At 66.3% G+C, this 57400-nt stretch carries 50 protein-coding genes and 2 pseudogenes (1 of these 52 cut by a window edge); 28 read left to right on the top strand and 24 right to left on the bottom strand.

Annotated elements, in window-relative coordinates:
* From ABIC25_RS10200 to ABIC25_RS10190, 3 genes are all read right to left on the bottom strand, one after another.
* A protein-coding gene (locus ABIC25_RS10200) for an LLM class flavin-dependent oxidoreductase (protein ID WP_058249683.1) crosses the window boundary here: on the bottom strand, positions 1-1165 show its 5' portion. 5 nt of this gene lie to the left of the window's left edge; the window shows 1165 of its 1170 coding nt (coding positions 1-1165); its start codon is at positions 1163-1165; its stop codon lies off the left edge, out of view.
* A 155-nt stretch (positions 1166-1320) separates the two neighbouring features.
* On the bottom strand, positions 1321-2232 hold the full coding sequence (locus tag ABIC25_RS10195) for a LamG domain-containing protein (RefSeq protein ID WP_354561273.1): 912 nt from the start codon (positions 2230-2232) through the stop codon (positions 1321-1323).
* Positions 2233-2458: 226 nt separating this feature from the next.
* A complete protein-coding gene (locus ABIC25_RS10190; protein WP_354561271.1) occupies positions 2459-2869 on the bottom strand; it encodes a globin domain-containing protein in 411 nt (136 codons plus the stop codon).
* A 97-nt stretch (positions 2870-2966) separates the two neighbouring features.
* Between ABIC25_RS10190 and ABIC25_RS10185 the strand changes: the two genes are divergently transcribed.
* Positions 2967-3275: a cupin domain-containing protein gene (locus ABIC25_RS10185; protein WP_354561270.1), complete on the top strand. Its 309-nt coding sequence runs from the start codon at positions 2967-2969 to the stop codon at positions 3273-3275.
* Positions 3276-3457: 182 nt separating this feature from the next.
* Here the strand turns inward: ABIC25_RS10185 and ABIC25_RS10180 are convergent, their stop codons facing one another.
* From ABIC25_RS10180 to ABIC25_RS10155, 6 genes are all read right to left on the bottom strand, one after another.
* Complete coding sequence (locus ABIC25_RS10180) at positions 3458-4468, bottom strand: amidohydrolase family protein (protein WP_238418871.1); 1011 nt, start codon at positions 4466-4468, stop codon at positions 3458-3460.
* 1 nt (position 4469) lies between these two features.
* Complete coding sequence (locus tag ABIC25_RS10175; protein WP_238418870.1) at positions 4470-4991, bottom strand: 3-hydroxyanthranilate 3,4-dioxygenase; 522 nt, start codon at positions 4989-4991, stop codon at positions 4470-4472.
* The gene (locus ABIC25_RS10170) at positions 4988-5446 is read right to left on the bottom strand and encodes a RidA family protein (protein WP_238418869.1); all 459 of its coding nucleotides are present in this window, start codon (positions 5444-5446) and stop codon (positions 4988-4990) included. The genes ABIC25_RS10175 and ABIC25_RS10170 overlap by 4 nt, the downstream gene beginning before the upstream one ends.
* On the bottom strand, positions 5443-6222 hold the full coding sequence (locus ABIC25_RS10165; protein ID WP_238418868.1) for a 2-keto-4-pentenoate hydratase: 780 nt from the start codon (positions 6220-6222) through the stop codon (positions 5443-5445). Before ABIC25_RS10165 ends, ABIC25_RS10170 begins: the two co-directional genes overlap by 4 nt.
* 20 nt (positions 6223-6242) lie before the next feature.
* Positions 6243-7718, bottom strand: coding sequence for a 2-hydroxymuconic semialdehyde dehydrogenase (locus ABIC25_RS10160; RefSeq protein WP_354561269.1), 1476 nt, complete (start codon positions 7716-7718; stop codon positions 6243-6245).
* A gap of 102 nt (positions 7719-7820) precedes the next feature.
* Positions 7821-8777, bottom strand: a complete 957-nt coding sequence (locus ABIC25_RS10155; protein ID WP_354561267.1) for a LysR family transcriptional regulator — start codon at positions 8775-8777, stop codon at positions 7821-7823.
* Positions 8778-8877: 100 nt separating this feature from the next.
* On the opposite strand from ABIC25_RS10155, the gene ABIC25_RS10150 reads away from it, so the two are divergent.
* From ABIC25_RS10150 to dmpG (ABIC25_RS10110), 9 genes are all read left to right on the top strand, one after another.
* Complete coding sequence (locus tag ABIC25_RS10150) at positions 8878-9687, top strand: cyclase family protein (RefSeq protein ID WP_354561266.1); 810 nt, start codon at positions 8878-8880, stop codon at positions 9685-9687.
* A gap of 2 nt (positions 9688-9689) precedes the next feature.
* The gene (locus ABIC25_RS10145; RefSeq protein WP_354561265.1) at positions 9690-11324 is read left to right on the top strand and encodes a thiamine pyrophosphate-binding protein; all 1635 of its coding nucleotides are present in this window, start codon (positions 9690-9692) and stop codon (positions 11322-11324) included.
* Between the two features lie 89 nt (positions 11325-11413).
* A complete protein-coding gene (locus tag ABIC25_RS10140) occupies positions 11414-12754 on the top strand; it encodes an MFS transporter (RefSeq protein WP_354561264.1) in 1341 nt (446 codons plus the stop codon).
* A complete protein-coding gene (locus ABIC25_RS10135; RefSeq protein WP_354561263.1) occupies positions 12751-13899 on the top strand; it encodes a thiolase family protein in 1149 nt (382 codons plus the stop codon). Before ABIC25_RS10140 ends, ABIC25_RS10135 begins: the two co-directional genes overlap by 4 nt.
* Position 13900: 1 nt before the next feature.
* Entirely contained in the window at positions 13901-14218 is a 318-nt protein-coding gene (locus ABIC25_RS10130; RefSeq protein WP_354561262.1) for a zinc ribbon domain-containing protein, read from the top strand.
* Positions 14219-14222: 4 nt separating this feature from the next.
* Positions 14223-15812: an ATP-dependent acyl-CoA ligase gene (locus ABIC25_RS10125; RefSeq protein WP_354561260.1), complete on the top strand. Its 1590-nt coding sequence runs from the start codon at positions 14223-14225 to the stop codon at positions 15810-15812.
* A 49-nt stretch (positions 15813-15861) separates the two neighbouring features.
* Entirely contained in the window at positions 15862-16689 is an 828-nt protein-coding gene (locus ABIC25_RS10120; RefSeq protein ID WP_239401371.1) for a 2-keto-4-pentenoate hydratase, read from the top strand.
* A complete protein-coding gene (locus ABIC25_RS10115; RefSeq protein ID WP_238418859.1) occupies positions 16686-17660 on the top strand; it encodes an acetaldehyde dehydrogenase (acetylating) in 975 nt (324 codons plus the stop codon). The genes ABIC25_RS10120 and ABIC25_RS10115 overlap by 4 nt, the downstream gene beginning before the upstream one ends.
* The gene (gene dmpG / locus ABIC25_RS10110; protein ID WP_238418858.1) at positions 17657-18679 is read left to right on the top strand and encodes a 4-hydroxy-2-oxovalerate aldolase; all 1023 of its coding nucleotides are present in this window, start codon (positions 17657-17659) and stop codon (positions 18677-18679) included. Before ABIC25_RS10115 ends, dmpG (ABIC25_RS10110) begins: the two co-directional genes overlap by 4 nt.
* Positions 18680-18843: 164 nt before the next feature.
* On the opposite strand, the gene ABIC25_RS10105 is transcribed toward dmpG (ABIC25_RS10110), so the two are convergent.
* Genes ABIC25_RS10105 through ABIC25_RS10080 form a run of 6 tightly spaced genes read right to left on the bottom strand, consistent with a single transcriptional unit; the run spans position 18844 to position 25543 of the window.
* Positions 18844-19878, bottom strand: a complete 1035-nt coding sequence (locus ABIC25_RS10105; RefSeq protein ID WP_239401373.1) for a ferredoxin--NADP reductase — start codon at positions 19876-19878, stop codon at positions 18844-18846.
* Positions 19875-20588, bottom strand: a complete 714-nt coding sequence (locus ABIC25_RS10100; protein WP_239401375.1) for a TetR/AcrR family transcriptional regulator — start codon at positions 20586-20588, stop codon at positions 19875-19877. The genes ABIC25_RS10105 and ABIC25_RS10100 overlap by 4 nt, the downstream gene beginning before the upstream one ends.
* Entirely contained in the window at positions 20588-22066 is a 1479-nt protein-coding gene (locus ABIC25_RS10095; RefSeq protein WP_239401377.1) for a pyruvate, phosphate dikinase, read from the bottom strand. The genes ABIC25_RS10100 and ABIC25_RS10095 overlap by 1 nt, the downstream gene beginning before the upstream one ends.
* Positions 22067-22077: 11 nt before the next feature.
* Entirely contained in the window at positions 22078-22896 is an 819-nt protein-coding gene (locus tag ABIC25_RS10090; RefSeq protein WP_354561259.1) for an SDR family oxidoreductase, read from the bottom strand.
* Positions 22893-24347 (bottom strand): aldehyde dehydrogenase family protein, encoded by a 1455-nt coding sequence (locus tag ABIC25_RS10085; protein ID WP_354561257.1) that lies wholly within the window; start codon positions 24345-24347, stop codon positions 22893-22895. Before ABIC25_RS10085 ends, ABIC25_RS10090 begins: the two co-directional genes overlap by 4 nt.
* Positions 24344-25543 carry a cytochrome P450 gene (locus ABIC25_RS10080; protein ID WP_354561256.1) on the bottom strand — a complete coding sequence of 400 codons (1200 nt, stop codon included), beginning with the start codon at positions 25541-25543 and terminating at the stop codon, positions 24344-24346. The genes ABIC25_RS10085 and ABIC25_RS10080 overlap by 4 nt, the downstream gene beginning before the upstream one ends.
* Before the next feature lie 165 nt (positions 25544-25708).
* Between ABIC25_RS10080 and ABIC25_RS10075 the strand changes: the two genes are divergently transcribed.
* Entirely contained in the window at positions 25709-27286 is a 1578-nt protein-coding gene (locus tag ABIC25_RS10075) for an AMP-binding protein (RefSeq protein ID WP_354561255.1), read from the top strand.
* A complete protein-coding gene (locus ABIC25_RS10070) occupies positions 27283-27912 on the top strand; it encodes a MarR family winged helix-turn-helix transcriptional regulator (protein WP_354561253.1) in 630 nt (209 codons plus the stop codon). Before ABIC25_RS10075 ends, ABIC25_RS10070 begins: the two co-directional genes overlap by 4 nt.
* A gap of 108 nt (positions 27913-28020) precedes the next feature.
* Here the strand turns inward: ABIC25_RS10070 and surE are convergent, their stop codons facing one another.
* On the bottom strand, positions 28021-28821 hold the full coding sequence (gene surE / locus ABIC25_RS10065) for a 5'/3'-nucleotidase SurE (protein ID WP_354561251.1): 801 nt from the start codon (positions 28819-28821) through the stop codon (positions 28021-28023).
* A gap of 272 nt (positions 28822-29093) precedes the next feature.
* Here surE and ABIC25_RS10060 point away from each other — a divergent pair, with 272 nt between their 5' ends.
* The 7 genes from ABIC25_RS10060 to ABIC25_RS10030 all read left to right on the top strand — a co-directional run bounded on the left by ABIC25_RS10060 (position 29094) and on the right by ABIC25_RS10030 (position 41327).
* The gene (locus ABIC25_RS10060) at positions 29094-30827 is read left to right on the top strand and encodes a PEP-utilizing enzyme (RefSeq protein ID WP_354561299.1); all 1734 of its coding nucleotides are present in this window, start codon (positions 29094-29096) and stop codon (positions 30825-30827) included.
* Between the two features lie 90 nt (positions 30828-30917).
* Positions 30918-32012 (top strand): phosphotransferase, encoded by a 1095-nt coding sequence (locus ABIC25_RS10055; RefSeq protein ID WP_354561250.1) that lies wholly within the window; start codon positions 30918-30920, stop codon positions 32010-32012.
* A complete protein-coding gene (locus tag ABIC25_RS10050; RefSeq protein ID WP_354561248.1) occupies positions 32005-33090 on the top strand; it encodes a TIGR03857 family LLM class F420-dependent oxidoreductase in 1086 nt (361 codons plus the stop codon). Before ABIC25_RS10055 ends, ABIC25_RS10050 begins: the two co-directional genes overlap by 8 nt.
* Before the next feature lie 28 nt (positions 33091-33118).
* Positions 33119-33475, top strand: coding sequence for a hypothetical protein (locus tag ABIC25_RS10045; RefSeq protein ID WP_004022326.1), 357 nt, complete (start codon positions 33119-33121; stop codon positions 33473-33475).
* The gene (locus tag ABIC25_RS10040) at positions 33472-34569 is read left to right on the top strand and encodes an aminoglycoside phosphotransferase family protein (protein WP_354561246.1); all 1098 of its coding nucleotides are present in this window, start codon (positions 33472-33474) and stop codon (positions 34567-34569) included. Before ABIC25_RS10045 ends, ABIC25_RS10040 begins: the two co-directional genes overlap by 4 nt.
* Before the next feature lie 71 nt (positions 34570-34640).
* Positions 34641-35633 (top strand): isopenicillin N synthase family dioxygenase, encoded by a 993-nt coding sequence (locus ABIC25_RS10035; RefSeq protein ID WP_354561244.1) that lies wholly within the window; start codon positions 34641-34643, stop codon positions 35631-35633.
* 198 nt (positions 35634-35831) lie between these two features.
* Positions 35832-41327, top strand: a complete 5496-nt coding sequence (locus tag ABIC25_RS10030) for an ATP-binding protein (RefSeq protein WP_354561242.1) — start codon at positions 35832-35834, stop codon at positions 41325-41327.
* A gap of 181 nt (positions 41328-41508) precedes the next feature.
* Here the strand turns inward: ABIC25_RS10030 and ABIC25_RS10025 are convergent, their stop codons facing one another.
* Together ABIC25_RS10025 and ABIC25_RS10020 are read right to left on the bottom strand one after the other, a co-directional pair.
* The gene (locus ABIC25_RS10025) at positions 41509-42012 is read right to left on the bottom strand and encodes an SRPBCC family protein (RefSeq protein WP_354561241.1); all 504 of its coding nucleotides are present in this window, start codon (positions 42010-42012) and stop codon (positions 41509-41511) included.
* 32 nt (positions 42013-42044) lie between these two features.
* A complete protein-coding gene (locus ABIC25_RS10020; protein ID WP_004022319.1) occupies positions 42045-43049 on the bottom strand; it encodes an AraC family transcriptional regulator in 1005 nt (334 codons plus the stop codon).
* Between the two features lie 122 nt (positions 43050-43171).
* Here ABIC25_RS10020 and ABIC25_RS10015 point away from each other — a divergent pair, with 122 nt between their 5' ends.
* The 7 genes from ABIC25_RS10015 to ABIC25_RS09985 are packed head-to-tail and all read left to right on the top strand — an operon-like array spanning position 43172 to position 48484.
* Positions 43172-44407, top strand: coding sequence for a cytochrome P450 (locus ABIC25_RS10015; protein ID WP_248643753.1), 1236 nt, complete (start codon positions 43172-43174; stop codon positions 44405-44407).
* Positions 44408-44410: 3 nt separating this feature from the next.
* Entirely contained in the window at positions 44411-45448 is a 1038-nt protein-coding gene (locus tag ABIC25_RS10010) for an NADH:ubiquinone reductase (Na(+)-transporting) subunit F (protein ID WP_435529060.1), read from the top strand.
* A 28-nt stretch (positions 45449-45476) separates the two neighbouring features.
* Positions 45477-45788, top strand: a complete 312-nt coding sequence (locus ABIC25_RS10005; protein WP_248643752.1) for an EthD family reductase — start codon at positions 45477-45479, stop codon at positions 45786-45788.
* Between the two features lies 1 nt (position 45789).
* Complete coding sequence (locus ABIC25_RS10000) at positions 45790-46611, top strand: IclR family transcriptional regulator (RefSeq protein ID WP_238418837.1); 822 nt, start codon at positions 45790-45792, stop codon at positions 46609-46611.
* A 34-nt stretch (positions 46612-46645) separates the two neighbouring features.
* Positions 46646-47446: a 2-keto-4-pentenoate hydratase gene (locus tag ABIC25_RS09995; RefSeq protein ID WP_435529061.1), complete on the top strand. Its 801-nt coding sequence runs from the start codon at positions 46646-46648 to the stop codon at positions 47444-47446.
* Between the two features lie 32 nt (positions 47447-47478).
* Entirely contained in the window at positions 47479-48276 is a 798-nt protein-coding gene (locus ABIC25_RS09990) for a 2-keto-4-pentenoate hydratase (RefSeq protein ID WP_004022313.1), read from the top strand.
* The gene (locus ABIC25_RS09985; RefSeq protein ID WP_248645664.1) at positions 48200-48484 is read left to right on the top strand and encodes a tautomerase family protein; all 285 of its coding nucleotides are present in this window, start codon (positions 48200-48202) and stop codon (positions 48482-48484) included. Before ABIC25_RS09990 ends, ABIC25_RS09985 begins: the two co-directional genes overlap by 77 nt.
* Positions 48485-49191: 707 nt before the next feature.
* Here the strand turns inward: ABIC25_RS09985 and ABIC25_RS09980 are convergent.
* Positions 49192-50328, bottom strand: a pseudogene (locus ABIC25_RS09980) (ISL3 family transposase); the annotation flags it as partial.
* On the opposite strand from ABIC25_RS09980, the pseudogene ABIC25_RS09975 reads away from it, so the two are divergent.
* Positions 50291-51076: pseudogene (locus tag ABIC25_RS09975) on the top strand (HNH endonuclease); the annotation flags it as partial. The pseudogenes ABIC25_RS09980 and ABIC25_RS09975 sit on opposite strands and share 38 nt — an antisense overlap.
* A 290-nt stretch (positions 51077-51366) precedes the next feature.
* On the opposite strand, the gene ABIC25_RS09970 reads toward ABIC25_RS09975, so the two are convergent.
* The 5 genes from ABIC25_RS09970 to ABIC25_RS09950 are packed head-to-tail and all read right to left on the bottom strand — an operon-like array spanning position 51367 to position 56039.
* On the bottom strand, positions 51367-51792 hold the full coding sequence (locus ABIC25_RS09970; RefSeq protein WP_354561237.1) for a tautomerase family protein: 426 nt from the start codon (positions 51790-51792) through the stop codon (positions 51367-51369).
* A 42-nt stretch (positions 51793-51834) separates the two neighbouring features.
* Positions 51835-52587 carry an SDR family NAD(P)-dependent oxidoreductase gene (locus ABIC25_RS09965; RefSeq protein ID WP_354561236.1) on the bottom strand — a complete coding sequence of 251 codons (753 nt, stop codon included), beginning with the start codon at positions 52585-52587 and terminating at the stop codon, positions 51835-51837.
* A 5-nt stretch (positions 52588-52592) separates the two neighbouring features.
* Positions 52593-54089 carry an aldehyde dehydrogenase gene (locus tag ABIC25_RS09960; protein ID WP_354561235.1) on the bottom strand — a complete coding sequence of 499 codons (1497 nt, stop codon included), beginning with the start codon at positions 54087-54089 and terminating at the stop codon, positions 52593-52595.
* A 4-nt stretch (positions 54090-54093) separates the two neighbouring features.
* On the bottom strand, positions 54094-55149 hold the full coding sequence (dmpG, locus tag ABIC25_RS09955) for a 4-hydroxy-2-oxovalerate aldolase (protein WP_354561234.1): 1056 nt from the start codon (positions 55147-55149) through the stop codon (positions 54094-54096).
* On the bottom strand, positions 55146-56039 hold the full coding sequence (locus tag ABIC25_RS09950) for an acetaldehyde dehydrogenase (acetylating) (RefSeq protein WP_354561232.1): 894 nt from the start codon (positions 56037-56039) through the stop codon (positions 55146-55148). Before ABIC25_RS09950 ends, dmpG (ABIC25_RS09955) begins: the two co-directional genes overlap by 4 nt.
* 247 nt (positions 56040-56286) lie before the next feature.
* Between ABIC25_RS09950 and ABIC25_RS09945 the strand changes: the two genes are divergently transcribed.
* Positions 56287-57369, top strand: coding sequence for a VOC family protein (locus ABIC25_RS09945; RefSeq protein ID WP_354561230.1), 1083 nt, complete (start codon positions 56287-56289; stop codon positions 57367-57369).
* Positions 57370-57400 lie beyond the last annotated feature (31 nt).

The raw sequence follows: 57400 nt of genomic DNA, 5'->3' as shown, positions 1-57400 counted from the left end.
CCCGTCCCAGCTCGGCTTCGTACTTCTTGGTCATGTGCTCGACGGCCTTCACGTGCTCGGCTGCCTGACCTTCGCGGACCGCTTGGGCGCGGGCCGCGGCGTCGATCATCGGTTGCGCCTGGCCCTGGAAATACGGCATGACGTCCTGGGCGAACAGCTCGTAGGAACGGCGCGTGGCCTGCGGGTTCGCCCAGTCGTGGCCCTGGATCAGCAGGGTGCCGAAACCGCCGGACTGATCGATCAGACGCTGGACCTGCGCACGCGCTTCGTCGGCGGTACCGATGACACCGATGCCGGAGGTGTTGATGAAGTCGATCATCTCGTGCTTGTTGGTCCCGCGGACGTCCATCTGTGGGAAGGCCGCCACGTGCTGCAGGTAGTTGAACCAGTACTCGATGCCGTGCTCGACATCCTTGTAGGCCTGCTCTTTGGTCTCGGCGATGTGGAAGGGGCCGACGAGTCGCCAGGTCGAGCGGTCCACCTCGTCGCTGCGTCCGGCCTGCGCGGCGAACTCTTCGAGCAGACCCCAATGATGTTGCAGTGCACTGAAACCGTCCGCGGTCAGCGTGGCGGCGATCGACAGCAGGCCGATGCCGTACTTGCCGGCGAGGCGCGCGCCGGTGGGCGACGCGATCGCCGCGACCACCACGTCGAACAGCGGATCCGAGTAGGGGGCCATCTGGATCTTCGCGTCGAACAGTTCGTGGGTGCGGGTCTTGGCCGTCACCGTCTCGCCGCGGAGCAGACGCATGATGATGTCGGTGTTCTCCGCGAGCAGTTCCCGGGTGTCGATCTGCGAGAGGCCGAGCATCGCGGCGTCGGTCGGGAGCGATCCCGGGCCCAGACCGAACAGGGCGCGGCCCCGGGTCAGGTGGTCGAGCATGATCATGCGCTCGGCCGCCCACAGCGGGTTGTGGTACGAGACCGAGGTGACGCCCGTGCCGAGTTTGATGCGGCTGGTGCGTTCGCCCGCGGCGGCGATCATGATCTCCGGCGATGCGTAGATCTCGGCGCCCGCGGAGTGGTGCTCGCCGAACCAGGCCTCGTCGTATCCCAATTGCTCGAGGTACTGGACGAATTCGAGATCGCGCTGCAGCAGCAGCGTCGGGTTCTGTCCCGGCTCGTGGATCGGGGCGAGGAACGTGCCGAACTTCAGTCTGGTCATCGGAACTCCTGTGTGACGTGAGAGGTACACATCAGAAGCTATGACTCACAACACATCGAGATAAGTCCGCAAAAGTAGACAATCCCCCTGCCGACGTGAGGTCGGCAGGGGGACTGTTCTGACATGGGTCGCTGAGCGACCGGCTCCGCTGACGCTCAGTTCTCGAACGTCAACGGGGTGGTGGCGGAGGGGCCCTGACGATAGTGGCTCATCGTCGCGGTCTGCCAGCGTCCGTTGAACTCCGGGATCGGAAGCGGGAACCAGTAACTCGAGTCGAGCCACATCTGTCCGAGAAGCGGGACCGGTTGGCGGGAGATGTCGGTCCACTTACCGGTCGGCGCGTTGTCGAAGGTGCCGACCTGCTTGCCGTCGACGTAGAACTCGACCTGCTTGCCACCGAGCTTCACCGCATAGTCGTGCTGCTTGTCGAGAATGTTCATGGGCAGCAAACGAGCCTGGGGGACAAGGGTTCCCGATTTCTTGACCATCATGAAGAAACCCTTGGGAAAGTCCTGTCCGAGCGCATGGGCGATCGGCGCGGTGAGCGTGCTCGCCTGACCGACCAGCCCGGCGGACCCGTTGTACATGAACCAGGCGATCTCGAGGCCCAGGGGATCGATCGACCGGTTGGAGACGCCCCACCCGGTGGTTCCGTTCCAGGATTTGATCTGCTCGGTGCCGCCCACGCGCATCGTCATCGTCTGACCCGGCTCGAACACCGGCTTCGCGAGGATCTCCGCGTTGTTGTACGGGAACAAGCCCTCGACGGTCGGCGGCACCTTGAAGGTGACCCCGTTCGGTCCGTAGGAGGTCTTGCTGTACCCGACGTTCGTGTTGCACCAGACGGTGGGCGCGGTGGCGAACTTCTCGTCGATCGGCCGGGTCGGCTGTGGGTCTCCCGTGCCGATGTAGCCGGCGAACGCCCGGCCGTTCAGCACGGCGCAATTCGACGTGCCGTCGTCGCGGCGGGGAAGCTGGATGTTCGGGTCGGCCACCGCGGTGCCCACGCCTGTCCATGTCAGCACTGCGGCCACTGCGGCGGCGGCGAACGCTCGGCCTCGGGTCATCTGTTCCTCCTCGTAACGCGGACTGAAACAGATATCTGATACCACACGTAGTCAGAAATGGGCCCGTCTCGGTCGAGCGCCGAAACGCCCAAAGCGGACGGGCGGATCTGGGTGATGGGCTTTTGACCGGCGGTTACCCCCGGGCGAGAAACGATTCGTGACAATCGTCTCAATGGCACGTGGGTCGGCCGCCGGCCCGGCGTCGCGAGTACGAGAGCCGGGCGGCTCAGTCGGCGGCGGTCGGGTAGGCGTCGAGCATCAGGCCGGCGACCGCGCCGAGGGCTTCGGTCCAGGCGGAGGTCATCTCGTCGGTCCACTCGGCTCCGCCGTGCTCGGCCATCGTCGTGATGAGCACGCCGGCCACCCACTCGTACATCTCGGGTGTCACCCCGAGGTCGTTGTGTCGGCGTCCCAGGGCGCCGAGTGTGCGGCCGAGCCACTCGGCGTCGTCGAGGTGGTCGAGGACGGCGGCGATGGCCTGTTGCAGCATCGCGGCCTGTGGTCGCAGGTCGGCGCCGAACATCGGCCGGACCTCCGGATGTTCATCGAACAGTCGGTCGTAGAAGTCGAGCATCAACTTCTGTTCGTCGTCGATGACCAGGGATAGGCTGTCTTGCAACACTTCTGGGTTCAACATGGTGGGGCTGCACCTCGTCGGGGTCGTACGATGTGGCAATGAAACAATTTGTGTATCTTTGTAACATCTACACCACGTGGGAGCTGCCGGAAGCAGAATGACCGGACTCAGATCTGAAGCTCTCACTTCGCCGTCGCACGTATCGGCGAACCTCATCCACTTCATGCCGGGTGCGCGGACGCACTGGCACCGGCATCCGCTGAGCCAGACGGTCTTCGTCACCGAGGGGATCGGGCTGTGGCAGCGCCGCGGTGGGCCTGTCGAGGTTATCCGACCCGGTGAGCGCGTGCTCTTCGGAGCAGGCGAGGAACACTGGCACGGCGCCGCCCCGGCGCCCCTGATGGTCCACTTTGCCATAAACGAGGCCGACGACCAGACGACGCGGTCGAGTGGCTGCAACCGGTGACCGACGAGCAGTATGGCCAGGCACTCTAGATCTGACTCCGCCCGGGCCGTCCGGGGCAATCCCCGTACCGGGTCGGTGCTGGCGGTTGCTCGCCTCGTCGTGACCGCGCCACTCCGGCCCGAGCAGGCGACCACATCGGAAATCGCAGTCTCGATCGACGCCTCGGATCGAGGCTCGATCGGCTATCTCGCAGGCGTATCGGTGAGTCCAAGGAATCGCTCGGCGTTGCCGCGCTTAATGAGTTCCCGCGAGGCCTCGTCCAGGAAGTCGCTCGTGCGGACGACCTCTCCCACCGGCCGCTCCCCGAGCGGGTAGGGGTAGTCGCTACCCACCATCACCCGGTCCGATCCGACCGTGTCGACGAGCAGGCGCAGCGCGCGGTCGTCGAACACAACGGAGTCCACGTAGAAGCGGCCGAGGTAGTGCGACGGCGGCATCGCGGAGGTGCCGATGAGGTCGTTGCGGCGGTGCCAGGCATTCTCCATTCGGCCGAGCCAGAACGCGAACGATCCCCCGCCGTGGGCGAAGGCGATCTTCAGCCGATCGTCAATACGGTCGAAGACGCCACCCAGGATCAACGCCAGGATCGACAGGTGCGTCTCTGCGGGCATGGCGGTCAGCCACTGCGCCATCCAGCGATTGAGGCGGGGCGACGAGTCCATGTCCCAAGGATGGACGAATACCGGAACGTCCATCGACGCGCAGTGTTGCAAGAACGTCACCACCCCTTCGCTGTCGAGGTCTCGATCGCCGACGTGGTTGCCAATCTCGACTCCACGGTGCCCATTGGCGATGCAACGCTCGACTTCACGGCAAGCAGCGTCAGGGTCTTGTAATGGCACTTGGCAGAACGGAATCAGCCGCTCCGGGGCGGGGGCCACGATGTCAAGCGCGAGATCGTTGAAGACACGTGCGATCCGTTCGGCCTGCGCGCCGGCGCGACCGTAATTGAAGAATGCCGGTGTGGGTGAGACAACCTGGGTCCGGACGCCGTCGGAATCCATGTCCCGCAGTCGGATGCCTGCATCCCAGGCGTCGGACTGAATGCGTCGGAACTCGTTCGAACCCATCATTATCACGGCTTCAGCCTCGGTCTCGATCCGCAGCCACGGCGCATCGCGCCCCGCATCGGCGGTCAGGTCCGGCCAGCCCTTGGGAACATAGTGGGTGTGGACGTCGATGGTGCCGCTCACGTCAGCCCTTCCCGGGATGCAGGGCCCCGCAGTTGTCACAGGTGCGAGCCTGCTCGTCCTCGTAGAACTGAACGAAGACCGGTGGCAGGTCGGCGACGATATTGCGCACCTGCAGCTCGATCTCGTGGATCAAGTGATTGCAGTCGAGGCAGTACCACTGGAACTTCTCCAGGGTGCCCTCACGACGCACGCGTTCGATGACAAGGCCGATCGAGTCGGCGGTCGGGCGTTGCGGTGAATGCGGAATGTTGCCGGGCAGCAGCCAGGTCTCGCCTTCGCGGATATGCACGCGCTCCGGTCCGTCCGCGGTCATGACGTCCACGTAGATACTGCCCTCGAGCTGGTAGAACCACTCCTCGTACGGGTCGAGATGATAGTCGGTGCGCTGATTTGGACCGCCGACCACCTGGACGACGAAGTCGTCGCCCAAGGCCATCGTCTGGTTGTTCACCGGCGGTGCGAGCAGGTGTTTGTTCTCGGCGATCCACTTCTGGAAGTCGATGACGGGCGGGATGGCGTTCATGAGTGATCCTTCAGGTTGAGGGCGGTACGGCGATGAGGGGGCAGGTAGGCGACACCCTGGATCTCGATCAGTAGATGCGGATGCGGAAGTTGGTGTACCGCAACGGTGGTCCGGGTCGGACCGGTTTCGTCGAACACCTCGGCGTACACCTCGTTGTAGCCGCCGAAGTCGTTCATCGACACGAGATAGGAGGTGACCTGCACGAGATCGCTCAGATCCGCACCGACCTCGACGAGGATCGATCGGATGTTGTCGATGACCGCTCGCGTCTGTGCTCGGATGTCGAGATTCGTCGTTCCCATCTCGTCGACCTCGACACCGTCGAACGTATTGTCCGGTCGACGGGAGCTCGTTCCGGAGACATAGACGAAGTCGCCCGCGACCTTCAGATGTGGGAATCGTCCGCGTGGGATCGCGAGTTGCTCGAGGACCCGGGCGGCGGCGTCGTGGCTCATGAGCTGACTTCGGCGGTGACGCTGCCGAGGCCGTCGATGTCGCATCGTGCGGCGCCCGCCGCCAACGGGATTGCCGCGGTGGCGGCGCCGGCGAGCACCACATCGCCCGCGCGCAACGGAATTCGGCGACGGCGACACACGTCGAGAAGTGCGTGGAGAGCGTTGACCGGATCGTCGAGAATCGCGGCGGTGGAACCGTCAACGGACTGCCCGCCCGCCTCGAGTCGCACCGAGAGATCGCCGACGGAACGCATCGACTGCCACGGACCGATCACGAAAGCGGCTGCGGACGTGTTGTCGGCGACCACGTCGGTGTAGGTGAACCGGAAGTCACGGTAGCGGGAGTCGATGATCTCCATCGCCGGAGCGACGGCGTCGACGCAGGTTTCGACGTCGACACCTGGGTCGTCGAGATCGATGTCCTGCATCAGGCGGTACGCGACCTCGGGTTCGATCTTGGGGTGAATGAACCGGCTCAGATCGAATCGACCGCCGTTGTCGACGCGCATAGCGTCGGTGAGCCGGCCGACGATCACGTCGGAAACACCCATCTGAGCCATCTTGGCCTTGCTGGTGAACCCGAGCTTGACGCCCACGAGCGTCTGCCCACGGTCGAGTTGCCGGCCGACCAGCGCTTCCTGGACGCGGTACGCGTCGTCGATGTGGACCTCGACATCGTCTGCGAGACTCGGAGTGTCGAGTACCTGCAGCTGTGCCTCGTCCAATCGCGCGGCAAGGGTGTCTATCTCCTTGCGGGTCAGTGACTTCGCTTCCATTGTTCCTCTTTTCCCGGGAATTATAGGGCCACGCACACGTTGGTGGGCTCGGTATAGAAGTGCAACGACGACTCGCCGCCCTCCCTGCCGATTCCGGACAACCCGACGCCACCGAATGGAGATCGCAGTTCGCGCGTGAACCAAGTGTTGACCCAGGAGATTCCGACGTTCATCTTCTGTGCGACGCGGTGTCCGCGTCGCAGGTCGTTGGTCCACACCGACGCGGCCAGCCCGTACTGGGTGTCGTTGGCGAGCGCGATCGCCTCCGCTTCCGTGTCGAACGGCACCAATGCGGCGACCGGCCCGAAGATCTCTTCACGCAGAACCGGGTCCTCGTTGGTCAGTCCCGTCCACAGCGTCGGCTCCACCCACGAGCCGGACTCGAAATCCTGACCCAGGTCCGGAATTCCGCCCCCGGTCAAGACTTTGGCGCCCGACTGCTCGGCGAGCTCGAAATAGCGCATTACCTTGTCGCGGTGCCCTTGCGAGATCAGTGGTCCGGTGGTGACGTCGGGATCGGCGGGGTTGCCCAGACGCAGTCGCTCGGCACGCTCGACGAGCCCGACAGCGACGTCGTCGAAGATGGAACGGTGGACGTACACCCTTTCGGTACACAGACACACCTGGCCCGTGTTGGCGAAGACGGACCTGGTGAGTCCGGTGAGTGCTTCGTCGAGGTCGACGTCATCGAACACGATCGCGGCATTCTTCCCCCCGAGCTCGAACGACACCGGACGTACACGGGGCGCAACGGTTTTCATCACATGAGAGCCGGTCGCGGACGAACCGGTGAAGGTGACACCGTCGATTCCCGGATGTGTCGTGAGGTACTCGCCGGCGGAGTTGCCACCGAAGCCGTGCACCACGTTGTACACGCCGGCGGGCAGTCCCACCTCGGCGAGGACCTCCGCGAGCAGAGTGGCAGTCGCAGGTGTCTCCTCGCTGGGCTTGACCACCACGGCGTTGCCGCACGCGAGTGCGGGCGCCACCTTCCAGGTCAGCAGGAGCAGTGGGAGGTTCCACGGCACGATCACCGCGACCACGCCGAGCGGTTTGCGGACCGCGTAGTTGAGCGCCTGCCGACCGCCGGCAAGGTCGGTCATGAACGACTCCTGGCCGGCGGCGGCTGCGACATCGGCGAAGGTCCGAAAGTTGGTCAGCGCTCGAGCCACGTCGAGCTCTCGTGCCTGGGTGATCGGCTTACCTGTGTCGGCCATCTCGGCGGCGACGAACTCCTCGAAGCGCTGCTCGATGCGATCCGCGGCGCGGCGCAACAGCGCGGAGCGTTCGCGCACCGGCGTGTCGGCCCAGCCGTTGTCGAGGGCCCGACGGGCGGCGTTCACGGCGCGATCGACCAGCGCCTGGTCGGCCTCGTGGACCTGGCCGAGTATCCGTCCGGTCGCAGGGTCGACGTGATCGAATCCGCGCCGCGGATCGGGATCGACGAATGCGCCGTCGACGAAGTTACGGATCCAGCCGTCGGGGGTTGAAGTCATGGATCAATGGTCGGGTCCCCGGCTATGCCGAACAAATACCTATATCGGAACCAGCCATGTCCATACGGACATAGTTTCCTCGGCTCGATCCGCTGTCATGCGCTACTTGACGTCGAGGTGCAATTCCGATAGCTCGGATTCGATCGCCTCGACTTCGTCGAGGAGGTGCGACACGAACAGGTCGGCGCTCTCGCTCAGTGCTGACTCCGCAGAATGAATGAGAGCGATTGCGCGGGGGAGGGTATCGAGCTCCACGGGGAGCATGCGCAGCTCGGGATCGTTCGTTCCGACCAGCACCGGCAGGGGGGCCAGCGAATCGGTGGCGTGCAGAATCGCCCGGATCGTGAGGATCGACGTGCACTCGATGACATTCGCCGGGACCCAAGATCCGGTCTCGCCGAATGACCCACCGAACCGGCTCGCCACGGCGGTCGGAGGCGGCAGCACCCAGGGGAATGACGCCAGAGACTCGGGCTCGAGGCCGTCTCTCGTGAAGGCGGGATGTCCAACCCTTGCCATGATGCGGATGGGTTCGTCGTACAGATGTCGCTGGGTGATGTGGTGTGGGTTCCCGTCGGTCATCCGCCCGATCAGGACGTCGAGCTTGTGGTGCGCCAGCAACTCGAGCAAGGTCTCGTCGGTGCCCTCGACCACCGACACCTTGAGACCAGGGTGCGCAGCCTTCAGCGACACCAGGGTGCGTGGGAGGAGAACATACGAACCGGTCATGTTCGTTCCCACCCGGATCGGTCGCGTTCCGCTCTGTTGGAGGTGATCGATGTTCTCGGCGAGACGCTCCATGCTGGTCAGGATCATCTCGGCGTGTTCAAGCAGCAAGGTGCCATAGGGCGTCGGGGTGACCCCGCGTGTGCTGCGCTCGAACAGCCGCACGCCCAGGATCTCTTCTGCCTCACGTAAACCCCGGGTCACCACAGGCTGGGTCACGTACAGATCCGCAGCAGCGCCGACGATTGTTCCATTGTTCGCGATTGCGGTGATCAGTTGTAGATGGCGGAGTTTGAAACCGCCGTCGAGGAGGTGCTTCAGCCGACGTTCCATGGCGAGAGCATAGCCAGAGCCTGGCGTGATAGCCATATGGGCATAGTGCGTGCAAGAAGGGCATTATGTGGATCAGCCCACAAACTGAAGTATCTAGGGCATGCCCGAACTACTCCCGTCCGCCTTCGGTTTGTCAGAGGGGTTGCGAGACAACACGATCAGCGTCGTCGATCTCACCGCCCCGCTGTCGGACCGGACTCCGGTTCTGCCGCTTCCCGATGGCATGGAGCCCATTCCGCGATTCTCTCTCGAGGAGCTTGCGCGCTATGACGAGAGGGGCGAGACGTCCTACCAGAACGGCATCCACACCGGTGAACACGTGGGGACCCACTTCGACGCTCCGTGTCACTGGATCACCGGCCGTGGTCTCGCCGATGTCTCGCGTGTTCCGGCTTCTCACCTGATCGGTCCTTTCGTCGTCATCGACAAGTCGAAGGAGGTTGTCGACGACCCCGACTTCCTGCTCGGTGTGGATGACGTACTGGAGTGGGAACGGAGCTACGGCCCCTTGCCGGAAGGTGGGTGGCTGCTCTACCGAACAGGCTGGGACCACCGGGCCGATGACGAAGTGCAGTTCATCAACGCTGACGGCGATGGTCCTCATACACCCGGCATGTCGGTGGAGTGCGCCGAATGGTTGGCGACACAGAGCCCGATCAGGGGCATCGGGGTGGAAACCGTCGGTATCGACGCCGGCCAGGCATACGCCTTCGACCCACCCTTCCCATGCCACCACCACCTGCTCGGCGCCGGCAAGTACGGCGTCACGCAGCTACGAAATCTCGAGTCACTCCCCGCCACCGGTGGAGTGCTGGTCGTCGCGCCGCTGAAGATCGTCGGCGGTTCAGGTAGCCCCGCACGAGTGATGGCGCTCGTGAAAACACCCACCGAGCTCGAAAAGGAAGATTGATCATGTACGTTCGCGAAGCTATCGGTCGAGCGTTGTACGACCTCGGTGTCCGGGTGGCGTTCGGTGTCGTCGGCAGCGGCAACTTCCACTACACGAACGCACTCGTGGAAGCCGGCGCCCGCTTCGTCGCGGCACGTCACGAGGGCGGCGCAGCGGTCATGGCAGACGCCCACGCCCGAATGAGCGAGCAGGTGACCGTGCTCTCGCTGCATCAGGGGTGCGGATACACCAACGCGTTGACCGGCATAGTCGAAGCCGCGAAGAGCCAGAGCCCGCTGCTCGTCCTGACCGCCGAAGCCACCGATCCGAAGTCGAACTTCTACATCGACCAGGAATCGATCGCCCGCGGTTGCGGAGCAGTGGCGCACCGAATCCGATCTGCGGAGACAGCTGTTGCCGATCTGACTCACGCGTACAACGTCTGTGCGACGCAGAAGCGCACGGTGGTGCTCAACATCCCCATCGATGTCCAGGACTGTGCATTGACCGGGTCCATCTCGGTTCCGCACCCGATCACCAGGATGGCTCCCCGGCCTCAGCGAGCCGATGTGGAAGAACTTGCGGCACTGCTCGAGCAGGCACGGAGGCCTGTCTTCGTCGCTGGACGTGGTGCCCGTGGGGGTACTGCGAAACGCACCCTCATCGAGCTCGCAGACCGATGTGGAGCCCTGCTGGCGACATCTGCCGTCGCCCGAGGGATGTTCGAAGGGGAGCCGTGGAGTATCGACGTGGCAGGAGGGTTCTCGACGCCACTCGCCGCTGAGCTCATCACGAACGCCGACCTCATCGTCGGCTGGGGATGCACACTGAACATGTGGACCATGCGGCACGGCCGCTTGATCGGCGACAGCGCGAAGGTTGTCCAGGTCGACATCGACCAGAGTGCCCTCGGGCGGCATCGTCCGGTCGATCTCGGTGTGTGGGCCGGCGTGGCGGAAACCGCCGCCGACGCCTCGGCTCTGCTTGCCGAGGCGCGGGTCGAGAGGACCGGCTATCGGACCAGTGGGACACTGCAACGAATCCAGACCGAAGGACGATGGCACCAGGTCCCATTCGAAGACGAGAGCACAGACGAGCGGATCGATCCCCGGCTGATGAGTGCACAGCTGAATCGAATGCTGCCGCGTTCGCGGGTCCTCTCGGTGGATTCCGGGAACTTCCTCGGCTACCCGAGCATGTTTCTCGACGTACCCGACGAGTACGGATTCTGCTTCACCCAGGCATTTCAATCCGTTGGCCTCGGCCTCGCCACCGCGATCGGCGCCGCGATCGCTCAACCCGACCGGGTTCCGATCGCGGCCTGTGGCGACGGTGGCTTCTTGATGGGTATCAGCGAACTCGAGACGGCAGCCCGTCTGAACCTCCCCATGCTCGTCATCGTCTACAACGACGCGCAGTACGGGGCGGAAGCCCACCACTTCGGATCACACGTAGACCTCGACACGGTGACCTTCCCGGAGACGGACATCGCTGCCCTCGCTCGCGGTTTCGGCTGTGAGACCGTCACCGTCAGGTGCCTCGACGATCTACTCCCGATCAAGTCCTGGCTCGACCAACCCAGCCGCCCGATGGTCCTGGACGCCAAGATCGTCTCGAACGAAGGGGCATGGTGGCTTGTCGAAGCATTCGGTCACTGACTCACAGTCTCGATCCCCACGCCGGTATCACTGGCCCGCTGAAGAGCCCTCAAACATGACTCTCGCAATTTAGGAAACGGATTCCTGCCATGTCCAATCAATCTGTAGAAAGCCGAACGCGCAAGGCGGCCACCGCGAGCCTGATCGGCAGCGCCCTCGAGTGGTACGACTTCTTTTTGTACGGAACCGCCGCAGCCCTCGTCTTCGGGCCGCTCTTCTTCACCGGGGACGATTCCCTCGTTGGAACACTCGCCGCATTCGGAACGTTCGCGATCGGTTTCATCGCACGGCCCTTCGGTGGAGTCATCTTCGGGCACTTCGGTGACCGCGTCGGACGAAAGTCGATGCTCGTCATCACGCTCATGATGATGGGCGTCTGTACTGCTCTCATCGGTCTACTCCCCACACATGCCCAGATCGGCGTCTGGGCGCCGATTCTTCTCGTGATACTGCGTGTGATCCAGGGAATCGCAGTCGGCGGGGAATGGGGTGGCGCAGTACTTTTGATCAGCGAGAATGCTCCGCCGAGCCGGCGCGGATTCTTTTCCGCCTTCAGCCAGGTGGGCGTCACGTTGGGCTTCATCCTGTCGTCGTCAGTGTTCGCCCTGGTCAACCTGCTCCCCGAAGACGAATTTCTCTCCTGGGGTTGGCGGATACCGTTCCTTCTGGGACTGGTTCTCATGATCGCCGGACTGGTGATCCGCATGAAGGTCCAGGAAACCCCGGTCTTCGAGGAGCTCCAGGCGGAGGACAACCGGGTTCGCTACCCCGCACTCGAAGCGATCAAGACGCAGCGGCGATCAATCCTGGTCACCGTAGGCGCGCGCATGGCCGAAAACGGCGGTTCGTACATCTTCGCGGTGTTCTCCCTCGCCTACGGAGTCCACATCGGGGTGGGTAGCGGGGTGATTCTGACCGCGATCATCGTCGCCAACATCCTGGAGACATTCACCATGGTCGGGTTCGCGGCACTGTCGGATCGGATCGGTCGACGCCCGGTCTATCTCATCGGCGCCGTCGGAGTGATCATCTGGGCCGCACCGTTTTTCCTTCTGATCAACACCAAGAACACGGCGCTCATCTGGCTGGCGATCATCGTCGCCATCAGCATCTGCCACAGTGCGATGATCGGTACTCAGCCGAGCTTCTTCAGCGAACTGTTCACCGGAAAGGTCCGCTACAGCGGATTGTCGATAGGGCATGAAGTCGCCGCGATCTTCGCCGGCGGTGTCGCGCCGCTGATCGCCACAGGACTGCTTGCCTGGTCCGGGACCTACTGGCCCATCGCGGTGTACCTAGCCCTCTTCGGGGTCCTCAGTACCGTCGCCGTGCTCAAGGCTCCCGAAACCAAGGGCATCGACTCGCTCTCGGGGATGCCGCCGGTTGCCTCGGATTCTCGTTCGCTGGATGAGATCGGCGAGCCGGTATGACCGGGCATAGTGCAGTCATCGCCAGCGCAGTCGAGGTGCCGTATACCCGACACCCTGAGGGAGACGAGACCACAGAGCGTCTGCTGACCAGTGCTGTTCGGCAGGCGGTCGAGAAGGCCGGCCTCGCTATCGAAGACGTTGATGGGCTCGGGGTATCGAGCTTCACCCTCAAACCCGACCACGCTGTCGACCTTGCCCTTCGCAGCGGCCTGGCTCTCCGCTGGATCATGGAGGACACCAACGGCGGAGCCAGCGGCGTGAACATGCTCCAGCATGCCGTGCGCGCTATCGAGGCCGGAGACGCGGAAACCATTGTCCTGGTTGCCGGCGACCGCATGACCGCGTCGGACTTCAAGTCAGTGGTCGACGAATACAACGCCATCACGCGGGACTATGTCACTCCGTTGGGAATGGGTGGACCGAACGCCATGTTCGCGATGCTCACGCAACGCCACATGCGTCGACACGGTCTCGACGAAAAGGCGTACGGAGCGGTGGCTGTTGCCCAGAGACGTTGGGCGACAATCAATCCAGGTGCCGTATACCGGACGCCGATGAGTATGGACGACTATCTCGACTCGCCCGTCATCGCGTCGCCCCTGCGTCGGTTCGACTGCGTTCCACCGGTCACGGGTGCAGACGCCATCGTGATCACGAGACAGGACCACATCCAGGACGGAAGTCCCGCGGTTCGCGTCAGTGCCATCGGCGGTTCTGTGAACTGGGACCGACATGAAGGCGACGGACTTCGCACCGGCCTGGGCCGGGTCGCCCCAGAACTGTGGAACCGCGCAGGTCTGCGTCCTACCGATATCGATGTGATCAGCGTCTACGACGACTATCCGGTCATGGTGTTGATCCAGTTGGAGGACATGGGTTTCGTCCCCACCGGGAGTTTGTTCGACATCACCGATCGCCTCCTCCACGATCAATGGCCGGTCAACACTTCGGGCGGTCAACTGTCCGCCGGTCAGGCGGGGTCGGCGGCGGGAATGCATGGGCTCGTAGAAGCCGTCATCCAGTTGCTTGGCGAAGCCGGCGAGCGCCAGGTTCCCGGCGCACGCACCGCCGCCGTCAGCGGTTACGGCATGGTCACCTATCGCTACGGATCCTGCGCGAACCTCGCGATTCTGGAAAGGGTTTGACATGGGCATCACGATGCAGAGCTGCACGAGGTGCGGAAGAGCATCCTTCCCTCCACGTAGCCTCTGCCCACATTGCCGCAGTGGCGATTTCGAACCCCTGACTGCCTACCGAGGCGTCATCGAAGAGGTTTCTCTCCAGCGCGGCACACCCGCAGTCACGTTCGCGTCGATACGTACCGACCTGGGTCCGACAGTCGTTGCGAAAGTCGTCGGCGAGGGCGGGGTCCCAGGCGCTGAGATCGACTTGGCATCAACGGAAACGCAGACAACCGGCGGGCCGGTCGCGGTGATACCGCAGCCCTCCGCCAAGGAGCAATGAACCAATGCACAGCACCATTGACCGCATCGCACCGCTTCGCGGTCTTCCCCTGAAGGACTGCACCATTCCAGCTCTGTTGACACGTCAGGCAGAGCTGTACAGCGACAAGACACTGTTGAAGATGGGGGAATCCGCCCTTACCTACGCCGAGGTTCGCGACCTGGTCGCCGCGACTGCAGCAGTGCTGCAAGCGAACGGGATCCGTCGCGGGGACAAGGTCGCGACACTGTCGGAGAATCGGCTCGAACTGCTTCAGACCATCCTCGGGTGCGCCTGGATAGGTGCAGTCGCCGTGCCACTGAACGCCGCGTTGCAGGGAACTCAGCTACACCATGCGCTGGAGAACTCGAACTCGCGGATTCTGGTCATCGAACCCGAACTCCTCAATCGCCTGGAGTCGGTTCCGGCCCCGCCCGACCTCGAGCAGGTCTGGCTGCTGGATTCAGCCGCCACAGCTGTGGCGGGTTACGACGTGCGCACCTTCCCGGAGCTCTCCGGGGCCGTCCCGCCCTGCTCGGTGTCGCCGGGTGATACGGCGGCGCTGCTCTACACCTCTGGAACCACCGGCGTGTCAAAAGGTGTGTGCTGCCCCCACGCCCAGTTCTATTGGTGGGGGATCACTGTCTCCGAGCAGCTCTGCATCTCCGATGAGGACACGTTGTTCACGGTTTTGCCGCTGTTCCACACCAATGCCCTCAACGCCTTCTTCCAAACTCTCGTCGCCGGGGCAACGATCGTCGTAGGACGTCGATTCTCCGCGCGGCGGTTCTGGTCGGAGCTGTCCGACTCGGACGCCACGGTCACTTATCTGCTTGGGGCGATGATCAACATTCTCTGGTCCCGCGAGCCTCAGTCGAGGGATCGGGAGCACAACGTGAACCGCGCGCTGTCACCGGCAACTCCGGCGGGTCTGGCCGACCCGTTCTTCGATCGGTTCGGCATCCGACTCGTCGACGGCTTCGGTTCGACAGAGACCAACTCGGTCCTGACCTCCGCGCCGGACATGCCTCGACCCGGCTACATCGGCCAGGTCCAGCCCGACTTCGAAGCGGTCGTGGTGGATGAGCACGACTCTCCAGTACCGGACGGCACACCAGGGGAGCTTCTGCTCCGCCCACGCGTCCCATATGCGTTTGCCACCGGCTACCACGGCATGTCCGACAAGACAACGGAAACATGGCGGAACCTGTGGTTCCACACCGGTGATCGCGTCGTCCGGGAGCCGGACGGCTGGTTCCGGTTCGTCGACCGCATGAAGGACGTGATCCGTCGGCGGGGGGAGAACATCTCGTCCTTCGAAGTCGAGCAGGCAATCGGACTACACCCTGCCGTCGAATCGGTGGCAGCGTATCCGGTGCCATCTGAGATGGCCGAGGACGAGGTCATGGTGTCGGTTGTTCCCAAGGCCGGCGCAATCCTCACCCCTCGCGAGATCGTCGACCACTGCCATGGCCGTCTGGCGAAGTTCGCCGTTCCCCGTTTTGTCGACATCGTCGAGACGCTGCCGACCACCGAGAACGGGAAGATCCGCAAAGTTCTCCTCCGAGAACGCGGAAAGACGGCGACGACGTGGGATCGCGATGCGGAAAGTTGATAAGAACCGGCTGCCGATTCAACCCTCGAGCCGTTGAGCACCCGATGACATGGAAGACGACGTGAGTAAAACTCTGAGAACCTCTGACCCTTCTGTGAGAAGGGCTGCGGAAGCACTACAGTCTGCGGCCGCGCGCCGGTCGCCGTGCCTGCCTGTTCGTGCCCTGATCGGTGTCGACGATCCCGACGTTGCATATGCGGTTCAGCAGCGGGTCGTCGCTGCTCGTGTGGACGCAGGTGCACGCATTGTCGGACGCAAGATCGGCCTCACCGCGCCGGTGGTCCAGAAACAACTCGGTGTGGACCAGCCGGACTTCGGAATTCTCCTCGACGACATGAGTTGTGCGGCGGGTGCCGTCGTGGCGCTGGACTGTCTCCTGCAACCGAAGGTAGAGGCCGAGATCGGATTCGTTCTTGCCGAGGATCTCGCGGAGGGCGACTTGTCCTATGAACAGGTACACGGCGCGGTGGCTTATGCCGTGGCAGCTCTGGAGATCGTGGACAGCCGAATCGCCGGGTGGGACATCACGTTCGCCGACACGGTTGCTGACAACGCATCGAGCGGTCTGTTCGTGTTGGGCGACGAACGACGCACACTCGGCGAGTTCGAGCCGCAGTCAGTGAATATGACGATGTCGGTCGACGGCGATGTCGTCTCGACGGGCACGGGTGCCGACTGTCTCGGGGATCCTCTCAACGCTCTGCGTTGGCTCGCAGTCACCGCTCGAGACTTCGGCCAACCGCTGCAGGCCGGTCAAGTCGTGCTCTCCGGTGCGCTGGGACCGATGGTGCCGGTCGCCGGGCCCTGCCATGTTCGCGCCGACATCAGTGGTCTCGGCTCGGTATCAACCACATTCGTGAAGGAGCTGGTGAGATGAGCACCACGAAAGATGCGACCGTCGCTGTCATCGGCTCGGGCAACATCGGTACCGACCTCATGATCAAAGTCATCAGGCTTTCGGAGAATCTGCAGATGGGAGCGATGGTCGGTATCGATCCTGCATCCGACGGACTCGCTCGCGCACAGCGTCTCGGGGTGCCGACGACGTCCGGAGGAGTGCGCGGACTCATCGATCTGCCGAACTTCTCCGACGTCGACATCGTCTTCGATGCGACGTCCGCCGGAGCCCACCGGCTCAACGCCGAGTTGCTCGCTCCCTTCGGCAAGCGGCTGATCGATCTGACGCCCGCTGCGATCGGTCCGTTCGTCGTTCCGGCGGTCAACCTCGACCAACACCGGCAGTCCGACAACGTGAACATGGTGACATGCGGCGGCCAAGCGACGATCCCGATCGTCGCCGCTGTGTCCGCGATTGCCCCGGTGTCCTACGCCGAAATCGTCGCGTCGATCGCCTCCAAGTCAGCTGGGCCGGGCACCCGCGCGAACATCGACGAGTTCACCGAAACCACGTCGAGCGCAATCGAATCGGTCGGAGGGGCCCGGCGCGGCAAGGCAATCATCGTCCTGAATCCCGCTGATCCACCGTTGATCATGCGAGACACCGTGTTTTGTCTCGCAGAACTCTCGGGCCCCGACCACGAGCGGGCAGTGATCGAGTCGGTGCACGCGATGGTCGACAAGGTGGCTGTCTACGTGCCGGGGTACCGGCTCAAGCAGGACGTGCAGATCACCGAGATCCCGGCCGACCAGCCCGTCCACACTCTGCTGCCTGCCGATGCGCCGCGGCCTACGCACCAGGTCAGCGTGTTCCTCGAAGTCGAGGGAGCCGCACACTACCTACCTGCTTATGCAGGCAATCTCGACATCATGACCTCTGCGGCGGTGCAATTCGCCGAAACCATCGCGGTTGACCTGGCGATGACCGAAGCCAAGGGAACTCTGCGATGACCACACAACTGTTCATTCAGGACGTGACGCTCCGTGACGGCATGCATGCACTGCGGCACCGGATCACACCGGAGAACGTCGGCATCATCGTCGCCGCACTCGATGCCGCCGGGGTCGACGGCATTGAAGTCGCCCATGGCGACGGACTGGCCGGCGGCAGCCTCAACTACGGCCCGGGAAGCAACACCGACTGGGAGTGGCTCGAGGCCGCCGCCGACAACCTCACCCATGCTCGTCTGACGACGCTTCTACTCCCGGGCATCGGCACAATTGACGAACTCCGCCAGGCATACTCCCTAGGCGTCCGGTCAGTACGGGTCGCGACCCACTGCACCGAGGCCGATGTCTCCGCCCAGCACATCTCCACCGCCCGCGAACTCGGCATGGACGTCTCCGGCTTCCTGATGATGAGCCACATGACCGACCCCGGAGAACTCGCGCGCCAGGCCAAACTGATGGAAAGCTATGGAGCACACTGTGTTTACGTCACCGACTCCGGGGGCAAGCTGACCATGGACGGTACCCGCGAGCGTGTCCGCGCCTACCGCGAGACTCTCGACCCAGCCACTGAGATCGGAATCCACGCGCACGAGAATCTCTCGCTGTCGGTGGCCAATTCGGTGATCGCTGTCGAAGCCGGGGCAACCCGGGTCGATGCATCGTTGGCCGGACACGGAGCCGGCGCAGGTAACTGCCCCATCGAACCGTTCATCGCCGTCGCCGACCTGCACGACTGGAAACACAACACCAACCTGTTCGCCCTACAAGACGCCGCAGATGACATCGTGCGCCCACTGCAGGACCGTCCAGTACGAGTCGACCGCGAAACCCTCACCCTGGGTTACGCCGGGGTCTACTCGTCGTTCCTGCGCCACGCCGAAACCGCCTCGGAGCGTTACGGCATCGACGTGCGCACCATCCTGCTCGAAGTGGGACGACGAGGACTGGTCGGTGGTCAAGAAGACCTCATCGTCGACATCGCACTCGACCTGCAGAACCGCGTTGCCGTCGGCAACTGACACCCCGCCCTGTGGCGCCACTGTCCCCCACAGAATCGCTCGAAGGCCGACGGGTCTCGCTAGATCGGGTCGCCGGGAATACGGTGCAGGCTTATCTGGCAGTGGAATACATCATCGGCGCGGTGTAGCGCTCGGGGCCGATGCGATGTATCCGGGGTGTGGCTTCAGTCGAACTCGATCGTGACCGGGCCCTTCGGGGTCGCCTGACAGGTCAGCAGGTATCCGTCGTCGATGTCTTCGGATTCCAGCGCGATCCCGTTGCCGTGGTCGACGTCGCCGGCGGTCAGTCGGGCCACACACGACCCGCAGTCACCTTCCCGGCAGGAATACGGTGCGTCGACGTCGGCGGCGAGCAGTGCGTCGAGCAGCACGGTGTCCGTGCCGCAGCGGACCGTGTGCACGTCGCCGTCGATGTGCACGGTGACGTCGTGGGCGCCACCCTCGTCGTCGTGCGTCGCGAGGGTGAACGGGTCGCCGGTCAGCGACACGTATCTCTCCACGTGGACCGCCTCGTGGTGCAGGCCGCGCCCGCGGAGGGTGTGCTCGACGAGGTCCATGAACGGTGCCGGACCACAGATGAAGGCTTCGCAGTCCTCGGTGCCGGCAACAACGTCGCCGATCGCGGCCGCGGTGGGTAGACCCCGGTCGGCCTCCAACCAGTGATGCACCACCAACCGTCCGGGATGACGCTCGGCCAGCTCGTCGATCGCGTCGGCGAAGATCGTCGACTCCCGGTCGCGGTTGGCGTAGAACAGGGTCACCGTCGTGTCGTGGGATTCGAGGGCCGAACGCAGGATCGACATCACCGGCGTCACGCCGCTGCCGGCCGCGAACAGGTACAGCGGGTGCGCCCAGGAGTGCGGCGTGAAGACCCCCGACGGTGGGATGACGTGCAGGGTCAGGCCTGGTTCGGCGTTGTCGCACAACCAGTTCGATCCGTAGCCGTCTCGGGTTCGCTTGACGGTGATCGCCGGGGCGGCGTCGACCCCGGGAGCGGTCGACAACGAATAGCTGCGCGCGACCGAGCCGGTCCGATCGCTCGGGATGCGCACGGTGATGAACTGCCCGGGTCGGTAGTCGCTGCCCGCGGGGAAGTCCAGCACGATCGTGCGTGCCTCGGACGTCTCGTCGCGGACCGCGGTCACGGTGACGTCGATCCCGAGGGTGCGCTCGACCGGCGAGGCGACGGAGCGGGTCATGCCGTCGTCCTGGAGGTGAGCGGGATGACCCGGTACCAGAGTTCGCCGAGCGCGGTCCCGAGAGCCTCGAGGCGCTCTCGTCGCGGGGTGCTGGCCGGCAGACCGACGTGGATGTAGGCCATCTGCTCGGTGGCGCAGCCCAGGGTCTCGGCGAGCAACTCGGTGTCACAGGCCTCGATGGTCCCGTTGGCGACGAGGCGGTCGAGCCAGCGCTCGGTGCGTCGCACGAAGTCGCCCCGCAGATTGAGCCAGAGCTGCTGGAACCCCCGGTTCTCACTGGCCGCGGCCGCCTCGCGGAGCAGTCGCAGCATGTGGCGACTGCGAGCGTAGGCCTGGAGATACGTGGTGTTGACCTCGATCAGCGACTGCAACTCGCCCTGGGCGCGATCGGGACGCAGTCGTGCATTGGCCAGTTCCAGCAGGGACGGGCGGAGCGCGGCGAGGAAGATGTCGTCGAGGCTGACGAAATGCCGATAGAAGTTGCCCTGCGAGATCTCCGCCCGGTGCGTGATGTCGGAGATCCGGGTGCGGGTGTATCCGTACTCGGTGAAGCACTCCGTCGCCGCCTTGACCAGTTTGTCGCGCGTCTGCTCACCGCGCTTGTTCGCGCGTTTGGCCGGGGCCGCGGTGTGATCGAGAAGGCCGGCTGCCGAGTAAGCAGCGTCGATCCCATCGTGCGCACGGGCGTCCGGTCCGGTGTCGGTGCTCATCAGGCCCCCTGCAGTGTTCGTGCGGTGATCAGCTCGGCCAGTGGGTGTTCGGGTGACAGCACGTCCGGCAGATACGACACCAGCTCGTCGACGTACTCGTCAGCGGAGGTGCCGGCACTGAGAACGTCACCGGCATAGACCTTTCCGGTCGTTCCGTCGACGGTGACCGTCTGCCCGGCGAGGGCGTCGGAGAGTCCGATCCCGCACCCGACCACGCAGGGCACCCCGATCTCGCGGCACACCAGGGCGGCGTGGGACGTCGTACCGCCGACCTCGGTCACGACCGCCACGGAATCGAACATCGCGGGCACGTCGGCCGGCGAGGTCGAGGGCCGGACGAGGACGACGTGCTCGCCGCGTGCCGCTGCGGCGCAGGCATCGTCGGTGTCGGTGTAGACGACGCCGACCGCGGCACCGGGGCCGGCGCTCGTGCCCGTGGCGAGGACGTCGGCCGCGGCGTCTGCCGAGTTGTTCTGCGACAACGACTTCGCCTGTTCGGGACTGATACGCGCGACGGCGTCGTCCCGGCTGATGAGGCCCTCGCGGACCAGGTCGACGGCGATGCGGACCGCAGCACGCGCGGAGCGCTTCCCCGAGCGGCATTGCAGCATGTAGAGCGTGCCGCTCTCCACGGTGAACTCGATGTCGACGAGATCGCGGTGTTCGTTCTCGAGCGTCCGCGCGATCGTGCTGAGCTCGGCGTGCAGGTGTGGCGAGTGAGTGCGGAAGGAGTCGATGGTCTCGGGCGTGCGCTCACCGGAGACGACATCCTCACCCTGCGCCCGGGCGAGCCACTCGCCGAACAGCTCGGGTGCGCCGGTGGCCGGGTCGCGGCTGAACACCACGCCCGTCCCGGACTGATCGTCGCGGTTGCCGAACACCATGGCCTGCACGGTCACCGCGGTGCCGCCGCCCTCGCCCAGACCGTGGTGACGTCGATAGGCTGCGACCCGTTCGTTGCTCCATGAACCGAAGACGGCGCCGATCGCCTCGCGCAACTGGTCGTACGGGTCGGTGGGTGGTGCGGCGGTGGCGTCGCCGAGCACGATGTCGCCGTATCCGGCGCGGAATCGCTCCCAGGTGTCACGGGCCCAGTCGGGGTCGCCGGTCGCCTCGGCCAGCTGTGCGACCAGCTCGCGGGTGAGGCCGAGATTGAGCACGGTGTCCATCATGCCGGGCATGCTCTGGGCAGCGCCCGAGCGCACCGAGACCAGCAGAGGGAACGGGCCGGCGCCGAAGACCTTTCCGGTCTGCTGCTCCAGGACGCGGAGCTGGGCGAGCACCCCCTCCCAGACGCGGGTGGGGAGCTGACCGCCTGCTTCGGTGAACTGGGCGCAGACGGGCGTGGTGAGGGCGAAGGCAGGTGGGACCGGCAATCCCAGCGACCGCATGCGGTTCACGCTGTAGGCCTTGCCGCCGAGCAGCTCTCGATCGGCCGGCGCGGTTCCGTCCAGTGCGAGGACAGCAGGTGTGGTCATGAGTGGTCCTTTCACTCGGCGATGTCGACCCGGCTACGGGGTCGGGACAGGGGAAGGGGGATGGCTGTGGCGCGCAGTGCGGTGAGTCCGCCCTCGACGGGTACGTCGATGCCGTTGACCCAGGCGGCGTCCGGGCCGAGCAAGAAGTCGATCACCGACGCCGACTCGGTCGCCGTGCCGTGGCGGCCGACCATCGACGCCGATCGTGCGATGGCCTCGGCGCCCATCGACTGTTCGAAGTCGGACAGGATCGGGGTCTCGGTGGGGCCCGGGCTGACCGACAGGGCTCGAATTCCCCGGGGCTGCAGCGACGCCGACAGTGCGACGGTCCAGTCGACGACGGCGCGTTTGGAGGCGTCGTAGGCGGCTGGGCCCTCGATCCGCACCTGAGAAATCCAGCTACGCAATTCTTCCCGGTCGCGAACCTCGAGCAGGCCGATGATGTCGTCGTGCGCGACGGTGTTCCGGTTCGCCGCGATCGAGGCGACGTTGACGATGGCGCCGCCGGCCGGCATCCGTTCGAGAGCCCGGAATGTCAGCGCCCGCAATCCGAGTGTGTTGACTGCCAATACGGTCTCGGCCGGTGCGGTGCCGGGGACACCGGCGACGTTGGCCAGCGCGTCGATGGCATCGGGCAGGTCCAGCGCGGCAATTGCCTCCAGGTCGGAGAGGTCGCACAGCAGGGTGTCGGCCCGCTCATCCGGGCAGTCGGCGATGTCGACGGCGATGAGTCGGGTGTCGGGTTCCCGATCGAGAATCCGCCGGACCAGGGCCAGCCCGATCCCCGAGGCGGCGCCGGTGATGACGACAGTGCGTGCGGGGACGGTCATGCCATCACCGCCATGATCTCGGTGAACTCGGTGATTCCCGCACTGCCCAGCTCGCGACCGTGACCGGACTTCTTGACCCCGCCGAAGGGCACGGTCGGTCGTTCGCGGGTACGAACCCCGTTGACCTTGACCTGGCCCACTTCCAGCTGCGTCGCGACCTCGAGCGCGTGATCCCGGTCGGCCGACCACACCTCTGCCGACAGTCCGTACTGGCTGTCGTTCGCCAGCTCGATGGCCTCTGCGACGTCGTGGTAGTACTGCGCCACCAGGACCGGACCGAAGATCTCCTCGCGGACCGCGGCGGCGGTGGGGTCGAGATCGCCGAACACGATCGGAGAGACGAACGAACGGGAGTCGCCGATGTCGAGTTGGCTTCCGGTGCCGGCGATCACCCGGGCGCCGTCCTGACGAGCACGATTGACATGGTCGAGAACTCGTCGGGCGTGCGCAGGGGAGGCGAGCGGGCCGTGAGTGGTCTCCGACGCGGTCGGGTCGCCGAACACGAAGTGCCCGAGTGCGGTGTCGATCAACGTCTCGATGCGGCCGGCGTGTGCGGCGGGCAGCACGAGGCGGCTCGTGGCGTTGCAGGCCTGCCCGGAGTTGACCAACCCGGACGCCAGCACTCGCGGTACCACGGCGTCGAGGTCGGCATCGGGCAGAACCACGGCGGGCGATTTGCCGCCGAGTTCGAGCGTGGTCCGTGCGAGCGACTCCACAGCTGCTGTGGCGACGGCCTTTCCACCGCGTACGCTGCCGGTGAACGACACGTGCGCGATGTCGGGATGCGACGCCAGGGCCTGCCCGGTCACCGGTCCCGTGCCGTTGACGATGGCGAAGGCACCCGCGGGTAGGCCGGCGTCGATGAAGCACCGGCGCACCAGCATCGCGTCGAACGGGGTGGCCTCGGAAGGCTTGAGCACCACGGTGCACCCTGCGGCGAATGCGGCCGCGACCTTGGCGATGATCTGGTGCACGGGCATGTTCCACGGAGTGATGGCCGCGACCACCCCGCCGGCCACCCGGCGCAGGATCGTCCCGTCAGAGGTCTGCTCCCAGGGAAAGCTCTCGGCGGCATCTGCGGTTGCCCGCAGGACCGTTGCCGGCAATGCCTGCTGTGTGACAGTCGAAAGCGTTATGGGCATTCCCATTTCATCGGTCACCATGGCCGGGATCCGATGGCTCGGCCGCTCGATGAGATCCGCGGTCGACCGCAGCACGGCAGCTCGCCGAGACGCGGGTGTCCGCGACCACCCCGGGAGTGCGGCGACCGCGGCGGCAACAGCTTCGTCGACGAGGGCTGCGCCCGCCTCATGGGTCACACCGATCTCGCGGTCGGTGAAAGGATTGACGACCGGGATAGGCGCGCCATCCGGGATCGAGCGACCCTCGATCAGCGCGGCCGGACCGACACCGGCGATCGTCGGGGGGTCGCCGATCGTGCCCATGCTCATCGGGTGGCCTCGATCCGGACCGGGAGCGTCTTGATACCGCGGAAGAAGTTGCTCTGCAATCGATTCGGCGTGTCCAGGACGGTGATGCCCAGTCCCCGCTCGATGATGCGGGAGAAGAACAACCGTGCCTCGAGACGGGCGAGGTTCGAGCCGAGGCAGGCATGCGCGCCCCATCCGAAGCCGACATGCTCGTTGGGGAACCGGTTGCCGATGAACGTCTCCGGGTCGTCGAAGGCGCGTTCGTCGCGGTTGGCCGAGCAGAACCACATCACGACCTTGTCACCTTCGCGGATCGTCCTGCCGTGCATCTCGATGTCGCGGGTGGCGGTGCGGCGCATGGACAGGACAGGCGAGACCCAGCGGACCATCTCTTCGACGACCACCCGGATCTTGGCGGGGTTCGCTCGCATGAAGTCCCACCACTGCGGATTCTCGGCCAGGACGTTGACGCCGCCGGACAGCAGATTGCGTGTCGTCTCGTTCCCGGCGACCATGAGGATCAAGTAGTAGGCGTCGAGGTAGCCGCGGGAGAGGGGTACACCATCGAGCTCGGCCGCGGTCAGCACACTGATCAGGTCGTCGGCGGGGCATTCCCGGCGCAGCTTCTCCAATCCGCGGAAATAGTCGAAGACCTCGTCGCGCGCCTTCACCGCGGTCTCCGGACCCTCTGAGTAGTCGGGGTCCTCACTGGCCATCTGGTTCGTCCACCGCAACAGGTTGGGGCAGTCCTCGAGCGGCGCGCCGAGCAGTCGCCCGATCATCACCAGCGGGAGCTGCGCGGCGACGGAGGCCACGAAGTCGATGTCGCCGGCGCCGGTGTGGGCGTCGAGCAACTCGTCGATGACCGCGGAGATGTCACCTTCGAGCGACTTGAGCTTGACCGGCCGCACGTGTGGCGTGACGATCCCCCGCAATTTGCCGTGCTCGGGCGGATCGACATGGTGAATACTGCGCGCGCCCTCACCCTCCGCGCGGCGACTCGCGATCTGCGTGCCCTGGGTGACGGTGAAGTCCTCGGCGTTGGAGGCGACGGCCTTGACGTCCTCATAGCGGGTGACCGACCAGAATCCACGGCCGTCGGGCTCGGCGTTCCAGTGCAGCGGGTCCTCGGCGCGCAGTCGCGCGAACATGTCATGGTCGACACCGGCCGCGAACGGGCGGAGGTCCATCAGGTCGATGTCGTCAGCGATGGTCATGTCTTCTCCAATGAACTCTCGTTTGCGACTGCATTTTCACTAAACCATAGTCTATGGTGTGTTGTGAACCACAACAGGATAAAAGTCTGAGATTGCCTACCTGCACCAATCGGTGATCACCGCCGGTGAAGGTAATGTGACATCTGATTCGCAAACAGGAGTGATGTGTACCCACCGTCCACCGCGCGTACCCGCCCCGACGCCATCGCCTATGTGATGGCGGGGTCGGGGGAGCGCATCACTTACGCCGAGCTCGATCGTCGATCGAATCGACTGGCCCGATTCTGGCAGTCCCGCGGCGTCGGCCCGGGCGACTCGGTGGTGCTGGTCATGGAGAACAGTCTCGCGTGGCCGGTGGCGGTGGCCGCCGGGATGCGCAGCGGTCTGTACGTGACCCCGGTGAACTGGCATCTCACGCCGACCGAGCTCGCCGCACTCATCCAGGAGGACCGCCCGGCCGCAATCGTCACCAGCACGGCGCTCGCCGACCGGGTCGTCGCCGCGGTCGCCGACCCGAGTCTGGACCGGGCCGTGATCGTGTGCGCCGACGGCCCGGCGGACGGCTGTGTCGCCCTGGCGGACGCGCTCGCCGATCAGTCGTCTGAGCCCTTGGAGCGTGAGTTGCTCGGCGCGCGGGTGCTCTACAGCGGCGGGACGACCGGACGGCCGAAGCGGTTCGCCCAACCGCTGCTCGGCGTGCATCCCGCGGATGCTCCGCGCCGGCATTCGGGCCTGGTCGACGAGCTCGGCGTCGGAGCCGACTCGGTCCTGCTGTCGCCCGCTCCGAACTATCACGCGGCGCCGTTCACCTTCCAGCTGATCACGCTGGCGGCCGGCGGCACCGTCGTGTGCATGGAGAAGTTCGACGCCGCGGGGGCGATGCGAGCGATCACGGAATACGGTGTGACGCACTCGCAGTGGGTGCCGACCATGCTGATCCGCCTGTTGAACCTGCCCGACCGGCAGTCGATCGTGCTGTCCCCGCGGCATCGGGTGGCCTTCACCTCGGGTGCCCCTTGTCCGCCGCATGTCAAAGAAGCGATCTTCGAATGGTGGGGTCCGGTCCTCCACGAGTACTACGGAGCATCCGAGGGCTACGGGCATACCTACATCTCGCCGACGGACGCCCGGTCGCATCCGGGGTCGGTGGGCCGGCCACTGGGCGCCGCACGGGTGCACATCACCGATTCCGAGGGCGACGATGTCGATCCCGGCGTGGAGGGCACGGTGTGCTTCGAGGCCGCCGGCGGTCCGGCCGACGCTTCGCGGCCGGCATTGAAGCAGATGGGCGACATCGGCTTCCTCGACGAGGATGGATTCCTCTACCTGGTGGGGCGTCGAGGTTTCATGATCATCTCCGGCGGGGTCAACATCTACCCCGAGGAGGTCGAATCGGCACTGCTGGCGCACCCGGCGGTGGCCGACGTGGCAGTCGTTGGGGTGCCGGACGCCGAGTTCGGCGAGTCGGTCAAGGCGGTCGTCGAGGTGCGTGCTGGGGCCTCGGTCGGCGAAGCTGACCTGATCGCTCACGCGCGTGAGCAACTGGCGCACTTCAAGGCGCCCCGGTCGGTCGAGTTCACCACCGACCTACCGCGCCTGCCCACCGGCAAGCTCGACAAACGGCGGCTGGTCGACCGGTTCGCCGCACCCGGGGTCGACGCCGATCCGCCGGGCGGATCGTCTTCGGCGCAAGGAAACCCGACGATGCGCAAAGATTCATTCCAGCAAGGAGAACGAGTATGACGACCGAGACCTCCACCGCCCACTTCGACGTGCTGCATGCCCTCAAGGTGAAGGGGCTCGCGACCGACGACGCCCTGACCGCGCTGACGGGCCACGACGCGGACGCCCTGGCCGTGACCATCGAACAGCTGGCGGACGCCGGGTTCGTGATGCGTCGCGAAGGCGGCCGGATCTCCGGCACGATGATCACCCCGGTAGGGAAAGCCGAGTACGAGCGACTGTCTTCGGAACTCACGCTGAGTGAGTCAGAACGTACCGCGGTGGACACGTTCCACGAGGGCTTCGGTCAGATCAACGGGGACTTCAAAAAGGTGTGCGCGTCGTGGCAGATCCGCCCGGACGAGACCCCCAATGATCACGCCGATGCCGAGTACGACGCATCCGTTGTGGCCGATCTGGACCGAATCCACCAGCGGATCGCGCAGGCGCTCGACGAGGTCGGCGCCGAGATCCCGCGACTCGGCCGCTACCGGGGTCGGCTCTCGGCGGCGCTGGAAAAGGTTCACAGCGGTGACACCGCCGCATTCGCGCGCCCGATGTACGACAGCTATCACGACATCTGGATGGAACTGCACCAGGATCTGCTGCTGACCTCGGGGCACCAGCGTGGCGCGGGGGACGAGTGAGGGTCGGACAGGGTTGTTCGTAGGATCAAGACCGGATAGCCGCCCGTCATCCGATGACGGGCGGCTCGTAAGTCTTACGCGGTGAGTCGGCCGTCCGTCGCCGGTGGGTCAGCGGAGTTGCGCCAGTCCCCACATGCCGTCCCGTGACATCGACTGCTGCAGTGCGGTTTCGGCGTCGTCCAGGGAGCCGTTGTCCGCGCCGACCCCGCGCAGGGCGGACACCGAGACGTACCCGGCCGCCACAGCAGCGCTGTCGGTGCCCTCGCGGAACCCGCTCTGCCGCTCGTCGCGATTGATCAGCAGGCCGTTCTCGGTGCGGGACAACCGCAAGGTGAACATGCTCCGGCTCGCCAGTGCGGACACCCGGATGCCGCGCAGCGCGGTGAAATCGACGTCGGGGACGTTGACGTTCAACGTCATCGGGGTGGCGCGGGTTTCGGCCATCCAGCCGACGACGCGCTCGGTCACCGCCGCGGCGGTGTCGTAGCGGTGGTCTGGGGCGAACCCGCAGCTGACCGCGATACCGCTGACTCCGGCCACGCGCGCGGCCAGCACTGCGCCCACGGTGCTCGAGAACAGGATCGACCGCCCGGTGTTGTGGCCCTCGTTGATCCCGCTGACGACGAGTTCGGGCGGCGGCCCGAAGGCTCCGGCGCAGAACGCCACCACGGTCAGCGCCGGCGGACAGTCGAGAGCGAAGACCGGGGTGTCGCCGAGCTCGGGGATACGGTGCTCGGTCGTGGTGATCAGCGCACCGTCCTCGATCGTGCCCAGGGAACTCCCGCTGCCGCTTCGCTCGGAACTCGGCGCGCCGACGACCACGTCATGGCCGGCGGAGATCAGCGCCGTGGCCACCGAGATCAACCCATCGGCGTCGTAACCGTCGTCGTTGGTGACCAGCACGCGCATCGGAACTCTCCTTCCGGCACCGAGTCCGAAACCGGGGCGCCTAGATGAATAGTGACTCACCCATCACATATCTGTCCAGCCATGGCGAGCGAGCGGAGGCAAAAGCCGTGGAAAGAACGGTAAGTCGGCGACTGAAATGGTTGACAACGTGAGTGGTGTCACACAATAATGTGACACAGCGTTCGCTAACCACGCAGGTGTGGTTACGAGATGCGGGAGCGGGCCGAGGACTCGGCCGCTCGCTCATGACCAACTGGAAGGACGCCCCGGACATGACCGCCTGGCCGATCTCGAATGAGACCTCGAAACTGTTCCCGCTGTACTCCCGCGCCAATGTCGGCGAGATCTTCCCGGACCCGATCACTCCGCTGAATGCGTCGCTCGGGTTCCAGCACACGTTGGAACCCGGATGGCGCGACGCGTTCGTGGCGTGCGGCGTGTGGGACGACGACCTGTACGACGACGCGGTGGCGTTCAACATCCTCCCGGCGTTCGGCAGCTACCTCTACATCAACATGTCGTTGATGCGGCTGTTCGGCGTGCGGGTGCCCGGCATGAGTGCCGAGGCCGTCGACCTGCAGTACTTCGGGGACATGCCCGGCATCCCGAGTTACGAGAGCGAGAAACGCGACTTCGACGAAAACGCCGAGTACGAGGCGAAAGCCGGTGTCTGGCTCAATGAGCAGGTGCTCGGCGCCACCGACCTCGCCGCCTACGACACCGATCGCGTCGAGGTCGACGAGATCCGTCGCAGTCGGCCTGATCTGACCCAGTTGTCGGACAGTGAGCTCGTCGAGCGGATGAACTCGTTCGAGACCCTGCTCCGCCGGCTCTTCAAACATCACATCGAGGCCAGCCTGAAGTGCGGCGTCGGACTCGGTGCCATCGCGCAGCTCGCCGAGGCGGTCGGCAAACCGGAGCAGGCACTCACCCTGGTGGCCGGGCTGGGCAACGTCGACTCCGCAGGCCCCTCGCTGCGGATGTGGGAATTGAGCCGTCAGGCGCAGCATCCCGATGTCTCAGCGCTGTTCGATGCCGGCACCAAGGGGCTCTACGCCAAGCTCAAGGCCTCGGAGTCGCAGGCGGTCGGCGCGTTCGCCGCGCAGTTGGATGCGTTCCTCGCCGACTGGGACTTCCGTGGACCTGCCGAGTGGGAGATCCGCGCGATCACGTGGGGTGTCGACCCCGACCTCGCCCTGGCGACCATCGAGACGATGCGCGACGTTCCGGACGGGGAAGCGCCGGAGGCCAAGTCGGCGCAGCGAGCCGCCCAGCGCGACGCCGCCGCGGCGGCGATCCGTGAGATGCTCGCCGGCGACGCCGAGACCGCAGGTCAATTCGAGGCGGTGCTCAATGCGTCGGCTCTGTGGATGCGCGGCCGGGAACGCGGCCGCACCACGGCCGCGATGCTGATCCACGAATTGCGCTTGCCCGCACTCGAACTCGGCCGTCGCTTCGCGGACCGGGGTGCGATCGACTCGCCGCGTCAGATCTTCATGCTCTTCGCCGACGAGCTGGCGGGGTTCCTCGACGATCCGGCGTCGTACCGCGACACTCTCGTCGAACGCGAGAAGGGGTACCTGGACCTGTTCGACCGCACGCCGCCGTTCGTCGTCGACGGCACCCCTGCGCCGATCTCCGAGTGGCCGCTGCGCTCGGAGTCGACCGTCGCCGCCGCATCCGCCGGCGACACCATCACCGGAGTTCCCGCATGCGGCGGTGTCGCACGCGGCCGGGCGCGGGTGCTGACCGAGGCCTCGGACCCGTCGGCACTCGAACCGGGTGACATTCTCATCGCGCCGATCACCGACCCGTCGTGGACGCCGCTGTTCGTCACCGCAGCCGCGGTCGTCGTGGACGTGGGCGCACCCTTCTCGCACGCCGCGATCGTGAGCCGCGAACTCGGCATCCCGTGCGTGGTGTCGGCCACCGAGGCGACTCGACGCATCACCGACGGCGCGACCGTCGAAGTCGACGGGACCGCAGGCACCGTCACCCTCATCTGAAGTCCCATCTCGCTATTCGACTCGGCCGGCCCCGAGAGAGCCAATCCCCTCGGGGCCGGCCGCTCCACCCGTGCGCACCCGAGGAGAGCGATGCACGCCTCTGATATCTGTCCCACCTGGCTCGACACCGTGCTCACCACCACCGGGACGAAGGACGGCACGGTGACGATCACCGAGTTCGCCACCAGCCCCATCGGAACCGGACAGGTCGCGGACAGCATCCGGACGACCGTGAGCTACTCCGCACCCACGTCAGCCCCGTCGTCGTTCGTCATCAAGGTCACCTCCGACAAGGAACAGAGCCGCGCGGCCGGTCGCAGTGAGCTGAACTACCTGCGCGAGGTGCGGTTCTATCAAGACATCGCACCCAACCTGCAGGTGCGCGTCCCGCGTTGCCATCACGCTGAGATCGACTCCAACAACACTGAGTTCGCACTTGTCCTGGAGGATCTGACCCCGGCCCGGCCGGGTAACCAGCTGGCCGGGTGCACTGTCGGCGAGGTGCGACTCGCGGTCGAGCAGGCGGCCGGAATCCACGGACCCTACTGGGGATCGGCGCAACTCGCCGGTACGTCGTGGCTCGACATCTCCGACACCTACTGGGCCCGCTTCACCGAGATGATGCCCGAATGGTGGGCCGGTTTCGTGGACCGGTACCGAACCCGGTTGTCCGCGGCCGACATCGAACTCGGAACGGCGTTCACCGAGCGCATCGCCGACTACTACACCGCACTGCGTACGATGCCGTTCACCATCCAGCACGGCGACTACCGGCCGGACAACGTCCTCTTCGACGCGGCCGGCGGCGACGTACCCCTCGCCGTTCTCGACTGGCAGACGGTCATCTTCGCGCCCGGTGTCGTCGATGTCGCCTACTTCATCGGCGGAGCGCTGGACCCGGAGACCCGTCGGGCATCCGAAGCCGAGCTCCTCGAGCACTACCACCGAGGGCTCCTCGCGCACGGGGTCACGGATTACTCACTGGCCGAACTGATGCGGGACTACCCGGTCGGCACCTTCCAGAACCTGGTGATCGGTGTCGCCGCCGCGATGCTCGTCGCGCGATCCGATCGGGGTGACGATCTGTTCACGGCCATGGTGGCCAACTCGCTGGCGCACGCCCGCGACCACGATGCGCTCGCGCGGATCGCCGCGCTGAGCGGGCAAGGGGCAGTTCATGTCTGACACCGCCGTCCGAGAAGGTCGACCGCAGGTCGCCGCGTCCTCGATCCGAACCGACCGACTGGGCTTCTACACGCTCGGCGGGCACGTCGACGACCCCCGAGAGATGTTGGGCGAGCTCGCGCACGCTGAGCGTCTCGGCCTCGGGCAGGCATTCATCTCCGAACGGCTCAACGTCAAGGAGGCGTGTGCCCTGTCCGGGGCGGCCGGAGCCGTCACCGATCGCATCGGGATCACCACCGCGGCAACCAACATCAACACCCGCCACCCGGCGATCACCGCGGCCTTCGCGACCACCATGCATCGCCTCACCCGTGGTCGCTTCACCCTCGGCGTCGGCCGCGGTCTGCGTCCCCAGATCGCCGGGCTCGGACTCGCGCACACGACCACCGCACAACTCGAAGAGTTCGCGCATCTGATGCGCAGACTGTGGCGTGGTGAGACCGTGACCGATTACGACGGGGCGCTCGGCAGGTTCCCGGCGATCAAACTCGACCCTGGTTTCGACGAGGACATCAAGCTGGCCACCACGGCCTTCGGGCCCGAGGCCCTCGCCATGGCCGGTCGCGCCTACGACCTCGTCGTGCTGCATACGTTCTTCTCCGACGAGACCACGGCCAGGGTCGTACGCACCGTCAAGGACGCCGCGGCCGCGGCCGGACGCGACCCCGACTCGGTCGAGGTGTGGTCGTGCTATGCCACCGTCACCGACGAGCTCGACGAACAGGTCATCCTGAAGAAGACGGTCGGCCGGATCGCCACCTACCTCCAGGTCTACGGGGATCTTCTGGTGTCGACCAACCGGTGGGATGTGGCCGCGCTGAACAGGTTCCGGGAGTCCGAGGTGGTGCGCGAGCTACCGGGATGGGCCGATGCCGTCGGGGACACCGCCACGTTCGAACGTCTCCGCGACGTGATCCCCGCCGAGTGGCTCGACTGCGCGGCCATGGGGACGCCACGGCATTGCGCAGAGAGAGTGCGGGCGCAGTTCGACCTGGGGGTCGACGGCGTGATCATGCACGGCGCGACACCCACCGAGCTCGACAGCACGGTCTCCGAATTCGTCGCTCTCGGCAGTTGACCGACAGAATCCATCAGAAAGTCATCACATGAGCACTGGCGCAGTACGACTCGTCGAACGCTACGTCTACGAACTGTACAACGACGAGCAGATCGACCTGGTCGACGAGATCTGCGGCGACCCGATGACACGCCACGGGGCGGGCAGTATCCGGTCACTCAGCCGACGCGAGCAACGAGAGCGCATCGTCGCCGACCTCGCCGCGCATCAGCCGAAGTTCACCGTGGTCACACTCGTCGGCGACGAGACGTTCGCGTCCCTCACCTGGAACGCCGAACGTCTCACGACGGGCGAGCGTCTCTGCGGCATCGAGATCTTCAAAGTCCACGACGGTGTCATCACCGATGTGTGGAATCCCGACTACCTCGAAGGATCCTGGTCATGACGCTGACAACGCCGAAGCTCATCGACACCACCGACGACATCACCGCAGCCTGGATGGAGGAAGTCCTCTGCCACGCCGGCCACGACACGTCGATCGCGGCGATCACGATCGAGCCGATCGGCGCGGGCAATGTCAGCGACACCGTACGGGTGAGTGTCGCCTATGCCAGGACGTCTCCCGGAGCGCCCGATGCGGTCGTGGTCAAGCTGAAACCCCGTGACCCTGATGTACACGCGCACGGATTGCGCAGTGGTGCATACCATCGCGAGATCGGCGCGTATGTCGACATCTCCGCGCGGAACGCCTGCCGGATCCCCTTGAAGTACTGGGTGGCCGGAGACGAGAGCACGATCAATCTGGTGATGGAGGACCTGAGTACGAGTGCCGTTGCGGGAAACCAGGTTCAGGGCGCGACCGTCGAGGACGCGACAGCGGTGCTGGCCGAACTCGCGAATGTGCACTCGGAGTTCCATCCGATGGACACCGCCACCGCGCCGGCATGGATGATCCGGCTGAGCGACGTCTGCGACTACTGGTCCGACGCGGCCGAACGCGGGGCGGGGCAGGCACTCACCCGGTTCGCCGATGACCTTCCCGACGACCATCTCGAGGCGATCCGTCAGGCGATCGAGCTCGTCCGGGTGTGGCACCTGCTCCCGCAGGAGCACCTCACCTTCACTCATGGTGATCCCCGCGTGGACAACGTGTTGTTCGAGTCGGTCGGAGACGTCCGACGCGCGGTCTTGATCGACTGGCAGGTCACCGGGCTCCGCAATCCCATGTACGACGTCGGGTACTTCATGTCGGGCAGTGTCGACGTCGAGGATCGTCGAGCGCACGAGCGCCGGCTGATCACCCACTACGCGGAGACCTTCGCGCAGAAGTCGACCGGCTACGACGGGGCGACAGCGCTGAGGGACTACCGCGTGCAGCTGCTCAGCGGCCTGTACATCACCCTGGCCGCGATCGACGTGCTCCCCGACAACGAGACGGTCAACACCCTCATCCTCGCGTTGCTGCGCCGCAACTGTGCCGCGGTGGTCGATTGGGACTCGGTGGCACAGGTCCGTGCTCTGGCGGCGGAGTCGGTGTAGGCGCGTCGCGCACGCGGCCCCGACCGTGAACTCGGGTGGCCTCGGCCGCCGACAGGAGTGAGGATGGCGTCATGGCTGTGCCGGTGGTTGATCTGTCCACGGCCGACGACGCGCCGGAGGAATTCGCGGTGGCACTGCGCGAGGCTGCGCACACCTCGGGCTTCTTCTATCTGGTCGGGCATGGCGTCGGCGTCGACCGTCAGGCGGAGGTTCTGTCGACGGCGCGTGAGTTCTTCGCTCTGCCCGACGCCGACAAGAACGAGATCAGTCAATTGCAGAGCGCGCAGTTTCGCGGCTATTCACGGCTCGGTGGCGAGCTGACGAACGGGCAGGTCGACTGGCGTGAGCAGATCGATATCGGCCCGGAGCGCGCCGTCATCGATGGAGCGCAGGGGTATTGGCATCTGCAGGGCCCCAATCTGTGGCCCACGTCGATCCCGAGATTCCGGGAGGTCTTCGACGACTGGAGTGCCGCTCTGTCGGCTGTGGGTCTTCGGCTGCTGCGTCACTGGGCGTCGTCGCTGGGGGCCGAACCGACGGTGTTCGACGATGCCTTCGCGCATCTGCCCGCGACCTTGATGAAGGTGGTGCGGTATCCCGGCACCGCGAACAGAAGCCAGGGGGTCGGCGCACACAAGGATTCGGGCGTGTTGACTCTCCTGCTGGTCGAGCCCGACTCGGCGGGCCTCCAGGTGGAGCTGACGCCTGGACAGTGGGTGGACGTGCCGCCGATGGATGGCGCATTCATCGTCAACATCGGGGAGCTGCTGGAGGTCGCCACCGGCGGTTACCTGCGGGCCACCCGGCATCGGGTCCAGGCCCCCGCGCCCGGCACCGATCGCGTGTCCATCCCGTTCTTTCTCAATCCGGCCCTGGACGCGGTGGTTCCGATCATCGACCTGCCGCCCGACCTCGCGCGCCGGTCGCGCGGCGTGGAGACCGATCCCGACAACCCCATCTTCGCCACCTACGGCGAGAACGCCTGGAAGTCGCGTACGCGTGCTCATCCCGACGTCGCGGAACTGCATCACGGCATCCCGGCTCCCCAGCGGGGCTCCTCGTAGGGAGCATGCGAAAACCCGCTCTCCCGGCGTCCGGAACAGGTGCTTCCGGCCACCTTCCGACGCGCCGTACTCGCGCGTAGCGATTTGACTCGTAAGAATCACACCGTCGAACCACCCCGCGCGTCCCGGATCGCCACTGAGCTGGGTCGCCGCGCTGTACCGTACCTGCGGACCTTCAGCCGCACGACGACGACGTGAATGGAGTCGGTGTTGTTTTCTCGTATCGCCATCGTGAACCGAGGTGAAGCCGCGATGCGGCTCATCCACGCCGTTCGGGGCCTGTCGGAGGAGACCCGGCAACCCATCGAGGTCATCGCACTGCACACCGACGTGGATCGAAACGCCACGTTCGTGCGCGAGGCGGACGTCGCCTACGACCTCGGGCCCGCGGCATCGCGTCCCTACCTGAACATGAAGGTGCTCGAGCACGCTCTGCTCGAGACCGGTGCCGATGCGGCGTGGGTCGGCTGGGGCTTCGTGGCCGAGGACCCGCTGTTCGCCGAACTGTGCGACCGGATCGGCGTCACCTTCGTCGGGCCGTCGGCCGAGGCGATGCGCAAGCTCGGCGACAAGATCGGCGCCAAGCTGATCGCCGAAGAGGTGGGCGTCCCCGTGGCGGCGTGGAGCCGCGGCGGTGTGGACACCCTCGACGAGGCGGTGGCCGCGGCAGCCGAGATCGGCTACCCGTTGATGCTGAAGGCGACCGCGGGCGGTGGCGGCCGCGGCATCCGGAAGGTCACCAGCGACGCCGATCTCCGCGACGCCTACACCCGCACCCGCGAGGAGGCCGAGCGTGCCTTCGGCAGCGGCGTGGTGTTCCTGGAACGTCTCGTGACCGGCGCGCGTCACGTCGAGGTCCAGGTCATCGCCGACGGTCAGGGCACGGCCTGGGCGCTGGGCGTGCGTGACTGCTCGGTCCAGCGCCGCAACCAGAAGATCATCGAGGAATCGGCGTCGCCGGTCCTCCCCGCGGACCGGGTCGCCGAGCTCAAGGCCTCGGCGGAGCGGCTCGCCGTCGCCGTGGGTTACCGGGGCGCGGCCACCGTCGAGTTCCTCTACCACCCGGGCGAGAATCTCCTCGCGTTCCTCGAGGTCAACACCCGTTTGCAGGTGGAGCACCCGATCACCGAGGCGACCACCGGCTTCGACCTGGTGCGCGCGCAGCTGCACGTCGCCTCCGGCGGACGGCTCGAGGGTGCGGCGCCGAGCGAGCGCGGACACGCCATCGAAGCCCGCCTCAACGCCGAGGATCCCGACCGCGACTTCGCGCCGGCTCCGGGCCGCATCGACCTGCTGGAGCTGCCCGCGGGACCGGGTATCCGCGTCGACACCGGTGTGAGCGAGGGCGACACCATCCCCGCCGACTTCGACTCGATGATCGCCAAGATCATCGCCTACGGTCGCGATCGCGACGAGGCGCTCGGCCGTCTGCGCCGCGCGATCCGCGAGACCCGCGTCATCATCGCCGGCGGAGCGACGAACAAGAGCTTCGTGCTCGAGTTGTTGGATCAGCCGCAGGTGATCGACGGCAGCGCGGACACCGGCTGGATCGACCGCGTGCGCGCCGAGGGCGGCCTCGTCGCCAACCGGCACTCGGCCATCGCCCTCATCGCCGCCGCGATCGACGCCTACGAGGAAGAGGAACTCGTCGAACGGCAGCGCCTGATGTCGACGGCCTCCGGTGGCCGCCCGCAGGTGCAGCACGAGAGCGGGCGCCCGCTCGACCTCAAGCTGCGCGGCGTCGCCTACCGCGTGCGTGTCGCCGCCATCGGTGCTCATCGCTTCCGGGTCGTCATCGAGGCGCCGGGGGAGACCCGCACCGCCGACGTCGACCTGGAGCGTTTCGACGACCACGCCGCGCAGCTCGTGGTGAACCGGGTCCGCTACCGCCTGCTCACCGACACCCATGGACCGATCCACCTCGTCGACGTCGACGGGGTCACCCACCGCGTCAGTCGCGACGAGGGCGGTGTGGTGCGCTCGCCCGCACCCGCGCTCGTCGTCGCCACACCGATCCAGGCCGGCGACGAGGTCGAGGCCGGCGCTCCAATCCTGGTGCTCGAGAGCATGAAGATGGAGACCGTGCTGCGTGCCCCGGTGCGCTCGCGCGTCAAGGAGTGCGCCGTGTCGGTCGGCACGCAGGTCGAGACCGGCGCGACCCTGATGCGGCTGGAGCCGCTGGCCGATGAGGGAGACGAGGTCGAAGAGGAAGTCGGTGCGACCGTCGACCTCGAACTGCCGGAGGAGCCCCAGGTCGACCCGACCGAGCGGACCACCCGTAGCCAGGAGGACCTCCGCAGCCAGCTGCTCGGCTACGACGTGGACCCGAACCACCGGACACGACTGCTCGACGAATACCTGTCCGTCCGCCGTGCCGCCATCGACAGCGGACGTCGACCGCTGGCCGACGAACTCGAACTCGTGACGGTGTTCGCCGACCTCGCCGAGTTGAGCCAGAACCGGCCGTCGAGTCACGAGGTCGGCGTCGAGCACGTACACAGCGCACGGGAGAACTTCCACACCTACCTGCAGAGTCTCGACGTCGAACGCGATGGACTGCCCGCGGCGTTCCACGATCAGCTGGGTCGCGCACTCGGCCACTACGGCGTGACCGAGCTCGAGCGCACCCCCGAGCTCGAAGCCGCCGTCTTCCGGATCTTCCTCGCGCTGCAGAACCCGAACGACTCCGCCTCGGTGATCAGCGCGTTGCTGCTCGAATGGCTCGACGAGCCGACCCCGCGAGACGAACTGCGCGAGGCGGTGGGCACCGCCCTCGACCGCCTCGTCGCCGCGACCCAGGTCCGCTTCCCGGCCGTCTCCGACCTCGCGCGCGGCGTCATCTACGCCTGGTACGGACAGCCGCTGCTGCTGCGCGACCGCGCACGCGTGTACAGCAACGTGCGCAAGCAGCTGAAGTATCTCGACGAGAATCCCGACGCCGCCGACCGTACGAGCCGCATCGACGACATGGTGCGCAGCACCGAGCCGCTCGTCCGGCTGCTCGGCCAGCGCATCGAGCGGCACGCCGACAACTCGGTCATGCTCGAGGTGCTGACCCGGCGCTACTACGGCAATCGCGGCCTCTCGGACATCCGGATTCGTGAGGCCGGCGGCGCGACCTTCGTGGTCGCCGAGCGCGACGCAGGCAACATCGCCTCGGCCGCAGTCGGTTTCGATGCGCTGCCCGCAGCCATCGGCGGACTCGCCGAGCTCGCTCGCGAGACCGCGGCCGTCGACGCGGACATCTATCTCGCCTGGGAGCAGCAGCCCGACGACTTCGACGTCCTCGCCGGGACGCTGCACGACATCGTCGCCACGAGTTCGCTTCCGCCGCAGGTGCATCGCGTCACCATCACGGTCGCGGGCAGCGCCGACGCCCGGATGCACCACCACGTCACGTTCCGGCCGTCGGCCACCGGTATGGCCGAGGAACGTCTGATCCGGGGCCTGCACCCCTACATCGCACAGCGGATGCAGATGGAGCGTCTGCGCAAGTTCGACCTCACCCGCCTGCCCTCGTCGGACGACGAAGAGGTGTACCTCTTCCGTTGTGTCGCACGGGAGAACCCGTCCGACCGGCGACTCGTCGCCTTCGCCCAAGTGCGTGACCTGACCGCCTTGCGCGAGCAAGACGGCCGATTGCTGACGCTGCCGACCGCCGAAGCCGCGCTCGCGTCGTGCGTCGACTCGATCCGGCGTGCGCAGCGCGGCTCCACCAACCTGTCGAGCGCCAACCGGATCATCATGTACGTGTGGCCGCCGATCGACGTCGACGCCGACATCCTGGATCTGATCGCCGATCACATCAGCGGCACGACGCAGGGCGTCGGACTCGAAGAGGTCCAGCTCATCGCGCGCCGCCGCGACCGCGACACCGGTGAGTTGAGCAAGGTCTCGGTGCATTTCTCGGGCAACCCCACCGGCGGATTCGACGTCCGGGTCGTCGAGCCGAGCGACGAGCCCATCGAGCCGGTCGACGAATACCGGCAGAAGGTGCTGCGCGCGGCGAAGCGCAACACCGTCTACCCGTACGAATTGGCGGCCATCCTGGGCGATTTCACCGAGTACGACCTCGACGCCGAGCAGCGACTGGTGCAGGTCGACCGCCCCAAGGGTCGCAATTCGGCCGCGATCGTCGCCGGTGTGGTCACCACACCCACCGAGAAGTACCCGCGCGGCGTGACCCGTGTGGTCCTGCTCGGCGATCCGACGAAATCGCTGGGCGCGCTTGCGGAACCGGAGTGCAGTCGGCTGGTGGCGGCGCTCGACCTCGCCGAGCAGATGCAGGTCCCGCTCGAGTGGTACGCACTCTCGTCGGGCGCGCGGATCTCCATGGACTCCGGTACGGAGAACATGGACTGGATCGCCCGGGCGCTGAAGCGGATCGTCGAGTTCACGCAGGACGGCGGCGAGATCAACATCGTCGTGGCCGGCATCAACGTGGGCGGGCAGCCGTACTGGAACGCCGAGGCGACGATGCTCATGCACACCAAGGGCATCCTGGTGATGACCCCGGAGTCGGCGATGGTGCTGACCGGCAAGCAGTCGCTGGACTTCTCCGGAGGTGTGTCGGCCGAGGACAACTTCGGCATCGGCGGTTACGACCGCGTCATGGGCCCCAACGGCCAGGCGCAGTACTGGGCGCCGAACCTCGGTGCGGCACGGGACCTCCTGATGGCTCACTACGAGCACACCTACGTGCTGCCGGGCGAGCAGACGCCGCGCCGCGCGATCACGAGCGACCCCGTCGACCGTGACATCTCCGACTACCCGCACGTCCTCGCGGGCAGCGATTTCACCACCGTCGGGCAGATCTTCTCGGCGGCCTCCAACCCGGATCGCAAGAAGCCGTTCGACATCCGCACCGTGATCCGCGCCGTCGCCGACCAGGATCACCCGGTGCTCGAGCGCTGGGCGGGCATGGCCGACGCGGAGACCGCGGTGGTGACTGATCTGCACATCGGCGGAATCCCGGTGTGTCTCTTGGGTATCGAGTCACGGGAGGTGCCGCGCCGCGGTTACACACCGACCGACGGTCCGGACACCTACACCGCCGGCACGCTGTTCCCGCAATCGTCGAAGAAGGCGGCGCGCGCGATCAACGTGGCCAGCGGCAACCGACCACTCGTGGTGCTGGCGAACCTGTCCGGGTTCGACGGATCGCCGGAGTCGCTGCGCAAGCTGCAGCTGGAGTACGGTGCGGAGATCGGCCGTGCCATCGTGAACTTCGAAGGCCCCATCGTGTTCTGCGTGATCTCGCGCTACCACGGCGGCGCGTTCGTGGTGTTCTCGAAGGCCTTGAACCCCAACATGACCGTGCTCGCGATCGACGGTTCGTTCGCCTCCGTGCTGGGTGGTGCGCCGGCGGCCGCGGTCGTCTTCGCCGGCGATGTGGCCAAGCGGGTGAGTGCCGACGCGCGGGTGCGCGAACTCGAGGCCGAGACGGCACAGGCCACCGGTCCGGACCGCTCGCGGCTCAACGCCGAACTGGCCGACCTCCGACAGTCGGTGCGCGCGGAGAAGATCAGTGAGATCGCCGCCGAGTTCGACTCGGTGCACAGCATCCGCCGTGCCGTCGAGGTCGGCTCGGTCGACGCGGTCATCCAGGCCGACGAGCTCCGGCCCCAGATCATCGGCGCGATCGAGAAGTCGCCGGCGTGGGGCAAGCAGGACTCGCGGGTGGCCAGCTCGTAGCGGCCTGCTCCGCGACCTCTGCTCCCTGAGGTGAAGTGAGGTGCCCCTGCTCCCTGAGGTGCGAGCGAAGCGAGCCTCGAAGGGCTTGGTGAGAATAGTCGCCAGGCCCTTCGAGGCTCGTCGCTTTCGCTCCTCGCACCTCAGGGGGCGGCGGAGGCTCGTCGCTTTCGCTCCTCGCACCTCAGGGGGCGGAGGGGCCGCGCTCGGCGATCTCTCTGATGGCGGCGAGGGTGGCCGGGATGCCCGCCAACGCGGCGTCGCGACGCTGTTCGAGTTGATGCGATGCGTCGTCGCCGAAGCGTTCGGCGAACAGGTCGAACCCTGCGGGCTGTACGGCCCAGGACTCGGTGAGCGTCGTCCCGTCGCCGTCGGGCGTGATCGTGTACGACCAGCGCACCGCGTTCTCGTTCACCATCCACGCGAACTCGCGGGGTTCGTCGGCGGCGACGACACGGGAACGGGTCTCCCACACACGTTCGGGGGTTTCGTTGCGGCCATGGAAATACGCACCGACCTCGGGACCGGTCGCCGGTTCCGCCCACCAGCACGCCTTGCAGATCGGGCTCCACTCACCGGTGCGACCGATGTCGGTCACCAGGTCCCACACCTGTTGGGGTGTGGCGTCGATGTGGATGGACTTGGAGTGGGTGAATCGAGCACTGCGGTCGGTGTCACTGATCGTCATGGGTGCCTTCCTGCGGTCGCGTACGGACCATCCTAGGGACGATGCCGCTCGGGAGCGGTGGCCCGATAGCGGGATGGGCTGACTCCGAACGTGCGGCTGAACGCGCGGCTGAAGTGCGACGCATCGCGGAACCCGACCTGTGCGCAGATGTCGGCGACACAGAGATCGGTCTGCGCGAGAAGCGCGCGGGCCCGGTCGAGCCGTCGGGCGTACAGCCAGGCCCGCGGTGTCGTGCCGGTGGTGCTGAACAGCTTGTGGACGTATCGCATCGACATCCCGACCTCGGCGGCCACCAGCGCGATGGTGTGGTCGGGATCGTGCAGGTGATCGGCCATCGCGTTCTGGACCGCGCGGAGGTCGGCGGCATGTATCCGGTCGGTCGCGGTGCGGTGTGAGATCTGCTCGGTCACCGCGCCGGCGACCATGTCCAACACCGCGCTCGCCACCGTGCCGGACGACGACACGGAGATTCCTTGGACCTGGGCCGCGACGTCGACGAGGAAGCTCGACACGAGTCGTCCGATACCGGAATCGACCGCGATGGCCCGGCCCGTCGCGTCGTCGATGACGTCGTACGTCGCCCGCGCAGCCAGTTGTCCACGAGGCGCACGCACAACGATCTGCTCGAATTCGGTGGCGCCGCTGACGACGAAAGGAGCTGTGGCGTCGATGATCCCGAAGGCGCCGTGTTGCAACAGTCCGGTGTGTTCGCCCTGCGAGATCGTGGCGGCGCCCTGGGTGATGAGGCACAGCAGATAGTCGTCGGCCGGATCGGATTCGATCATCGCCGGCGTGCGGACGACGGTGTGCGGATCGGCGCGGACCACGCTCACCGAGAGGCTTCCGACGGGGCGCGCGACGATCTGAGCGGTGAACGGGCGACGGTCCTGGGGCCAGTCGATGTCCATCTCGCAGAAGGTGGCGTCGAGCGCCTCCGCCCACCGGACCCGACCCTCGGCGCTCGCGAGTTCGCGGGTGCTCAGTTCGACGGTTCCCGCTGTGCACGCGGAGTCATCCATCGGTGCATTCGCAGTCATTCTCTCCCCTCACCTCCACCCATAGTGTTCCAGATCACAAGACATTGCCACGGTGGCCGGCGACATGACCGAACGAACCGGCTCCCGACAACCGATATCCGGAACGACAACGGAGAGTCACCATGACCGCAGTCCAGCCCTCGCACGAGGTCACCCCGAAGTTCGTCGAAGAGATCACGATGGCCGAACTCGAGGCCGATCCGTACCCGTTCTACGAGCGGCTGCGGAAGGAGGCGCCGGTGGCGTTCGTGCCCTCCCTCGGGATGTACATCGTCTCGACCCGCGAGCTGTGCATGCAGATCGCGAAGGATTCGGACAACTGGCCTGCGGTGATCTCCCCGGCGGGCGGCCGCACGTTCGGTCACGGGGCGCTGCTCAACACGAACGGTCCCGAGCATCGCGATCTGCGCGACATGGTCGAGCCGCATCTGCAGCCGTCGGCCGTCGACAACTACATCGACGACCTGGTCCGGCCGTACGCCCGCGAACTGCTCGAGCGGATCGAGAACAACGGCTCGGCCGACATCGTCGCCGAGTACTGCGAACCGGTCAGTGTCCGGGCCCTCGGCGATCTGCTCGGCCTGAGCGACGTGAGCACCGACAAGCTGCGGGAGTGGTTCCACAAGCTCAGCGTCTCGTTCACGAATTCCGCGATGACGCCCGACGGCGAGTTCGCCAACCCCGACGGCTTCGTCCCCGGCGACGAGGCGAAGGCCGAGATCATCGCGCACGTCGACCCCAAGATCGACGAGTGGATCGTCAACCCCGACCACAGCGCGATCTCGCATTGGCTGCACGACGGGATGCCCGAGGGGCAGACGCGCAGCCGCGACGTCATCTACCCCAACCTCTACGTGTTCCTGCTCGGCGCGATGCAGGAGCCGGGTCATGCGATGGCCACCACACTGGCCGGCCTGTTCAGCCGGCCGGATCAGCTGGAGCGGGTCGTCGACGACCCGGGCCTCATCCCGCGGGCGGTCGGTGAGGGCATGCGGTGGGTCGCGCCGATCTGGTCGGCGGCCGCGAAGATCGCCACCGACGAGGTCGTGGTCGGCGGCGTGACGATCCCGCAGAATTCCGTGGTGATGCTGTCCTACGGTTCGGCGAATCAGGATGAGAGTGCCTACAACGCCCCGACCGCGTACGACCTCGACCGCGCGGTGATCCCGAACATGACCTTCGGCGGCGGTGTCCACGCCTGCGCCGGAACCTATTTCGCGAACAACGTGGTCCGTATCGCGCTCGAGGAGCTCTTGGAGACGATCCCCAACATCGAGCGCGACACCGACCACGAGGTCGACTTCTGGGGCTGGGGTTTCCGTGGCCCCAAGGAACTCCATGTCAAGTGGGAGGTCTGAGGCGTGAACACCACACATCGGGTTCGTATCCAGGGCTCGGACACGCCGCTCGACGTGGCCGCCGATCAGTCGGTCCTCGATGCGGTGCTGCGCGCCGGGGAGTGGCTGCCGCACTCCTGCACCCAGGGGACCTGCGGTACCTGCAAGCTCCGAGTGCTCGACGGCGAAGTGGCGCACAATGACTCACCCGACTACACGCTGACGCCGGCCGAACGGTGTGCCGGGTTGGCGCTGGGTTGCATGGCCACGCCGTGCTCGGACCTGGTCGTCGAACCGCTGGACGCCGCAGTCGACGACGGAGCGCCCCGACATCCGCTGCGCGACCACGACGGCACCGTCGTCGTCCTGGACGACATCGCCACCGACACGCGCCGGCTCGTCGTCGAACTGGACGAGCCGATGACGTTCAACGCGGGCCAGTATGCGGAGCTGGTGATCCCCGGTACCGGTGTGGGGCGTCAGTACTCGATGGCCAACCCGCCGTCGGAGTCGAAGCTCCTGGAGTTCCACGTCAAGCGCACCGTCGGTGGACGGGCCACGGAGGGTTGGATCTTCGGTTCGCTGACGGTGGGGGAGCGGGTAGAACTCCGCGGACCGCTCGGCCAGTTCCACCTCGTCCGCGAGCAGGCCGAGCCGGCGATCCTCATCGGCGGCGGTACCGGACTCGCCCCCCTGAAGTCCATCGCCCGCCACGTGCTGGACCACGGCCTGGTACCCGAGCTGTACCTGTACCACGGTGGCCGACGACGGGACGACCTCTACGACGTCGAGTTCTTCCGCGAACTCGAGGCCGGGTACGACAACTTCCACTACCGGCCGGTCCTCAGCGAGGAGCAGTGGGACGGCGCCACCGGGATGGTCACCGACGTCGTCGTCGAGGACTTCCGCAGCTGTAAAGGGCTGAGCGCCTATCTCTGTGGCCCGCCGGCCATGATCGAGGCCGGCGTCCGGGCGCTGAAACGTCGCCGGATGGCGCCCCGTCTCATCTTCCGCGAGGAATTCACCGTGGCTGCCCCCGTGGCGACGACCGCGGCGTCGTGACCTCCCGCTCGAATCCGAAAGGCACCTCATGTACCGACTGACCGTGATCTACGGACATCCGCTCGACCCGGCGGCCTTCGACCGGCATTACGAGAACGAGCATGCCGAGCTGGTCCGCCGTATCCCCGGACTGCGGCGGTTCGCCGCGGGCAAGTGCGAGTCCCTCGACGGCACCGAACCCGCCTCGTACTCGGTGGCCGAGCTGTACTTCGACTCGAAAGACGCCCTTGCCCAGGCCCTCGGATCGCCTGAGGGGCAGGCCGCGGCCGGCGATGTCGCCAACTTCGCCACCGGTGGGGCGACCCTGCTGTTCAGCGACGAGTCGATGGTGGGTCCCTGAGGTGGCCGCGCTGCAGACCGTCCAGAAAATCGGCCCGGTCCTGGATCTGTTCACCGTCGAACGTCCCGAGTGGGGTGTGTCGGAGGTCGCCGGCGAACTGGGCGTCCCCCGGTCGAGCGCGCACGCGCTGCTGGCCTCGCTGGTCGACATCGGCCTGCTGCAGTGTCGCGCCCGCGGCCGCTACCGTATCGGCTGGCGCGTCGTCGAACTGAACCAGGCGCTGCAGGGCACGGTCGACGTCAAGTCCTGTGCTGCCCCGATCCTGCAGGCGCTCTCGGAGAAGTTCGGCGAGACAACCCATCTCGCCGTCATGGAACGCTATCGGGTGATCTACGTCGACAAGGTTTTGGGCAACCACGTCATCAACGTGTCCGGCGCCCGGATCGGCGCCCAGCTCGATGCGCATTGCAGCGCGGTCGGCAAAGTGCTCCTCGCGCACTGCGATCCGGCCCAGTTGGCTCGCAACCTGACCGACAAGCAGCTCCGGCGGTACACGTCCTCGACCCTGACCGACCCGGACGAACTGGCCGCGGAACTGAAGGGTGTGCTGCGCCGGGGCTGCGCCTTCGACCTGGCCGAAGCGGTTCCCGACGTGCATTGCGTCGCGGCGCCGATCCGCGACGAGATGGGGGTCGTCGTGGCGGCGATGTCGATCACCGCGCCCGCGACGAGATTCATTCCGGCGCAGCACGAATTCCGGCGTGCGGTGATCGCGGCCGCCGCCGACGCGTCCCGCGCGCTGAACTCCTCGTCCGGCGACGTGTCCACGCCCATCCGTCTGCCCGAGCGCGAGGTCTCCGTCCTGCACGCGGTGGCGGGATGACCCCGCGGTCACCGTTCCTCAGCCCAGAAAGATCATGCCTTCCATGACCGACCATGCCGACCTCGTGCGCGATGCCGCTGATGCGTTGCTCGACGCCTATCGAGACCACGCCCCGATCGAACCCCTGGCCGGGCGGTTCGCGGACCGCCCATTGTCGACCGCCTATGAGATCGCCCTCGCCCAGGTTCAGGACTGGGAGAAGCAGGGTGACGTGGTGAAAGGGCACAAGGTGGGGCTGGCCTCCCGTGCCATCCAACGGCAGATGGGTGTCGACCAGCCGGACTTCGGGCACCTCACGGCGAGCATGTTCCACCTCGAGCACGCCCCGATCCCGGCGGGCACGTTCATCCAACCGCGCATCGAGCCGGAGGTCGCGTTCGTCCTCGCGAGGCCACTACGGGGACCGGGGGTCACGGTCGCCGAGGCGGCCGCGGCCGTCGACTTCGTGCTCCCCGCACTGGAGATCGTGGACTCCCGCATCCGCGACTGGAAGATCGGCATCTTCGACACCATCGCCGACAACGCGTCATCGGGCGGGGTCATCCTGGGCGGGCGGCCGGTGCCGCTCGTCGACGTCGACCTGCGGATGGCCGGCTGCAACCTGCACGTGAACGGCGAACTCGTCCACACCGGCGCCGGTGGCGCGGTGCTCGGATCGCCGATCAACGCCCTGGTCTGGCTGGCCAACACGGTCGGGCCCCTCGGCGTCACGCTCGAACCCGGCCATGTGGTGCTGCCCGGCTCGATGACCGCGGCGGTGCCGGTCGGGCCGGGGGACACCGTGGTCGCCACCATCGCCGGCGTCGGCGGCGTGACCGCGGTGCTGGGTGCGTGAGTGCTCGTGTTCTCGAATCATCAGGAGAAGAAGTGACAGACAACGGAATCGACGACTGGAGTGCGGTTCGCGTGGCCGGCTCGTTGCTCGCCGCGGAGCGCTCGCGGACGGCGCGGACCTCGATCCAGCACGAGTGGCCGGGACTGAGCCTCGACGTCGCCTACGCCGCCCAGGACATCGCGCTCGCCGACCGCCGCTCGCGCGGGGAGACCGTGACCGGGATCAAGCTGGGCCTGACCTCGCGGGCCAAGCAGAAGCAGATGGGCGTCGACGAGCCCTCGGTCGCGTGGCTGACCGATGCCATGGCGTTGCCCGCGGGCTTGCCGGTCCCGCGTGAGCGACTCATCCATCCACGCGCCGAGCCCGAGATCGCCTTCGTGCTCGGGCGTCCCCTCGCCGGTCCCGGTGTCACCGCGGCCACGGCACTCGCCGCGGTCGATCATGCGATGGCCGCGATCGAGATCATCGACAGTCGCTACTCGGGATTCAAGTTCACCCTCGCGGATGCGGTGGCCGACAACAACTCCTCCGGCGTCTACGTGACCGGTCCGGTCATCCGCGATGTCGCGGACGTGGACTTCGGACTCGAGGCGTGCCTGCTCGAGGTCGACGGTGACATCGTCGCCACCGCGACGGGTTCAGCAGTGCTCGGACATCCCGCCGAGGCATTGGCATTCGCGGCCAACACCTTCGGTGCGCGGGGCATCACCCTGGAGGCGGGGTGGGTCGTCCTCACCGGGGGTATGACGGACGCTGTCCCGGTGGAGCCGGGTAGCCGGGTCGCGGCTCACTTCACCACGCTCGGTTCGATCACGGTCGCGGGAGGGTGAGATGCCGTTCATCGACGTGACCATCGCCCAGGGGCGTTCGCCCGACGAGGTGCGCGCACTCATGCGCGAGCTGACGGCGGCCGCCCATCGTGCGATCGGCGCCCCGGTCGCGAACATCCGCGTCTGTGTCCGCGAGGTACCGCCCACGCACTGGTCGGCGGGCGACGTCACCGTCGCCGAGCGTCAGGCGACGATCTCGGAATCGTGAGGTGCGGGAAGTCTTCTCGCGGTCTCTCCGCCGCCTGCCCCGAGGAGAAGCGATTCTCTCTGCTCCCGGATCTGGAAGAAGCGACCTGAAGTGCTTCCTGAGGTGCGAGGAGCGCAAGCGACGGGTGTCTCCCGCTCCCTGAGGGTGCGAGGAGCGAAACCGACGAGCCTCGAAGGGGCTGGCGGGCAAGCTTGGGAAACCCTTCAAGACGCTCGCGAGCTCCCTCCTCAGGGAGCGGTGGGGGGAAACTCGCTCCTCAGCGAGCGGGGTTCTTTTGTATCCACGACGGCCGCCAGGGCGCTACTACTGTCTGCTCCCTGAGGAGCACCCGGAGCTTGCGGAGGGCGCGTCACGAAGGGTCTGCCGAACCCCTCCACCGACTGATGAACCTCACCTGGACCGATGGACTTCGATCGAAGTTCATCGGTCGAGTTCGAGTTCATCGGTCGGAGCCGGATGCGTTGTAGTGACTCTCTGGACTGGCGGGCGAAGTGCCTCCTACCTCCGGTAGTGACTCGTCTCCAAGCAGGCCGATGCACCCGTGTGACTGGTGGGGCTTTTGTCCACCACAGTCCACCACGGTTCACCGCTGGGGCGTGGGTGACATATATTGTAAGGCAGCGTTTTTCGATGATGGTCGGCTGTGGAGAAAGGTCGTCGTCGAACGTAATTGGATCTCCTGACGTAGAAGTGGGCGGATTCCGGGTTCAATCGTGATGCGGAAGTTTCGGACACGCGCCGCCTCGTGTGAGGTTGGCCATCGCGATCAGGGCGTCGGGTGTGTGGAATCCGTACGACCGCTTTGTCAATGACCGGAGGTGGCAGTTCGTTGCCTCGACTCGCGCATTGCTCATTTGACACGCGACCGCGTTGTGGATCTGCACCTCCCGTTTGCGGATGCTCTGCGCAGTGAGTCGAAACTCGGGAATACCGGAGGACTCCGCCTTACGGATCCATCGCCGTAACGGCGCCCAACTTGATCGGTAAGCGCCTGAAAGTATGTGCCGTATCTCTTCTTTCATCTGATAAGCGCGGGCAAGTTGGCTGTTGACGTTACAGACAACAATGGATTGCAGCCGCCGTTGACTGTCGGTGAGGTTGTCGGGATTCTTCAATAACGCCCACCTCAGTCGCCCGCGTTCTACCTTCGATAAGCCAACAACTCGGTTCATCACCCGAGCGCGGCACCTGTCCAACGCCTGATTGACCCACTGCATCACGTGAAATGGGTCCATGCACCAGTAGGCGTGCGGCGCCTGCTCGGCGAGGACTGCGCCGATGTACTCGGCGCCGTCAGCGCTGATGTGGGTGATCCGACGGGCGCGCACATCACCGAGCTCATCGAAGAATCGCTCGATCGTCTCCTTCTTGGCACCCTCACCCGCCCACACCAGTTGACCTGAGTCATGGTTGACCACCACGACCAAATATCGGTGGCCCTTGCGGTAGGAGATTTCGTCGATACCGATGCGTCGCAACCCGTTCAAGCGTTTGGTGAGTCCGACATGGTCGTCGACCACGCGCTCAACGATACGAGACACCGTCCGCCAGGAGACCCGGAGATAAGCACTCACGGCGCTCATCGGCGCGTGCGCGCACATCCACGCGACGGCGTCGTCGAAAGCCCTGGTCATCTTCGCTTTCGGACGCGCCCACGGAACCCATTCGCTACCCACATTGTGGCGCGGGCACTGCACCCGTCTGGCCGGCAACTCGAGAATGCATCGCCAGCCACCCATGTCGAGATGGCGCCACCGTCGCTGCGCCGACGGCTGATCGTAACCAGGGCAGGGTTTCCGACACGACCACGCCCGGAGTATGGCAGTCCGGGTCGCAGCCACTGACCCGGACGCGGTTGCGGCGGGTGATGACGCGTCGTTGAACTCTGTGCACGCCCGGGTGACCGAGGAAGGCAGGGTCGCGATCACCGCAGATGTGACCGCGGTGATCGGCGAGAAATTCTTGTCGATGATCGACGAACGCTCCTGCCCGCGTCCCGAACCCGACGGGGCCGAGGATCGGCGCAGTGTCGGGGAGCGTCGCGCCGATAAGCTGGAGCTACTGCTCGATCAAGCGGCGATCGGTGCGGCGATGACCGCCGCCGGCGCACCCCGCACCCAGGTGTTGGTGACGATCCCCGCTGAAGGCGCTGATCCGGCGCGGTTGCCGTGGGTGGGGGCGGTGACGGAGTCGACAGCCCGGCGACTGTCGTGTGACGGCGGGGTCGCTGAGATCGTCCTCGACGCCGAAGGGGTGCCGTTGCAGATGGGCACCACGAAACGATTGTTCCCACATCATCTGCGGCAAGCCATCATCGTTCGCGACCAGTGCTGTGTGAGATGTGGTGCCCCCGCGGCGCATACCCAAGTCCACCACCTCGTGCACTGGGCCGATGGCGGGCCGACCGATCTGGACAACGGGTGCCTGCTGTGCCAGCGCTGTCATACCCAGGTGCATCACCACGGGTGGCAAGTGGTGATGGGTCCCGACCGGCACCCGTGGTTGACCCCGCCGGTCGACATCGACCCCCGTCGCCTACCCCGACCGGCCTACAACCGGCGCACCATGCGACTTGACGACGCCCTCGTTTAGTCGCCCCCCAAGACAAACCCCAGACCCTCCGGCGCCGACCCGACGCCACTCGACCTTTGACAACTCCACAGTGTGACACGCGCCATGACCACCGGGATCATGTGGCCAAAGACGTTAGATAGCACGAAGATTCGGTCCAGATCTCGGCAGGCGCGGTTGACGGTCCTTCGAGGATCGTCGCTTGCGCTCCTCGCACCTCAGGGTTCAGTGGGTGTGTGGCTTTTTCGGACTGGGGAGCAGGGGCTAGCCACGTGCACCTCGAGGACCAGCAGTTTCGCGGCTCTGTCGGCTCAGGGAGCAGTAGGGTGGGCAGCGCGCATCGAGATCTCCGTTTTCCGAACGTCGCTCGCGGGTATGCCGCCGATGCCCCAGTTCTCCGGCGCCACCTCCACGATTCGGCCGCGGACAGCGGACCGGTCGACCCCGAGGTGTTCGACGACGAGGTCGGTGAAGGCGGCGAGCAACTCCGCACGCTGGTGCGCCGGCCGGCCGGCGAGCACGATCGCGGTGAAATACGGCGCGATCGCGCCGCCGTCGACCATGAGCTGCCCGGCGACGGCGAGGTCGGTCGGGTCGTACTGCACGACGAAGGTGCGTACCCGCTCGATCGGTGAGTCGAGAATGCGGGAGTAGGCCGCACTCGCGGCGGTCAACAGGGCGGCGCGCTGTTCGGTGGAAGCGCTGCCGATGGGGATGTGGAAGTGTGCAACCGGCACGTCGGCTCCGTTCGAAAGTGCCCGCGTCCGTTCCGGACCCGGTTATTGGATACCGTGGCGGGTTCCGCCGTCGGCGTTGAGGACGCTGCCGTGCAGCACGGCGGCCAGGGGCTCGAGCAACATCTCGACGAGCCAGGCGATCTCGTCCAGCGTCGGCAGGCGGCCCAGCGAGGTCTTGGCCGTGTACCTGTCCCAGATCTCCTGCGCCGCAGCACCGGTCTCGCGCGATTCGGTGTCGACGAAGGCGCGGAGCCGAGGGGTGTCGATCGGCCCGGGCGCAATGGTGTGCACGGTGACTCCTCGGGGTCCGTACAACGCACCGATCTGTCGCATCAGATTGAACAGTGCGGCGTTGGCCGTACCCGGGCCCGCGTCGAGGGGGCCCGGCTCGAGTCCGAGTGAACCCGCGATCGCGACGAACCGCGAACCGTCGGCGAGATGGTCGCGGACGGCCCGCAGCAACCGGACCGTGCCGGCCACCTTGATGTTGGCGGCCGTGGCCAGCAACGAGGGTTCGATCGCGTCCGCGGAGCCGCGGACCGGCAGGCCCGCCGCGAACACCGCGAGTCGCACGGTCCCGTCGAGGCGGGCACGGATCGCGTCCATGGACGCGTCCTCGGCGATGTCGGCCACGCACGGAACGATCAATTCGTCTGTCGCGGCCAGCTGTTGGAGTTCCTCGGCGCGACGCCCCACCGCGATGACACGCATCCCTCGCGCCACCAGGCGTCGCGTGAACACGGTTCCCATGGCGCCGGTCGCGCCGACGACCACGCAAGTCTCGGTTGTGGACACGGGTCCTACTTCCGGATCCGGAGCGTCACCGCGCGCGGTTCGGTGAAGAACTCGCGGGAGTACTGGCCACCCTCACGACCCAGGCCGCTGATGCCCTCACCGCCGAAGGGCAGCCGGAGATCGCGTTCGAAGAATGTGTTGATCCAGACCGTGCCGGCCTTCCAGCGTGCCGCCATCCGATGAGCCCGGTCGAGATTCTGCGTGAAGAGGATGCCCGCCAAGCCGTAGGGAGAGTCGTTGGTGACGCGCAGGGCCTCCTCTTCGGTGTCGAAGCCCAGAACCGTCTCGACCGGACCGAAGATCTCCTCACGTGCCGTTCGGGAGTCGTTGGTGAGGCCGGTGATGACGGTCGGTGGATAGTAGAAGCCGCCCGCTCGATCCGGGTCGGTGAGTCGTTCGCCGCCGGTGATGATCTTGCCGCCTTCGTCCTGCGCGAGCTCGACGTAGCCGTGCACCTTGTCGAGGTGCTGCTGCTCGATGAGCGGGCCCATGAACGTCGCCGGGTCCTTGGGATCGCCGACCACGAGTTTCCGAGCTTCCTCGGCGAAGCGATCCACGAACTCCCCCCGGATCGAGTTCTGCACCAGCAGACGCGAACCCGACAGGCAGACCTGTCCGTTGCCGCCGAAGATGGCCCGGAGCGACATGGGTACGGCGACGTCGAGATCGGCGTCGGCGAACACGATGTTGGCTGATTTGCCACCCATCTCGGCCGAGACCGGCGTGTGGTTCGCCGCGGCCGCCTGCAAGATCTTCACACCGGTGGCGCTCGATCCGGTGAAGGTGATGCGGTCGACGCGTGGATCGGAGGTCAGCGGTCCGGCGACGGCCTCACCGCCGAAACCGTGCACGACGTTGAGCACACCGGGCGGCAGGCCCGCCTCGAGTGCGATCTGCGCGAAGCGGTTGGCGGTCAACGGTGTCTGTGGTGCCGGTTTGAGGACCACGGTGTTGCCGAAGGCCAGAGCAGGCGCGATCTTCCATGTCGCCAGCATCAGCGGCGCGTTCCACGGACTGATCGCCGACACGACCCCGGCGGGCGGATAGAGGACGTAGGACAGCAGGTCGCCGTCCGGGTAGGCCTCGTTCGCGGCCATCGAGACGTAGTCGGCGAAGAAGCGCAGATTGTGGGCCACCCGCGGGATCTCGGCGTGCAACGACTGAGTGATCGTCTTGCCGCCGTCACGTGTTTCGAGCTGTGCCAGCTCCTCCCGGTGCTCGTCGACGGCGTCGGCGACCGCATGCAGGATCGCCGCGCGTTCCTTGGGCGACATCTGCGGCCACGGTCCGTCGTCGAAAGCGGTGCGGGCAGAGTCGATCGCGGCGATCCCGTCGTCGGCGGTGCCGCGCGCCACCGTCGCGAGCAACGCGCCGTCGTGCGGGTCGCGCGACTCGAACGTGGCGCCGTCCGAGGCCGTACGCCACTCGTTCCCGATGAGTTGACGCACCTCGGCGGTACCGTTCTGATCGGTGCTGTCCTGATCGGTGACAGACAGAGTCATTTCCTCACACCTCCGCCGCGACGGGCGTCTCGTAGGTGCGGCCCGCGAGTTCCGAGGCCACATCGATGATCATGTCTTCCTGACCGCCGATCACGCCGCGCCGGCCGAGTTCGAGCAGGATCTCCCGGGCCGGGACACCGAACTTCTTCGCGGCGCGTTTGGTGGGGTGGAAGAACGTGGAATACACGCCGGCGTAACCGAGCACGAGCGCGGTCTCGTCGACGATCTGCGGTTCGGTCATCAGCGGTGCCACGACGTTCTCGGCGGTGTCGATGAGCGGAAACAACTCGACGCCGGTGTCCCATCCCGCGCGTTCGAATGCTGCGGCGAGGACTTCGGTCTGGGCGTTGCCGGCGCTCGCGCCGAGACCGCGCAAGGAACCGTCGATGTAGGTGGCTCCGTTCTCGGCGGCGGTGAGCGCGTTGGCGATCCCGACACCGAGGTTGTTGTGTGCGTGGAAGCCGATGTCCGCGGAGATCGCCTCGCGCAGTGCCGCGACCCGCTCGCCGGCCTGCTGCGGGACGAGCGCACCTGCGGAGTCGACGACGTACACGACGTCGGCGCCGTAGGAGTCGAGCTTGGCCGCTTGCTCGGCGAGTGCATCGGGTTCGAGTTTGTGGCTCATCATGAGGAATGTCATGACCTCGAGCCCGTTCTCCTTGGCCCACTCGACGGGTTGCTGTCCGCAGTCCGCCTCGGTGCAGTGGACGGCGACGCGGACGGTCGAGATGCCGGCGTCCACCGCCGCCTGCAGTTCGTTCAGCGTCGCGATGCCCGGTACGTAGAGGGCCGCGATGTCGGCGTTGTCGACCGCGTCGACGGCGGCGCGCACGTACTCGGGGTCGGTGGCCGCGGCGAAGCCGTACTGGACCGACGACGCGCCGAGACCGATGCCGTGTGCCACTTCGATCGTCGGGACGCCGGCCCGGTCGAGGCCGGCCGCGATGGCGGCGACGTCGCGTGTGGTGAACCGGTGCGAGACACTCGACATCCCGTCACGCAGCGTCGTGTCGACGAGGGTGACCGATCGTGGCCCGCGGGCCGGGGACTGGCTGGTCATCGCAGTGCTCCTGTCTGAAGTGTCGCTGTCGCGGCCCTCTCCTGCGCCATCACCTCGGCGACCTGCACGGCGGCCGCGGTGATGATGTCGAGATTGCCTGCGTACGTGGGTAAGAAGTCGCCGGCGCCGACGACCTCGAGCATCACGGTCACGAGATCACCGTCGACGTCGACGAGTTTGAGGGTGTAACCGGGGACGTAGCGTTGGACCTCGGTGACGATGTCGACGACGGCGCGTTCGATGGCCGCGGGATCCGGGTTGCGCACTTTCGCATATACCGTGTCGCGCATGTTCATCGGCGGTTCGGCCGGGTTGATCACCGAGATCGCCTTGGCCCGGTCCGCTCCCGCGACCTGTGCCAGTGCGCGCCCCGTCTTCTCGCTGAATTCACTGAGATTCTGCCGGGTGCCCGGGCCCGCGCTCGCCGACGCGATGGCCGCGACGATCTCACCGTAGGCGGCGTCGGCGGCCTGGTTGATCGCATAGAGGATCGGGATCGTGGCCTGCCCGGCGCAGCTCACCATGTTCACGTTGGGCGCGTTCACGTGTTCGCGGAGGTTGACCGCCGGGACGACGTAGGGGCCGACCGATGCGGGCGTCAGATCGATCGCGGTGATCCCCGCGTCGGCGTAGCGCGGAGCGACCTCGGCGTGCACCTTGGCCGACGTGGCCTCGAAGACGAGATCGGGAGGCGACGACTGCTGCAGCAGCCAGTCCACGCCCTCTGCCGACGCCTCGAGCCCTTCGGCACGCGCTCGTCGCAGACCCTCACTGGCCGAGTCGATTCCGACCATGTAGACCGGGTCGACGTACTCGGACCGCAACAGTTTGTACATCAGGTCGGTCCCGATGTTGCCCGATCCCACAATGGCGGCGGTCAACCGGCTCATCGCATGTCTCCTTAGCTCGTCGCGCACGCTCGGTCTCCGATGCCGGCGGCGTGCTCGACTCCGAACGCTATGGAGCAGGGGCGGTCTGCGGGGCCGGGACCGGGCAGTCCGAATGCGGAGTCAATCGGCAGCGCCGTTGTTCGGATATCCCGAACGCCGGTGACGGCAGTCACATCTCGACGCCATGCTGACGGACATCAGCCAGCAGCCACCGAGATCCGGTGTCGCACGATCCACAGGAGAACCGATGACCGAGAACGCCGCACGCTTCGATGTCGCGCACCTCGCGCGAGCCGAACTGTTGAGCCCCAAGCCGCAGGAAACCCTCGACTTCTTCACCCGATTCCTGGGCATGTACGTGACCCGGAGCGAAGGCCAGTCCGTCTACCTGCGGGCGTACGAGGACCCCTATCCCTGGAGTCTGAAGATCACCGAGTCTCGCGAGCCGGGCATGGGTCATGCCGGTCTGCGGACCAGCTCCCCGGAGGCGCTCGAACGTCGCGCCGCCTCGCTGCAGGGTGCGAACATCGAGACCTCCTGGCACGAGGACGAATTCGGCTACGGAAAGACCCTGGCGTACAAGACCGCGGACGGTCATGACTTCGCACTGGTCTGGGAGGCCGAGAAGTACGTCGCGCCACCGGAACTGCAGAGCAAGATCCTCACCCGGCCGTCGAAGAAGCCGTTGCAGGGCATCCCGGTCAAGCGCATCGACCACCTCAACCTGATGGCCTCCGACGTCACCGCCGTCAAGACCGAGTTCGAACGGCACCTCGGGTTCCACACCACCGAGCGGGTCGTCGACGGGGACGTCGAGATCGGTGCCTGGATGAGCTCGAACATCCTCGGACACGAGGTCGCGTGCATGCGCGACATGACCGGCGGGCGCGGCAAGCTCCATCACGTCGCCTTCTACTACGGCACGGGCCAGCACAACATCGACGCCGTGGAGATGTTCCGCGAGTACGACATCCGGATCGAAGCCGGACCGGACCGGCACGGGATCACCCAGGGGCAGTTCCTGTACGTGTTCGAACCGGGCGGCAATCGCATCGAGCTGTTCGGTGAGTCCGGATACCTGCATCTCGACCCGTCTGCCGAGACGAAGACCTGGCAGATGTCCGACATCGACACCGGCCTGGCCATCGGCGGCGCGAAGCTGCCGTGGGAGACCTATTTCACCTACGGCACGCCCAACCCGCTGCCCCTCGAGGAGCACATCACGGCCTTTGCCGACTTCGGTCCGGGCGCAGGAGCGCCGGAGACCGCGGCCGAACTCGTGCCCGACGAGATCGAGCACTCCCGTGCCGTGGCCGATGCGCCGGTCTGAGCCGGGTCGATCGGTTCGATCAGAACAGGAG

Source organism: Gordonia sp. PvP123 (assembly GCF_040547295.1).
GTDB classification, from domain to species: domain Bacteria; phylum Actinomycetota; class Actinomycetes; order Mycobacteriales; family Mycobacteriaceae; genus Gordonia; species Gordonia terrae.
Note: the sequence above shows the minus strand (reverse complement) of the source record. Positions and strands in the feature narration are given on the sequence as shown.

Excerpts from the sequence above, each read along its gene's own strand:
- ABIC25_RS10195 (WP_354561273.1), bottom strand. The coding sequence starts at position 2,232 with ATGACCCGAGGCCGAGCGTTCGCCGCCGCCGCAGTGGCCGCAGTGCTG.
- ABIC25_RS10190 (WP_354561271.1), bottom strand. The coding sequence starts at position 2,869 with ATGTTGAACCCAGAAGTGTTGCAAGACAGCCTATCCCTGGTCATCGAC.
- ABIC25_RS10185 (WP_354561270.1), top strand. The coding sequence starts at position 2,967 with ATGACCGGACTCAGATCTGAAGCTCTCACTTCGCCGTCGCACGTATCG.
- ABIC25_RS10175 (WP_238418870.1), bottom strand. The coding sequence starts at position 4,991 with ATGAACGCCATCCCGCCCGTCATCGACTTCCAGAAGTGGATCGCCGAG.
- ABIC25_RS10170 (WP_238418869.1), bottom strand. The coding sequence starts at position 5,446 with ATGAGCCACGACGCCGCCGCCCGGGTCCTCGAGCAACTCGCGATCCCA.
- ABIC25_RS10165 (WP_238418868.1), bottom strand. The coding sequence starts at position 6,222 with ATGGAAGCGAAGTCACTGACCCGCAAGGAGATAGACACCCTTGCCGCG.
- ABIC25_RS10160 (WP_354561269.1), bottom strand. The coding sequence starts at position 7,718 with ATGACTTCAACCCCCGACGGCTGGATCCGTAACTTCGTCGACGGCGCA.
- ABIC25_RS10155 (WP_354561267.1), bottom strand. The coding sequence starts at position 8,777 with ATGGAACGTCGGCTGAAGCACCTCCTCGACGGCGGTTTCAAACTCCGC.
- ABIC25_RS10150 (WP_354561266.1), top strand. The coding sequence starts at position 8,878 with ATGCCCGAACTACTCCCGTCCGCCTTCGGTTTGTCAGAGGGGTTGCGA.
- ABIC25_RS10145 (WP_354561265.1), top strand. The coding sequence starts at position 9,690 with ATGTACGTTCGCGAAGCTATCGGTCGAGCGTTGTACGACCTCGGTGTC.
- ABIC25_RS10140 (WP_354561264.1), top strand. The coding sequence starts at position 11,414 with ATGTCCAATCAATCTGTAGAAAGCCGAACGCGCAAGGCGGCCACCGCG.
- ABIC25_RS10135 (WP_354561263.1), top strand. The coding sequence starts at position 12,751 with ATGACCGGGCATAGTGCAGTCATCGCCAGCGCAGTCGAGGTGCCGTAT.
- ABIC25_RS10130 (WP_354561262.1), top strand. The coding sequence starts at position 13,901 with ATGGGCATCACGATGCAGAGCTGCACGAGGTGCGGAAGAGCATCCTTC.
- ABIC25_RS10125 (WP_354561260.1), top strand. The coding sequence starts at position 14,223 with ATGCACAGCACCATTGACCGCATCGCACCGCTTCGCGGTCTTCCCCTG.
- ABIC25_RS10120 (WP_239401371.1), top strand. The coding sequence starts at position 15,862 with ATGGAAGACGACGTGAGTAAAACTCTGAGAACCTCTGACCCTTCTGTG.
- ABIC25_RS10115 (WP_238418859.1), top strand. The coding sequence starts at position 16,686 with ATGAGCACCACGAAAGATGCGACCGTCGCTGTCATCGGCTCGGGCAAC.
- dmpG (WP_238418858.1), top strand. The coding sequence starts at position 17,657 with ATGACCACACAACTGTTCATTCAGGACGTGACGCTCCGTGACGGCATG.
- ABIC25_RS10105 (WP_239401373.1), bottom strand. The coding sequence starts at position 19,878 with ATGACCCGCTCCGTCGCCTCGCCGGTCGAGCGCACCCTCGGGATCGAC.
- ABIC25_RS10100 (WP_239401375.1), bottom strand. The coding sequence starts at position 20,588 with ATGAGCACCGACACCGGACCGGACGCCCGTGCGCACGATGGGATCGAC.
- ABIC25_RS10095 (WP_239401377.1), bottom strand. The coding sequence starts at position 22,066 with ATGACCACACCTGCTGTCCTCGCACTGGACGGAACCGCGCCGGCCGAT.
- ABIC25_RS10090 (WP_354561259.1), bottom strand. The coding sequence starts at position 22,896 with ATGACCGTCCCCGCACGCACTGTCGTCATCACCGGCGCCGCCTCGGGG.
- ABIC25_RS10085 (WP_354561257.1), bottom strand. The coding sequence starts at position 24,347 with ATGAGCATGGGCACGATCGGCGACCCCCCGACGATCGCCGGTGTCGGT.
- ABIC25_RS10080 (WP_354561256.1), bottom strand. The coding sequence starts at position 25,543 with ATGACCATCGCTGACGACATCGACCTGATGGACCTCCGCCCGTTCGCG.
- ABIC25_RS10070 (WP_354561253.1), top strand. The coding sequence starts at position 27,283 with ATGACGACCGAGACCTCCACCGCCCACTTCGACGTGCTGCATGCCCTC.
- surE (WP_354561251.1), bottom strand. The coding sequence starts at position 28,821 with ATGCGCGTGCTGGTCACCAACGACGACGGTTACGACGCCGATGGGTTG.
- ABIC25_RS10060 (WP_354561299.1), top strand. The coding sequence starts at position 29,094 with ATGACCGCCTGGCCGATCTCGAATGAGACCTCGAAACTGTTCCCGCTG.
- ABIC25_RS10055 (WP_354561250.1), top strand. The coding sequence starts at position 30,918 with ATGCACGCCTCTGATATCTGTCCCACCTGGCTCGACACCGTGCTCACC.
- ABIC25_RS10050 (WP_354561248.1), top strand. The coding sequence starts at position 32,005 with ATGTCTGACACCGCCGTCCGAGAAGGTCGACCGCAGGTCGCCGCGTCC.
- ABIC25_RS10045 (WP_004022326.1), top strand. The coding sequence starts at position 33,119 with ATGAGCACTGGCGCAGTACGACTCGTCGAACGCTACGTCTACGAACTG.
- ABIC25_RS10040 (WP_354561246.1), top strand. The coding sequence starts at position 33,472 with ATGACGCTGACAACGCCGAAGCTCATCGACACCACCGACGACATCACC.
- ABIC25_RS10035 (WP_354561244.1), top strand. The coding sequence starts at position 34,641 with ATGGCTGTGCCGGTGGTTGATCTGTCCACGGCCGACGACGCGCCGGAG.
- ABIC25_RS10030 (WP_354561242.1), top strand. The coding sequence starts at position 35,832 with ATGGAGTCGGTGTTGTTTTCTCGTATCGCCATCGTGAACCGAGGTGAA.
- ABIC25_RS10025 (WP_354561241.1), bottom strand. The coding sequence starts at position 42,012 with ATGACGATCAGTGACACCGACCGCAGTGCTCGATTCACCCACTCCAAG.
- ABIC25_RS10020 (WP_004022319.1), bottom strand. The coding sequence starts at position 43,049 with ATGACTGCGAATGCACCGATGGATGACTCCGCGTGCACAGCGGGAACC.
- ABIC25_RS10015 (WP_248643753.1), top strand. The coding sequence starts at position 43,172 with ATGACCGCAGTCCAGCCCTCGCACGAGGTCACCCCGAAGTTCGTCGAA.
- ABIC25_RS10005 (WP_248643752.1), top strand. The coding sequence starts at position 45,477 with ATGTACCGACTGACCGTGATCTACGGACATCCGCTCGACCCGGCGGCC.
- ABIC25_RS09995 (WP_435529061.1), top strand. The coding sequence starts at position 46,646 with ATGCCTTCCATGACCGACCATGCCGACCTCGTGCGCGATGCCGCTGAT.
- ABIC25_RS09960 (WP_354561235.1), bottom strand. The coding sequence starts at position 54,089 with ATGACTCTGTCTGTCACCGATCAGGACAGCACCGATCAGAACGGTACC.
- dmpG (WP_354561234.1), bottom strand. The coding sequence starts at position 55,149 with ATGACCAGCCAGTCCCCGGCCCGCGGGCCACGATCGGTCACCCTCGTC.
- ABIC25_RS09950 (WP_354561232.1), bottom strand. The coding sequence starts at position 56,039 with ATGAGCCGGTTGACCGCCGCCATTGTGGGATCGGGCAACATCGGGACC.
- ABIC25_RS09945 (WP_354561230.1), top strand. The coding sequence starts at position 56,287 with ATGACCGAGAACGCCGCACGCTTCGATGTCGCGCACCTCGCGCGAGCC.